Here is a 57,671-nt window from a genome sequence, read left to right as displayed (position 1 = left end):
CCCGGTGTCGACCAGGACCTTTTGCAACGCCTGCAACCCTTCGTCGCCTTGCTGCCGGCCGAGGCAACGCTGAACGTCAATACCGCCCCGGCAACCCTGCTGGCGATGCTGGAAGGCATGACGGCTGCCGATGCCCGCGCCTTTGTCGCCCAGCGTCCGCTGGAAGGTTATGCCGATGCTCAGGCCTTTACCCGCGCGCCGGGGCTGGATGGGTTGGGCATCGCCAGCCATGGCCTGGGTGTCGACAGCCGCTGGTTCCGGGTCACGGTCGAGGTCAGTGCGGGGGCGGCGCGGCTGCGCTTGGTCAGCGACCTGGAGCGGCCTCGTGACAGCCTCCGTCTGCGCGTCCTGCAACGCCGCTTCCTGGCTCCGACTCAAGGTGAATTCCCGTTATGAGCAACTGGCTTTATCTCACTCCCGAAGGCCTGGCGACGTGCGACGCGACCTGGCCGGTGGGTTGCTGGCAGGCGGGCGGGGAGTTGCGCAGCGTCTCCCTGGCCGAGGCGGCGACGCTCCTGAAGGGGCAAGCCGTAGGGGTGATCCTGCCCATGGAAATCTGCAGCGGGTTGCGCAGCGAGCCCTGGCCCGGTCGACGCAAGCCTACGGTCCAGGCGCTGGCCTATGCCGTCGAAGAGCGGCTGGCCGAGGAGCTGGATGTATTGCATATCGCGGTCGGCGTGGCGGCCAAGGATTCGCGCTATCCGCTGCTGGCGATTCACAAGGAGCGCTTCAAGGCGATCCTGGCGTTGTTGCAGGCCTCGGGGCTGCAGGTGGTCAGCGTCAAGGTGGATGCCGACTTGTTGCCGGATGATCAGGCGTATGGCGTCTGGTGGGCTGGACGATGGTTGTTGGGTGGCGCTATCGAGACCCGGCTGGCGCTGTCGCCCGAGGATCTGGAGATGTTGCGCCCGCGCTTGCCGGAGGCACTGTGCTGGATGGGTGCCGATCGACAGCCCGATATCGCGGCGTTGCTGATGGCGGGGCGCTCGCGGGCCCTGGACTTGCTGCAAGGCGAGTTTCGCCAGGTGCGGGCGCGTTGGCCTTGGGGGGCGCTGGTGGTGTCGGCGCTGGCGCTCTTCGCGGTGTCCTGGGGTTTTACCCTGGCGCGTGCTCACTACCTGGAAAGCGCTGCCGCGCAGTTGTACGAGCAAAGCGTGCAGCGCTTCCAGAGCCTGTATCCCGAGCAGACCCGCATCGTCGACCTGGCGGCCCAGCTCAAGGCCTTGCAGGGCCGGACCGACGAGCCGAGTCGGCAGATGGGCCGCCTGGTGCAGCTGGTCGAACAGGTGGTCGGTGGCAGCAGCGTTGAAGTCCAGCGTATCGAATACCGGGCCGGCACGGGCTGGACGCTGTTGCTGACGGCGGGCAGCTTCGGCGAACTTGAGCGTTTGCGCGAGCGCGGCCAGGGCAGCGGCTTGCCGATCAGGCTGGGCAGTGCCAGCAAGGATCGCGAGCGGGTTCAGGCGGTGCTGATGTTGGAGGAGAAGAACGGATGATCGGGTCACTGGCTTTACCGGCGGCGCTGACGCAGGGGTGGCAGAACCTGGGACCTCGGGATCGACGGATGCTGGTCGGCCTGGGGATTTTCCTGCTGGTGGTGACCTTGTTCAGCGGCCTGTGGCAACCGGCGCAACAGCGTCTGGAACGGGGCGAGCGCGTGTACCAGCAACGTCTGTTGCTGGCGGCTGAGGTTCAGCGCGCCCAGCCCGCGACTCAGCGCTCAACCCCCTCCCGACCGCTGTCGACCCGACTGAGTGAAACGGTGGCGGCGGCGGGGCTGGAATTGCAGCAACTGGACCAGGACGGCCAGTCGCTACGGGTTACCCTCAGCGGTAATGCACTGGCCTTGCTGCAGTGGCTGGACCAGACCGAACAGGCGGGGGCGGTATTGCAGTCGTTGAGCCTGGAGAAGCGCGACTCGTCGTTGCTGGCACAGGTTGCGTGGCGTGCTGATTAAGTGTATCGGCTCGCAAACGAAATGCTTCGGCTCGTGTTTATTCTGCCCGGCTCGCACTCTATTGCACGGGTTCACAATGCTAACAAAGGTTTTATCATGAGTCGTTATAGCTTTATTACAATGAGAAAAGACATTGAGTGTCTCGGAGTCAGAAGTCATCAAAATCCTTTTTTATGGGAAGAAGATAGCAATCTCCATAAACAACTGATGGGTCGTTACCCTTATGGGGCACCCAAGAAAAACCATATCAACTGCCTGACGGAGTATTGCTGGCAGGCGTATCAAAAATCTGTCACTTCCGTTGGGGCTATGCGCATCGGGCGTCAGGCTGATGTATGGAAAGAGGAAATATTTAAACAGTATTTAATGGATAAGGGGAGAACTTATGGGCGCGGCAAGCAAAGGGTAATATTCTTGTTATCGATAAATGGTCTGGGGCGCTAAATGATGCTTGGTTGTTAGGTGGGATACACCGGTATGCAGATTTTCATCTGATGTCTTACTTGGCCCCTATAAATCTATGGAATTATGAAGCGGGTTATCATGTTGTCACCGCAAGAGAGATTTTGGGTCTTTTGCATTTCGGCTATGAAATGAGAAGAAACACGACAGGGATAATGTTCAAATGCCGGTCTTATCAACATGCAGACAATGCAAGTCTGCTTTCTTATGAAAGGTTAATGAAAGAAGCGCACAAGCGTGGTCCATCCTCTATTACTAAATTGCTCGCAGAACCTACTATCGGGTTATACCAGCAGATTCATGCCAGAAGTGTTTAAGGGGTAAGCAATTTCTCCGCGTAGCGGGCGAGGACATGGCCGAAGGGGCTTTGCGGGACTGAACACCTAACCACTAGCCGGTTAATCGTGACTAGGCTTGCGCATTGCTCGGCAACACCGCCAACCGCGCCAGCTTCAACGCCACCAGCAAGGCCACCACCAGCAGCGTGCCGATAAACAGGCCGATACCGTTCCAGCCGCCGTAGTGCCAGAACACCCCGCCGAGGGTCCCGGCGACGCTGGAGCCGACGTAGTAGCTGAACAGATAGAGCGACGAGGCCTGGCCCTTGGCTTTCAACGCGCGCCGGCCGATCCAGCTGCTGGCCACCGAGTGGGCGGCGAAGAAGCCGAAGGTGAACAGCAGGATACCGAGTACCACCACCGGCAGCGGGGTCACCAGGGTCAGGGCGATGCCCACCAGCATCGTCAGGATCATGCCCCAGAGCACCTTACGCCGGCCCAGCTTGTCGGCCAGGGCGCCGATCTGCGCCGAGCTGTAGATGCCCGACAGGTAGACGATGGACAGCAGGCCGACGAATGCCTGGCTCATGCCGTAGGGCTCGGCCAGCAGGCGGTAGCCGATGTAGTTGAACAGGGTGACGAAGCTGCCCATCAGCAGGAAGCCTTCCAGGAACAGCCACGGCAGGCCGGCGTCGCGAAAGTGCACGGTGAAGCCGTCGATCAGGTTGCGGCCATTGAATTGGCTGGCGCGGAAGTTGCGCGACGGCGGCAGGATCTTCCAGAACACCGTCGCCGCAATCAGCGCCAGAACACCGATCACCAGCATCGCCGTGTGCCAGCTGACGAAGTCGATCAGTACGCCGGTGATCAGGCGTCCGCTCATCCCGCCGATGGCGTTGCCGCCGATGTACAGACCCATCGCCAGACCGATGTGCTTGGGGTGAATTTCCTCGCTCAGGTAGGTCATGCCGACTGCCGCCAGGCCACTGAGGGAGAGCCCCACCAGCGCCCGCATCATCAGCACGCCCTGCCAGTTGGGCATCAACGCGCCAAGGATGGTGAACAGCGCCGCGCCGAACAACGCCACCACCATCACCGGCTTGCGCCCGAGGCTGTCGGAGATCGGTCCGGTGATCAGCAGGCCGATGGCGAGCAGGGCGGTGGACACCGAGAGGATCAGGCTGCTTTGGGCGGCGTTGATCCCGTACTCCTTCGACAGCACCGGCATCATCGGCTGTACGCAGTACAACAGGGCAAAGGTCGCAAAGCCGCCCGAGAACAGCGCCAGCACCGTGCGCATGAACGCCGGGGTGCCTTTTTCGATGTAGGTTTCGTTGAGTGGGGCGACAGCCGCGTCCGGTGCAGCAGGGGGCATTTCGTGGGCGAGGGGAGCGACAGCAGTTTTCACGGGGACCTCGGGAAGAGCAGCCGGTCAGGCAATGGAAAAAGCATATAGCTGGCTAACTATTACTTCCAATATATTGTTCGACCTGTTTGATAGGTTTTACGACTTGATGAGGTGTTGATGGAATTGCGGCATTTGCGCTACTTCATCGCGGTGGCCGAAGAACTGCATTTTGGCCGCGCGGCAGAGCTGTTGGGGATTTCCCAGCCGCCGTTGAGCCAGCAGATCCAGGCGCTGGAGCAGGAGCTGGGGGCACGCTTGTTCGAGCGGACCAATCGTCGGGTCGAGTTGAGCGAGGCGGGTCGCCTGTTCCTGGAAGAGGCGCGGCTGGTGTTGGCGCAGGTGGACAAGGCGGCGGACGTGGCGCGGCGGGCGCAGTTGGGGGAGCTGGGGGAACTGAAGATCGGTTTTACCTCGTCGGCGCCCTTCAATTCGACCATTCCCCAGGCGATCTTTGCCTTTCGCCAGGCGTTCCCGGCGGTGCACCTGAATCTGCGGGAAATGAGCAGCAAGAGTGTCGCCGATGGCTTGATGGATGAGTCCATCGAAGTGGGGTTGATGCGGCCTTTGTCGTTGCCGGAGGCCTTGAGTGTCGTGGAGTTGATGCGTGAGCCGCTGGTGGCGGTGCTCAGTGCCAAGCACCCGTTGGCGGCTGGCAGTGAGGCCGGGATACATCTGTCCGAGTTGGCGCTGGAGCCCTTTGTGTTTTTCCCGCGCAGTTACGGCAGCGGTTTGTATGCGCAGTTGCTGAGCTTGGCGCGGCAGGCCGGGTTCAGTCCGCACTTCGCCCAGGAAGCGGGGGAGGCGATGACCATCATCGGCTTGGTGGCGGCGGGGCTGGGGGTGTCGGTGTTGCCGGCGTCTTATCAGCGGATTCGGATCGAGGGGGTGGTCTATCGACCGTTGCTTGATCCGGATGCGGTATCGGCGGTGTGGTTGGTGCAACGCAAGGACCAGAAATCACCGATGGCCAAGGCGTTTATCGAGTTGCTGACGCGTAGGGCGGTGCCGCAGGTCTGACTCTTGAATCGGGCTCCAGCAAAGAATCTTTGCTTACAGTTTTGCGCTATCGGCATGTTGTTCGTGGATTGCATAGTTCGGTCGTTTTTCCAACACCGCTACGCGGGCGATGATCGTACGAGGGAGCAAAACGCATGGCTGGGCAATTCTCTGAATGGGACTCTGCGGACTATCTCAAGACCCCGCAGGACAGGGCGGATTATTTGAATGCCTGTCTGGAGGAGGCGGGTGAGAATTCTGCGTTCATGGCCAATGCGCTGGTCGTTCTGGCACGGGCGTGTGGCATGCCGGAGGTCGTGCAGGACGCGGGGTTGTTGCTATCGGAAGAGGGCGAGCTTGAGTTCTGGACCTTCTTGAAGGTCATACGGGCTTTGGGGTTCAAGCTTCAGGTTTCCACTTTCAAGGCAGTTTGAAGTCGGACACGGACTTGTGGCGAGCGGGCTTGCCCGCGCTGGGGCGCGAAGCGGCCCTAAAACCAGCGGACTCGGTACATCAGGCAGTCCGAGATAACCGGTTTTGCGACTGCTACGCAGCCGAGCGCGGGCAAGCCCGCTCGCCACATGGAGTGCAACCGTCTAGTGCAGCGGCAGCTTATCCAACGATTGATCCAGCTCGGCTTTCGCCATCTCCACCAGATGCATGGCCGAGAACGCGAGCGCCCGTTTGGAACCGCTGAGACCATCGCCCGACTCGTAGGCAGTCGCCGCCGCGCAGGTCAGCAGCTCGGAGACGTGAACCAGAGATTCTTCCAGGCTTCGACTGGGTTTGGCGTTGGGCTGCCGAAGAGTGTTCGGTGATGAAGGTGTTGGGCCGAGCAGATAGTGATCAAGGGCGCGCTGGATGGCGGCCTGGTCCTTGAACCGGTCGGCAGAAGGGAAGGCGTTGGGATCCTGGACGGGTGGGGCGGGGGTGGTTTTGCTCATGGTCAAGCTCCTGAACGAAAAATGGAGCTACCTAACATCACTTGCAGATGATGGGTGGCAGCTGTACACGGGCCTGCAAGACCGGAACGTCAGGCACACCGGCTGACCCGAAGGTCACCCGCGCACAGCCACCATAAATCGCAGCTACTAAAAAAGCGCCGTGCGGGGGTGAGGCGCTTTCGCGCCTAACATTCATCGAGCTTGCAGACTCGGTCGCTGTGTTTGGCAGCGACAAATCTCAGGCTAGCGGCGTGATGAGCAACCCGCAAGGCGTTTGGATTTTCTAGGAAATGTCCCGCAAGGGAAAGAGAAAGGTCTGCCAATGGCCGATAAAAAAGCGGGAGAGTTTTGCACTGATCCCGAGTTCGTTCTTACGGTAAGGGAGGTGGTGGCGGCTGTACGCAGGTGTGCAAGACCGAGGATATAGGACTCGGCAGACCCGAAGGTCTCCCACGCACAGCAACCATAGCAATCCAGCGTCGAACACGAGTCTACTGAGCGACGCGAAAATTGTGGGAGCCGGCTTGCTGGCGATGGCACCCTCAAGAGCGCCACAGAATGCAACCGAACACGCAGACCCGTGGATCGCCAACGATAGCGATGGTGAATGTCACATCGCAATCGCCGGCAAGCCAGCTCCCACAGGGATCGCGTTCAGATCAACTGGCGGATTTCAGCTTGCTGAAGCTTCGCCAGATCACCCTTCAACACGGTTACTGGGAAATCGGTTGCGATTCTCCAACCCCAATGGCACGCGCCGTAGGTTGCTCATGATGGGCGCGTAGCTCGGCCAGGATGTCCTGGTCCAGAAAGGTTACCCAGCGGATGTAGTTCCTGTGGATCTTGCCGTCCCGGTAATCCATGCCCCTGCTGTCGCGGTAGGCGATGGTGTAGCCATTGGCGCTGTAGTTGATGTCGATCTCGACGTGGAGTTTCTCACGCACGGTGATCTCGGCCTGGACCTGGGTCGGATTCACGCGCTGCACGCTCCATTCGCGCTTGGCCAGGGCGGTGATAATCGCCTGTTTCACCTCCTCCTGGCTGGCCTGGACTTGCGGCGCGAGGGTGCGGGTCGGGGTGACGATGGGTTTGCTGGTACAGCCCGCCGCCATCAACAGGGTCAGGGCGACAAGTGCAGCACGAAGCAGGGAAGACATTCCGTTTTCTCCAGAGGGTTTCAAGAAGTCAGCGCCAGCGCCGGAACACCAGCGAGGTGTTCACGCCGCCAAAGGCAAAGTTGTTGTTCATCACATACTCGTGGCTCATCTGCCGGAACTCGCCGCGCAGGTAGTCCAGCTCGCCGCAGTGCGGGTCGATCTGGTCGAGGTTCAGGGTATGGACGTAGCTGTCACGGTTCATCATCTCGATGCTGAACCAGGATTCCAGCGCACCGCAGGCACCCAGGGTGTGACCGAAGAAGCTCTTCTGCGAACTGATGGGCATGCGGCTGCCGAACAGGCTGTTGGTGGCCAGGGTCTCGGCAATATCACCCTGTTCGGTGGCGGTGCCATGACCGTTCACGTAGCCGATGGCGTCTGGCGTCAGGCCGGCATCTTCCAGGGCCAGCTCCATGGCTCGACGCATGGTGCCCTGCTCCGGCCGGGTGACGTGCTGACCGTCGGCGTTGCTGCCGAAACCGACGATTTCCGCGTGGATATGCGCACCGCGGGCCAGGGCATGCTCCAGCTCTTCGAGCACCAGCATGCCTGCGCCTTCACCGATCACCAGGCCGTCACGGCCGCTGTCGTAGGGCCGCGGGCTGCTCTGCGGCGCATCGTTTTTCAGGCTGGTGGCGTAGAGCGCGTCGAACACCATGGCTTCGGTGGGACACAGCTCCTCGGCACCGCCGGCCAGCATCAGCGGCAGGCGCCCGAACTTGATCGCCTCGTAGGCATAGCCGATGCCCTGGCTGCCGCTGGTGCAGGCGCTGGAGGTGGGGATCAGGCGCCCGGTCAGGCCGAAGAAGATGCTGATATTCGCCGCCGTGGTGTGCGGCATCATGCGCACGTAGGAGTTGGCGTTGAGCCCCTCGGCCACGGAGTGGATCAGCATCATGCCGAAGGCCCTGATCTCGTCGGTGCTGCCGGTGGACGAGCCGCAGGCCACGCCCATGCGCCCGTCGCGGATGATGGGGTTGCCCAGCAGGCCGGCGTCGGCCAGGGCCATTTCCGCCGCGCCGACGGCGAAGCGCGAGACCCGCCCCATGCTGCGCAGTTGCTTGCGGGTCCAGTGCGACGGCACCGTATAATCATCGATAGGCCCGGCCAGGCGGGTGTTCAGCTCGCTGAAGCGCTCCCACTCGGGCATGTAGCGGATGCCGCTGCGGTTGGCCCGGAAGTTGGCCTCGATGCGGGTCCAGTCGCTGCCCAGGGCGGTGATGCCGGCCATGCCGGTGACGACGACACGCTTCATCAGCACAAGCCTCCATTGACCGCCAGCACCTGCCGGGTGATGTAGGCCGCTTCCGCGGACATCAGGAAGTTCACCGCGCCGGCGACTTCTTCCGGGGTGCCCATGCGTTGCGCCGGGATCATTTTCAGCAGTTCTTCCACCGGCACGTTCTCATCGAGCATGGCGGTGTCGATCAGGCCCGGGGCGACGCAGTTGACGGTGATCTTGCGTTTGCCCAGCTCGATGGCCAGGGCCTTGGCGGCGCCGATCAGGCCGGCCTTCGAGGCGCTGTAGTTGACCTGCCCGCGGTTGCCGATCAGCCCGGATACCGAGGTGATGCAGACGATGCGCCCGGGAGCGCGGCGGCGGATCATCGGCATCATCACCGGGTGCAGGACGTTGTAGAAGCCGTCGAGGTTGGTGCGCAGGACCTGGTCCCAGTCGTCTTCGGAGAGGGCCGGAAACGCGCCGTCACGGGTCAGGCCGGCATTCAGCACCACGCCGTAGTAGGCCCCATGGGCTTCGACGTCGGCCTCAAGGCTGGTGCGACAGGCTTCACGGTCGGACACATCGAATTGCAGCACCCGGGCCTGGCGGCCCAGTGCCTGGACTTCGGCCTGCACGGCCTCGGCTTCGGCGCGGCCGCTGCGGCAATGCAGCACCAGGTCAAAACCGGCCCGGGCCAGGCGCAGGGCGATTGCACGGCCGATACCTCGGCTGGAGCCGGTGACCAGGATGGATTCAGTCATGAGGACTCCTGTGATTCGGATAGATAAGCGGCGGCCTGGGGCGGACGGAACACGTTCAGGCGCGCGGTGGCATGGATGTCGGGACCGGTCAGGTGGCATTCGAACACGCCCATGCCGTTGTCGTCTTCCAGCGTGCGCAGGGCATGGATGGTCAGTTCGCTGCCGGCGGGAAAGTGTTCCACGTTGCAGTCGAACTTGCGCGTGCCGAGCAGGAAACCCAGCTCCACCGGCCGGCCTTCGTCACGGGCGTGGCAACCGGCATAGGCGGCAACGCTCTGGGCCATCAGTTCGATACCGACCCAGGCCGGCAGGCTGCCGTCCTCGCGGTTGAACAGGCCGTCCGGGCGCACGGTGAGGCGAGTGTGGATCTGTTCTTCATCGAAGGACAGGACCTGGTCGATCAGGATCATGTCCCCGGCATGGGGCAGCAGTTCGGCGAGCGGCCAATCGATCATGGGGCGTCTCCGATAATCAGGCTGACGTTGTTGCCGCCGAAGGCAAAGGAGTTGCTCATCAGGCGGCGCAGTGGTTGGGTGGCGAGGCGGTCGCCCGGCTTGACCCAGTTCAGGGGCGCCAGCGCGGGATCGGCCTGGCCGTCCCAGATGTGCGGCGGCAGGAGGCCGGACGGGTTGTCGGCACTCAGGCTCAACCAGCAGAACGCCGCTTCCAGGGCGCCGGCGGCACCCAGGGTGTGGCCGGTCATGGGCTTGGTCGAGGAGCACGGCAGGCCCGCCGGGAACAGGCTGGACACGGCCAGGCTCTCCATGGCGTCGTTGTGCTGGGTCGCGGTGCCGTGCAGGTTCAGGTAGCCGATGTGCTCCGGTTGCAGGCCAGCCTGCTTCAGGGCCTTGTCCATGGCTTGCACGGCGCCCCGGCCCGTCGGGTCTGGGGCGGAAATATGGTGGGCGTCGCTACTGGCGCCGGCGCCGAGCAGCGCAATGGCAGGGCCGTCGTCGGCCCGCCGGGTCATCAGGAACAGTACCGCCGCTTCGCCGATATTGATGCCGTTGCGGTTCACCGAAAACGGGTTGCAGCGCTGCGCCGACACCGCTTCCAGCGCGCTGAAGCCCCTGAGCGTCAGTGCGCAAAGGCTGTCGACGCCGCCGCACAGCACCGCGTCGCACAGGCCCTGGTCGAGCAGGCGCCGGGCACTCATCAGGGCCCGGGCACTGGAGGTGCAGGCGGTGGAGATCGCGTAGGCCGGGCCGCGCAGCTGCAACCAGTCGGCAAGGAAGTTCGCCGGGTCGCTCAGCTCCTGCTGCTGGTAGTCATAGCCCTCGGGGAAGTGCTGGTCGCGCAGGTAGCTGGCGATACCACGACTGGCTTCGTCGATGCCCGAGGTGCTGGTGCCCAGGACGATGCCGATGCGTTCGCGGCCATAGGTGTCGATGGCACGCTGGATCGGCTCGGCGATTTGCCGCGTGGCCTGCATCAGCAGTTGATTGTTGCGGCTGGCATGGGCGCCCAGTTCGGCGGGAATCGCCGGCAGTTTGCCGCGCACGGCGGCCACCGGCAGGCTGCGTTCCAGTACCCAGCCGCTTTCCGGGCGCATGCCCGAGCAGTCGCCGGCAAACAGCTTGCGCGCCACGTTCTGCTTGTCGCGGCCCAGGGCGCAGATCACGCCGAGGGCGTTCAGGTAGGCGGTCATGGGGCGGTCTCGCTCAACGGACTGATCCGGTACTGCAGGCTGTCCGGCAGGCTCAGGGTGAACTCCAGCGCCCGGCGATAGCTGACTTGCCAGCGGTCGCCGAGGACACGCTGCTGCGGCTGCTGGCGGGCGGTCGGGTAGCTGGCGGGCAACTCGCCCGGCGGCGTCAGGGCAAAGAGTAACGCAGCGAACAGCTCGCGTGCTTGCGGATTGGGCGGCAACAGGCCGTCGGCCTGCCAGTCGCCGTCCAGCAGGCGCTGGCGGGCCAGGGGAATGCCCAACGGGTCCATCAGCGACCAGCGCAGGCCGTTCGCCTCGCGCTGGATCACCAGCAGCCAGTCCTGGCGCTGCCCGGCCTGTTCGCGCTCGATGTGCAATTGCAGCGGCAGGGCCAGGGTCGGCGCCTGTACGGGCAGTGGTGCCCGGCTGGCGCAGGCGCTCAGCAGCAGGACGCAACCCAGTAACAGGGCACGGATCATTGGGCGGGCCCGCCGAGCGGTTTGCGGGCGACCAGGTTGACCAGGGTTTCCTCACGCTGGCCCACCGGCGGCGGGTTCTTCAGGCGCAGGCGTTCCAGCAGCCCGAAGTCCTTGGCCCGGCTCCACCACAGGTAAGGGTAGGAGACGTTCCGCGGGGTGAATTCGAAACCCTGGTCGCGGATCATCTCCAGGTACTGCGCCGCGCTTTTCTGCACATGCATCGGGTGGCGGAACAGCCAGCGAATCACCCAGGTGTCGATATAGGCTTCGGTGGACTCGGCGAACAGCAGGTAGCCGCCCGGCTTGAGCACCCGATAGAACTCGGCCAGGGCGCGGTCCTGCTGCACCAGGTGGTGGAAGGTCTGGTGGCAGAACAGGATATCGACGCTTTGCGAGGGCACCTCGAGGGTCGCGCAGTCACTGCCGATCAGTTCGACTTCCAGGCCGCGGCGTTGCGCCTCTTCGCCGCTGAGTTGCAGGCTGTGGGGATCGGCGTCGAGGCCGATCAATCGTGCCGGAGCGAAGACCTGTTGCAGATACTGGAAGGACTTGCCCTGGCCGCAGCCGACGTCGAGCAGCACCGGGTTGGCCGGCGGGGCTTCGCTGAACAGGCCGCGCAGATCGTTGATCGCCACCCGCAGCACGTGGTACTGCCAGGTGTGGCTGCGCAGGAACCAGAAACCGAAACGGGTTTCCTCGACGTAGGTGTCGCTCAGGTAGGTATTGCTCATCTCGGGGTGCTCGCGCAGATTTCAGACAGCATCCGCAGACGGCGCCGGGGTTCACTGACAAAGGGGTTACGCTCGTCCCAGGCATAGCCGGCGAGTATCGCACTGATCATGGCGCGGATTGCCGGCGAGCTGCCGGGATGGAAGATTACATCCTGGAAGGTCCCGGCGTACCAGCCTTCGACGTAGCAACGGAAGGTATCGACACCGCGCTTGAGCGGTTCGGCGAACTGGCGCTGCCAGTCGACGCTTTCGCCTTGCAGTTGGCGGTGCAACAGGCCGGCGGCCATGCTCGCCGAACGCATGGCGATGGTCACGCCGGAGGAGAACACCGGGTCGAGGAACTCCGCGGCGTTGCCCAGCAGGGCGAAGCTCGGTCCGTGCAGGGTCTTCACGTTGGCCGAGTAGCCGCCGATGCTCCGCGCCGGGGTGTCCCACACGGCGTTTTCCATCACGGCCTGCAGGCTCGGGGTCTCGGCGACGAAGCCCTTGAGGCAGGCATCCAGGTCCTCGGTGCGGCCGGCGAAGTGTTCGGCGGCGGCCACCACGCCGATGGAGCAACGCCCGTTGCTGAACGGGATGGTCCAGAACCAGATATCGCGCTTTTGCGGGTGGGTGGTGATCAGGATCTTTTCCCGATCGAAACCGGGATGTTCGATCCGGTCTTCGACGTGGGTGAACACTGCCTGGCGCAGCGGGAAATTCGACGGTGCTTCCAGGTCGAGCAGGCGCGGCAGTACCCGGCCGTATCCGCTGGCATCGAGGACGAAGCGTGCTTCGATCACATACTCGCTGCCGTCTTCGCGACGGGCCTGGAGCTGCGGTTGCGGGCGCTCGAAATCAACGCTGACGATCTCTTCGCCATAGCGGATTTCCACGCCCTGCAGGGCCGCCTGGTCCGCCAGCAGCTTGTCGAAATCGGCACGCTGGACCTGGAAAGTGGTCGGCTTGCCGTTGCTGAAGGTCTTGCCGAAATCGAAGGCGCTGTAGTGTTCGCCCCAGGCGAAGGCCGCCCCGTTCTTCAGCTGGAAACCGGCGGCGTTGACGGCCTCGAGCATGCCGGCCTCTTCGACGAAGTCCAGGCAGTGCGACAGCAGGCTTTCACCGATGGAAAAGCGCGGGAAGTGCTGGCGCTCGACGATCAGCACGTCGTGGCCATTGCGCTTGAGCAAGGCGGCGGCGATGGCGCCGGAAGGGCCCGCACCGATCACCACGACTTCGCGACGTTCCATTTCAATCATTGGCACACGGGCTCCTTGCGGGGTCGACGGTCTTCAATGGGATGGGCTGGGGATCACCCTGGCCGGCAGTCGTGACCGGGTGATCCTCCCGCGACGGCTGCCCCGGCGTCGTGGTGTTGTCGGCCCGGCGTGCGGCCCAGGGCGCGAGCAGGAAGCTGAAGGCCAGCCCCAGGCTGACCGCCAGGCCGAAGTTGCTCACCGCCGGCGTGCTGGAAATCGCCAGCAGGCCGAACGACAGCCAGGTGGTCAGGGCCGCCAGCAAGGTGCCCAGCAGGCTGACGGCGGCCCCGCCGACCTGCTCGCGCATCAGGATCGCATAGTCGACGCTGATGGCGGTCACCAGCAGCAGGCCGAACAGGCTGAACAACGTCAACGGTTGGCCGAGCCAGCCGAGGCTGGCCAGGCTGCACAGGGCCGCCAGCAGCGGCAGGGCGACGATCCGCAGGGCGCCGCCGAAGCCGAACGGCAGGATCAGCAACAACACGATCAGCACGCAGGAGGCCAGTTTCAGTTCGGCGGCGCTGACCTGGGTGGCGGCGAAGACCCGGTTCAGTTCGCCCAGTCGATCCACCAGGCGTACGCCCGGCAGACCCTCGGCTTGCGCCCGCAGCAAGTCGGGGTTGTTCAGCCCGCGCAGGCTGACCATGCCCGCCACGCCGTCGGCCTGCGGCCCCAGCCAGAGCAGGCGCCAGGGTTCGGACAGCGGGCCTTTGAGGGCGCTGTCGATATCCTGGATCGGCAAGGCTTGCAGCTGGGTCAGTTCGTTTTGCAAGGCATTGGCTGGGACGCCGAGGTCAAGCAAGGGTTGCCAGAACTCCGGCAGTTGCTTGAGCGAGTCCCGTAGCTGTTGCTGTTCCCGGGGCAGGCTGACCACCTGGTCCAGCGACTGATAGCCCTGGAGTTTGCCCTGGCTCACCAGTTGATCGAGCCGTTCGCCGAGGGCTGTCTGGCGCTCCAGCAACTGCTGTTGGTCGGCAGCCTGTACCAGGAAGAACTGGCTGGTGGGCTGGTAGCCGGTGATCCGCGCGACCGCCTGGGCCTCGGCCTGCAGTTGCGGCGGTGCGGCGACCCATTGGCGGATATCGTTCTTGCTGGTCAGTTGCCACAGGCCACCGGCACAGAACAGCGCCAGCAGCGCCAGCAGCAGGCGGTTGCCGACCTTGCGCAGCAGGGTTTCACGGACCCTCAGCAAGACTTCGCAGACCCGCAGCGGCCACTGCGCCGGACGCAGGTCGCTACCCTTGAGCAATGCCGGCAGCAGGCACACGGCGGTCAGGTAGGCACCGAGCAGGCCTGCGGCGGAGAACACGGCGATCTGGGTCAGGGCCGGAAACGGGGTCCAGGCCAGGGCCAGGTAGCCGATGCAACTGGTGGCCAGGCTCAGGCTCAGCCCGGGCAGGGTGATGCGCAGGGCCGGCCAGCTGTGCCAGGGTTTCAGGCTCCAGCTCTTGGACAGGTAGTGCAGCGGATAGTCCACGGCCACGCCGATCAGGCTGGCCCCCAGCACCAGGGTCATCACGTGCAGATGACCGAACAGCGCCACGCAGGCCACCGTGCCAAACAGCATGCCCACCAGCACCGGGACGAAGGCCAGCAACACCCGCCAACGGCGGAAGGCCAGCAACAGCAGCAGGAGGATGCCGAAGGTGGCGCCGCCGCCGACCCAGGTGATTTCCCGGGTTGCCTGTTGCTGGCCGCTGGCGGCATACAGCAGGCCGCTGGCGGCGAGCAGTTGCGCGTCGTCTTGCCCGGCCTCTTCGCGGCTGTGCTTGAGCAGTTCGGCGACCTGCACCGGCAGCTTCATGTCGAAGGCGTTGCCCCGGGTCCGGGCGCGCAACAGCACCCAGCTTTTACCGTCGGCCTCGGCGATCAATGCGCCGCTGCCGATGTCGAATTGCACCGCGCCGGGTTTCGGTCGGCTGTCCTGGATGCGCCCGGTCAGGCCGAGCCAGTCGTCCTGGCTCGGCACCAGGCTGATCCCGGCGAAGGGATCGAACAGGGCGTGGACCCGCTGCTGGATAAACGCCGCGGGGTGTTCGATCAACTGTTGCCGGTCGGCGCGGGCGAGCATCGCCAGCCGGCTGGCCAGCAGTTGTTCACGCAAGGCCGGCAGGTCGGTCTGCAAGCTCCACTGCACCGTTTCGAACAGTCCGCTGGCCTGCCAGCGCTCACCCAGGCGTTGGGCCAGGGCAATGGCTTTCTGCCGGTCGGCCTGGCCCACCAGCACCAGCATTTCCCGGTTCAACGGTTCCTGCATGCGCTGTTCGGCCTTGAGCTCCAGGGCGTTGGGCGTCGAGCCCGGCACCAGTTCCATGAGGTCCGCCGATAGCGGCGCGCCGTGGCGCCATTGCCAACCGGCGAGCGCCAGCACTGCCAGCAGCAGGATCAGGAACAGGCGCGGCAGCAGGCGTTCACTCGGCAAAGTCATGCTGCTCCGCGTCGCTCAGGGGCCGGTTAGCGTTGCTGTCCTGCATGCGCAGGACCGTACTGTCGCCCTGGGTTTCCAGCAGTTCGATGCGCTGCACCAATTCGCCACCGTCGATATTGATCCGGGTGAAGATCTGCTTGAGTAGCGCCGAGCGTGGTATCAGGGTCAGTTGCCATTGTTTGGCGTCGCCTTGCAGTTGCAGCTCGAAATCCCGCTGCAGGCCACTGCTGTCGCCTTGCAGCACGGCGATGAACAGGCGGTTCTGCTCGGCGCCGGCACTTTTGTTCGGGACCATTTGCCAGCCGCTCGGGTCGCGCCGGGCGATGCCCTTGGCGTTGATGCGGTAGTCCTGCTGCAACGGTGTCTTGAGCAGCCAGAGCAGGCCGTGGTCCTTGGCGAGGACGAAGGTGCCCTTGCTGGTCAGCGGCTGCGGCAGGGCGCGCAGGTGCTTTTCCTGGATGAAGCCGCCGTGGATCACCGAAGGCTTGGCCAGCTGCTCGCTCAGCTGTTGCAGGTCGAAGGTAGACGCGTGGGCGGGCAGGCCCAGGCAGAGCAGTAGAACGATCTGGATCAGGCGGCTCATGCCAGCACCTTCTCGACGGTGGCGACGAAGATCTTGGGCGAGGCCAGTTGCATTTCCCCGCTCTGGATATCCACCGCCACCTGCACGGTGCTGGCGCGGGTCAGGCGTTCGCCGCTGGCCAGGTCGGTGATCAGGTAGTTGACCTTCAGGCGGTTCTCCCACTCCACCAGGTTGGCCCGCACATTGATCTTCTGGCCGAACACCGCCCCGCGCACATAACGCAGTTGCAGGTCGATCACCGGCCACGCGTAACCGGATTCGCGCATCTGCGTGTAGTTGTGGCCGATATGGTCCAGCAGCGCGCAACGGGCGACTTCCAGGTACTTCACGTAATGGCCGTGCCAGACCACATGCATGGTGTCGACGTCGAAGAACGGCACCAGGATCTCGGTATCGACATGCAGCACGCCACGGCTACGCATGCAGCCTCCAGTGTTGCTCGGCGATACGTTGCAGGCACAGGCGCAGTTCGCCTTCGAGGGCGCGGTCTTCGATCACCGGGGCAAAGTCCATGGCCAGGGCTTCATGCATGGCCGCCAGGGCCGGTGGCAAGGGGCGCGCATCGCTGGCCTGGCCGCGCAGCCAGACACCCTGCTGGGCGGCCAGCAAGGTGGCGGCGGCGACCTGCTCGGTCAGCTCCAGCACCCGGATCGCATCGCGGGCGGCAATGGTGCCCATGCTCACCTTGTCCTGATTGTGGCATTCGGTGGAGCGCGAGAACACGCTGGCCGGCATGGTGTTTTTCAGGGCTTCGGCGGTCCAGGCGCTGGCGCCGATCTGCACGGCCTTGAAGCCATGATTGAGCATCGCGCGCTCGGCGCTGGCGCCGGAGAGGTTGCTCGGCAGGCCGTGGTTGTAGCGCACGTCCACCAGCAGGGCGAGCTGGCGATCAAGCAGGTCGGCGACGTTGGCCACCAGGGTCTTGAGGCTGTCCATGGCGAAGGCGATATGCCCGCCGTAGAAGTGCCCGCCGTGGAGCACGCGCTCGGCTTCGGCATCGATGATCGGGTTGTCGTTGGCGCTGTTGAGTTCGGTCTCGATGAACGAGCGCAACCAGCCCAGGCTATCGGCCAGCACGCCGAGGACATGCGGCGCACAGCGCAGCGAGTAGCGATCCTGCAAGCGGTGCAGCGGCGCGGTCGGCGCGTCGATGGCCAGGTCCTGGCGCAACCAGGCGGCGACTTGCATCTGCCCCGGGTGCGGCTTGGCGGCGAACAGGCGTTCGTCGAAATGCTCCGGGTTGCCTTGCAGCGCCACCACGTTGAGGGCGGTGATACGGGTCGCCAGTTGCAGCAGGTAGTCGGCGCGGGCAAAGGCCAGACAGGCCAGGCCGGTCATCACCGCGGTGCCGTTCATCAGCGCCAGGGCTTCCTTGGGCCGCAGCACCAGCGGCTCCCAGCCGAGCTCACGGTGCACGTCGCAGGACTGGCGGCGTTCGCCGCGAAACAGCACTTCGCGCTCGCCGGACAGGGTCGCGGCCACGTAGGACAGCGGCGTCAGGTCGCCGCTGGCGCCGACCGAGCCCTCTTCGGGGATCAGCGGCAGGATGTCCTCGTCGAGGAACGCCTGCAGGCGCTCCAGCAGTTCCACGCGCACGCCGGACACGCCCTGGCACAGCGACTGCAAGCGCGCCGCCAGCACGGCGCGGGTGGCCTGCGGGTCGAGCAACTGGCCCAGGCCGCAGCCGTGGAAGGTGTAGAGGTGACGGGGCAGGGCCTCGACATGGTGCAGCGGCACCGCCACCACGCAGGAGTCGCCGTAGCCGGTGGTGACGCCGTAGATCACGCCTTCCTTGTCCAGCAACGAGTCAAGGAACTGCGCGCCCTTGGCAATGCGCTGGCGGAACGCCGGGTCGCCTTGCAGTTGCGTGGGCACCTGACGGTTGGCCAGGGCCAGCACGTCTTCGATGCGCAGCGGGAGTTCGCCGAAGGTGACCGGCTCAAGCGGATGCGTTGTCATCGGATTTCCAGAAAGGGTAGAAATTGAACCATTGGAGCGGTGCCTGCAGGCAGTAGTGGCCCAGGCGCTCGGCGTAGCGGGCGGCCCAATGGGCGACGACCTGTTCGCGGTCGCTGCGTTTCCACTGTACCGCCTCGGTGAAGGGTTCGAGGGTGATGCGGTAGCGGCCCTGGAGTTTCACGCAGAACAACAGGTTGACCGGGCATTTCAGCAAGCCGGCCAGCAGCCATGGGCCTTGTGGGAACGCGGCGGGATGGCCGAGGAAATCCACCCGTACGTGGCGTCCGCCATGCAGCGGCACGCGGTCGCCGGCAATCGCCAGCCACTCGCCGCGATCCAGGCGCTGGCTCAGTTGCAGCATGGTCGCCGGGTCCAGCTCGCTGACCTGGATCAGCCGCAGGTTGGTCGCCCCGGCCTCGCCCAACAGGCGGTTGAAGCGTTCGGCGTGCTTGGTGTGCACCAGCACGTTCATGGTGACCTTCTCGCCCAGTTCGGCGAGGGCGCGGCAGACTTCCAGGTTGCCCAGGTGCGCGCCCACCAGCATCTGTCCGCGTGCGCCACGCAACTGATCGCGCAGCAGGGCCGGATCGATGATCTCGAGCTGTTCGAGGCGCAGCTTGCCGTTCCACACGTCGAGCTTGTCCAGCAGCGAGTCGGCAAAGGCCATGAACTGCCTGAAGACCTTCATCCAGGTCGGTCGCAGGCCGCTTTGACCACTCCAGTCGGCCAGCCGCTGCTGGTATTGCCAGGCACTGTGCCGGGCGCCGCGGCCGAACAGGAAAAAGTACAGGACGATGCCGTGCAGCAGCGGGCTGAGCAGTTTGCGGCCGAGGACCTTGACGCCGAAGGCGGTCAGTTTCATCAGCCAGAAGCTGCCGCGTTCCTGGTGGTCGGCCCAGTGTTTTGGCTGGTCGCTCATGTCCGCCACCGTCGCCAGAGGATGCTCGGCAGGCGCACCAGCATGCCGAAGAACATCCGCGCGTGCATGTTGGTAATCAGTGCGTTGTCGTGGAACAGGCGAAAGTGCGAGAGGCCGTCCTGGGGATAATGAACCTTGATCGGCAGCCAGCGCATGGGCTGGTTGCGCCAGGCCAGGCGCACGAGGATCTCCGAGTCGAAGTCCATGCGCTTGCCCAGCTTCGCCGAGTCGATCAGCGCCAGCACCGGGGGCAGCGGGTAGACCCGGAAGCCGCACATGGAATCGCGGATCTGCAACGACAGGCTGTTGATCCAGACCCAGATGTGGGTCAGGTAGCGGGCGTAGAACCGGCTCTTGGGCACGCTCTCGTCGTATTGCGGGTAGCCGCAGATCAGCGCCTCGGGGTGGCTGCGCGAGGCGTCGAGGAAACTGGCGACGTCGCTCAGGTCGTGCTGGCCGTCGGCGTCCACCTGCAGGGCGTGGCTGAAGCCCAGGCGCGCGGCTTCCCGCAACCCGACCATGACCGCACCGCCCTTGCCCTGGTTGGTCGGTAGTTTCACCAGGAAGGTCCGTTCATGCTCGGCGAGTTGTTCCAGCACCGCCGCGCAGGCCGGGCTGCTGCCATCGTCCACCAGCACACAGGGCAGGCCGGCGCGCAGCAGGGCTTCGACCACCGCCGGTACGGCGGTTTCATGGTTGTACACCGGGATCAGAGCGCAAGGCTTATGCATGGGCCGCCTCCAGCACGATGCGTCCGCTGGAGCAGGCGGACGTCGCATTGCGAAAGGCGAAGTGGAGTTTGCTGCGTTCTCGGTCGAAGCGCAGGCTCAGTTCGAGCCGGTCGCCCGGGCGTACCAGTTGCTGGAACTTCAGCACCTCCATACCGGCGAATTTCGCCGGCAGATCGAGCAATTGCCGGCCCAGGTCCAGCGCCCAATCCACCTGCACCACCCCGGGCAATACCGGTGTCACCGGGAAATGCCCGCTGAAATAGGCCAGGTCCGGCGGCACTGCCAGTTGCAACAGCCATTCATCGTCGTCTGCCTGCCGGGCCAGCACCTCGGGTCCTTTGGGGCGCGGGGCGCGGAGCAAGGCTTCGACTTCCGCCTGGGGCAGTTTCCCCTGGGCATTGAGCGGCAACTGGCGCAGCAGGCGCCAGCGGCGTGGCAGGGCCAGGACTTCGCAGTGTCGCAGCAGGTGCTGGCGCAGGCCGTCGGTCAACGCGCGTCGGCCCTGGTTGCGCAAGGCATGCAGGCCATCCTCGCTGAGCACCAGCAAGGCCCCCAGGTAAGCGCGGTTTTCCTGGACCACGGCCAGGCGCGCCTCGGCGACCCAGGCATGTTCCACCAGGGCCTTTTCCAGCATCGGCAGCGAAATGCGTTTTTCTTCCAGCTTGACGATGCGGTCCAGCCGCCCCAGCAGTTCGAAACGGCCGTCGGCTTCGAAGCGCGCCGCGTCGGCGGTGTGCTCGACATGGCCCGCGGGCAGGTAGGGCGAGGCCACGCGCAGGGCGCCGTCGCTGTCCTGGCTCAACTGCACATCGGCGAACGGCTGCCACAGCGAATCGCCCTGGCGCCAGGCAATGCCGCCGGTTTCCGAGCTGCCGAAGATTTCCGTCGGCCATTGCCGCAAGCGTTGCTGCAGGCTGGACGCGGCCTCGGGCGGGAGTGCGCCGCCGGAGGAAAACACCCGGCGCACCTGGCTCAAGGCCGGCCAGTCGAGGTTGTCACCCATGCGCTTGAGCAGGGCCGGGCTGGCGACCCAGGCGAACTGCGGATGTTCACGACTGGCGCATTGCAGGTCTTCGGGGAAGGCCAGTTGCTTGCGCACAAAGGTGCGGCCGGCACACAGCGGCCAGAGCACGCGGAACAGCAAACCGTAGATATGCTGGGTGGCGACGCTGCCGATGAGGCAGGCCTGGTCGAGGTCGGCGCCCCAGAGCTGCTCCAGGGCCAGGACTTCATTGGCCAGCTGGCGCAGGCTTTTGTCGATGCGCTTGGGTTCGCCACTGGAGCCGGAAGTGCACAGGCTCAGGCGGCAGGTGTCCAGGTCGAGTTCGGCGCGGTCCAGAGGCTCGGTGTAGAGCGCTTCGAGACCGGCGCTGTCGGTCAGCCACAGGTCGACGTCCGCCGCCCAGCGTTGGCGGGTCTGCTCTTGCAGGTCCGCGGGCAACAGCACCCGAACGCCGGCCCGCCAGGCACCGAGCAGGGCAATCGCCAGTTCCCCGGCATCTTCCAGGTACACGGCGATATGTTTCACGCCGCGCGCCCGCAAGCCGGCCGCCAGGCTCAAGGCCTGTTGCGACAGCTCGCTGTGATCCAGCGGCGGATCGAAGGTGACCGCACGTGGGCCGTGCGACTTGAGCAACAATTGCTCAAGGTTTATCCAGTTCATGCGTGGCCCCTTACCCGTTGTCGTACCAGCCACTCAATGGCAAACAGCAAGCCCATCAGTCCGTAGGAGATCAGGCCGGTGTACAACATCCACCAACTCAGCGGCGCCCAGACGGTCAGGGCGGCGGCGATCAGGCCGTTACAGAGAAAGAACAGGCTCCAGACCCGGGTCACCTGTCTCGTATAGTTGATCGCCGCGTCCGGCAATTGCGGTTCCCTGAGGCGGGCCAACCGCTCGACCACCGGCGGGCCGAATTTCAGGCTCAGGCCGAACAGGCCGAGCATGAAGGCGCTGATCAGCACCGGGTACCAGCGCAGCAGCAACGGGCTGTTCAGCAACGCCAGCAAGCCGCAGAACGCGATGGCGCACAGCGCCATCCACAGGCTGCCGGGCCGCCGTTCGCCGGTCAGGATCCGGGCCAGCCACAGGCCGCCGAGCAACAGCCCGAACTGCCAGGGGGCGAAGTGCTCCATGCCGAAATACACCGCAAAGGGGTACAGCAGGCCCGCCAGCAGCAGGCCCAGGCCGATCAGGCGTTTCATGCGGCCGGTTGCACCAGGCGAAAGACCGCCTCGACCACATCGTTGACGGTACGCACCGACTTGAATTCCTCGGCGGCGATTTTCTTGCCGGTCTGACGCTTGATGTGGTCGATCAGGTCCACGGCATCGATGCTGTCGATTTCCAGGTCCTGGTACAGGTTGCTGTCCAGGTTGACGCGCGCGGGTTCCAGTTCGAAGAGTTCGACCAGGGCATCGCGCAGGGTGCTGAAGATGTCGTCACGGGTTTGCATGGTACGGTCTCACTGTGCCTGTTTTGCCGTGACGAAAGCCGCAAGGCTGGCCACGTTGGAGAAATGGTCGCGGGTGTCCTTGGCGTCCGCGTCGATCTTGATACCGTAGCGTTTCTGGATCGCCAGGCCGAGTTCGAGGGCGTCCACCGAGTCCAGGCCCAGGCCTTCGCCGAAGAACAGGGGTTGCTCGTTGCCGATGTCTTGCGCGCTGATGTCTTCCAGGCCCAGGGCCTCGATGATCAGTTCCTTGATCTCAAGCAGCAGGGCGGGGGTTGGATCGCTCATCTGAGGCGAGCTCCTTAATGAAGTAATGGTGCAGATAATCGTTCAGTTTGCGCGAGGCCCGGGGCGTGGGGCCCAGCGCGGCAAAGCTTTGTGGGTCTATATCGGCGCCGACACGGAAACTGAAGTGCACGCGGCGTCGGGGTATGCGATACCAGGGTTCGGCCTTGGTCAGGGTGGTAGGACTGACCTTGATCACCACCGGTGTGATGATTCTCGCACCGCGCAGGGCAATCGCGGCGGCGCCGCGATGAAAGGCCGGTGCCGCGCCCGGCGTGGTCCGGGTGCCTTCGGGGAAGACGATCAGGGTCTGGCCGTCTTGCAGGGCGCCGGCGGCGGCGTCGAGCATGTCGATGCTGCCGTTGTTGCTGATGTATTCGGCGGCGCGCACGGGCCCGCGGGTGAAGGGGTTTTGCCAGAGGCTCTGCTTGACCACGCAGTTGGTATGGCGCACCAGGCCGATCAGGAACACCACGTCGATCAACGACGGGTGGTTGGCGATGATCATCTGGCCAGGACGCCCGAGTTTCTCCGCACCGATGACTTCATAGGTCAGTACGCCGGTGCGGGCCATGAAGCGGATGAACAGCCAGGATAGCCGGCTGATCGTTTGTCGTGCGCGCAGGCGCTGACGTTCGGCATCGCCCGGCAGGCAACTGAGCAAGGGCAGGATCACCAGGCGCAGGCACAGGCCGCTCAACCCGAAGAGGGCGAAGCTCAGGGCGGTGGCCAGCAAGCGCCAGTAATAGGCGTCGCGGCGCTTGGTCATGGTCGGCGTTGCCAGTTCCATACCCGGTTTTTCCATACGTGTCGGCACGTGGGGTGTTGGCCCAACAGGGTACGCAATAGATCGAGGGCATGGGGCCACTGGGGCGGGTTGGGCTCGTCCTGGCCGCTTTCGAGGGACAGTTGCCACTCGTCGCCTGGCGTCAGCAGCAGGCCGAGGGCGTAGGGGAACGGCACGTCGTCGATCCAGCGGTGGTAGGCCTCGGGCGGTTGCTCTTCGGCGATCACCAGCAAGACCGCGGGCGCCCCTTCATCGAGCAGCGCGGCGGCCTCGAGGATGCCATGCTCCAGGCCGTCGCCGTTGGCGGCCAAGGCGGTCATTTCGCAGGTCGAGCCGCGCAGGATCGACCACAGGCCAATCACTGCGTTGTGCACCGAGAGGCTGAACTGGGTGGGCGACAACGGCTGGTCGGCGGCCAGGTCGCAGAGGATTTCGAAGGTGCGTGGGGTTTCGCCGTGCCGGGAGATGAACACCAGCGGCAGTTGTGCGTGACCCTCGGCCAGTGGCCAGCCGACGCTGAACGCCATGCGCGCCAGGCGGCTGAGACGGCGGCGCTGCATGGCCGGCAGGAAGGACACGTCCGGTGCCGCATCGCTGGGCGCGGGGATGCCGGGCTGGCGGCTCCAGGCCTGCCAGTCGTCCACACTTTCCAGGCCCGGAGCCCAGGCGCGCCATTGGGCGATGTTGAAGTTGATCACTGAATGTCTTCCCGCCCCTGCGGGCTTCCTTGAACGCCATGGTTGATCCCTGAACCCCTACCAACCCTGGTGTGGCGCTACGGCCGAGTGGCGCGCATTATCCCGGTGCGCAAGGCCTGTAGCAAATTTTTGGTTACATTTTGCTCGATTAAATTGACGAAATGCGAGCGGATTGATGTCAGCTGGCTATTATTCGTATTTTTTTTGATACGTCTGTCAGCGATTTCGTAATTTGCTGGGAAAGTTCCCGGTCTGAGTGAGGTTATTGCGATGGGCGGCGTAGTACTCGTCCCGGCAAGCTGGCGCGGCAGCGGTCAAGCCCTCTACACTCGGTCATTCATTGATACACGGAGGTCTTGTCATGCGGCGTGTGGTGTTCAATCAGAAAGGCGGGGTCGGCAAGTCGAGCATTGCCTGCAACTTGGCGGCGGTCAGCGCCAGCGAGGGCTATCGGACCCTGCTGGTGGATCTCGATGCCCAGGCCAACTCCACGCAATACCTCACCGGGCTGACCGGCGAGGAAATTCCCATGGGTATCGCCGACTTCTTCAAGCAGATCCTGTCGTCCGGGCCGTTCTCGAAGAAAAACCAGGTGGATATCTACGAGACGCCCTTCGACAACCTGCACGTGATCACCGCCACGGCCGAACTGGCGGACCTGCAGCCCAAGCTTGAGGCCAAGCACAAGATCAACAAGCTGCGCAAATTGCTGGACGATTTGTCGGAGGATTACGACCGGATTTACCTGGATACGCCGCCGGCGCTGAACTTCTATGCGGTTTCTGCGTTGATTGCGGCCAATCGTGTGTTGATTCCCTTCGATTGCGACAGTTTCTCCCGGCAGGCGTTGTATGGCCTGCTGGCCGAGATCGAAGAGTTGAAGGAAGACCACAACGAAGACCTGCAAGTGGAAGGGATCGTGGTCAACCAGTTCCAGGCGCGGGCGAGTCTGCCGCAGCAGATGCTCGACGGCCTGATTGCCGAGGGCTTGCCGGTGTTGCCGGTGTACCTCACCAGTTCGGTGAAGATGCGCGAGTCCCATGAGGCGAACCAGCCGCTGATCCACTTCGATCCGCGGCACAAGCTGACCCAGCAGTTCGTCGAGCTGCACGCGCTGCTGGAGCACAACGCCTGACCCGCCTTTGCGCGGGCCTCAGAGACCTTGGCTGCGCAGCCAGGCCAGCAACTGCGGTAGCGGGAAGGCGCCGCTCTGGCGCGCCACTTCCTGGCCGTTTCTGAACAGGATCAGGCTGGGGATCGAACGAATCCCCAGCTGTGCCGACAACTGCGGATTGGCCTCGCTGTCGAGCTTGGCCAGGCGGCATTTGCCGGCCAACTGCGCCGCCGCCTGTTCGAACACCGGCGCGAAGGATTTGCACGGTCCGCACCAGTCCGCCCACACATCCACCAGCAACGGCAGGTCGCCCTTGATCTGGCTGGCGTAGTCGCCCTGTTTCAATTCGAACGGTTTATCCAGCAGGACCGCGGCCTTGCAGCGCCCGCATTTCGGCTGGTCGCCCAGGCGTTCGGCGGGGATGCGGTTGAGGCCGTTGCAATGGGGGCAGGGGATCAGTAGTGGTTCGGACATCAGCGGGCTCCAGGGAAGTGGCCAATACCCCCTTATCTGGAGCCGGGTGCGGGTTTTATCAAGCCTTGTTGCATACCCTCACATTTTCAACTGTCGGCGTTCGACCCGGAAATCTAGTCTGGGAGAACGCACCGTCAGTCGGATTGGCGCTATAGCAAATTGCGATACATCTGAACCGGCTCACGAAGAACAACTGATCTCCAGATGCTTGCCCCACTCCGGTGGTCGTTCGGCGTAGCGCTCCATATCTGGTTGCTCTTCGAACGGCTTGCTCAATACGGCATGGAGTCGCCGCACTTCCTCGTAGTCGCCATTTTCCGCCGCATCGATGGCCTGCTGCGCCAGGTAGTTGCGCAGGATGTACAGCGGGTTGACCGCGTGCATCCGCGCCTTGCGCCGGGCCTGGTCCTGATCCGGTTCGCGGGCGACCCTGGCCTGATAGCGCTCGGCCCAGGCGTCGAACCCCTTGATATCGATGAAGTCATCGCGCAGGCGCGCCGTGGCCTGGGCGGCTGATTCATCCCCCAGGCGTCGAAAGAACAAGGTGTAGTCGACGCCACCGACCTGCATCAGTTGCAGCAGGCTTTCCACCAGTTTCTGGTCGTCGTCTTCGGCGCAGGTCAGGCCGAGACGGCGGCGCATCAGGTCCAGGTAGTGGGCCTGGAACAGCGGCAGGAACAGGCCCAGCGCTTCACGCAGGGCCTCGACGCTGATGAATGGCGTCAGGGCCTGGGCCAGCGCGCTGAGGTTCCACTGGCCGATGGGCACCTGGTTGCTGAACGAGTAGCGGCCCTGGTCGTCGGAATGGTTGCAGATGAAGTTCGCGTCGAAATCATCGAGAAAGGCGAACGGGCCGAAGTCGAAGGTGATGCCCAGGATCGACATGTTGTCGGTGTTCATCACGCCGTGGCAGAAGCCGTAGGCCTGCCACTTGGCGATCAGTTCGGCATTGCGCTCGACGATCTCGCGGAACATCGCCAGGTAAGGCTCCGGCTGTTCCAGGCACTCGGGGAAATGCATCGCCAGCACGTGCTCGCCGAGCTGCTTCTGCTGCTCCGGTTGCCGGGTGTAGTAGAAATACTCGAAATGACCGAAACGCACATGGCTGGGCGCCATGCGCAGGAGCATGGCGCCGCGCTCCTGTTTTTCGCGCCAGACCGGCGTGTCGGAGCCGATCACGCACAGCGCGCGACTGCTGGGAATGCCCAGCGCATGCAGGGCTTCGGAGGCGAGGAACTCGCGGATCGACGAGCGTAGCACCGCCCGTCCGTCGCCCATGCGCGAATAAGGCGTTTGCCCGGCGCCCTTGAGGTGCAGGTCCCAATGCTCGCCCGCGTCGTTATACACCTCGCCTAGCAACAGCCCGCGACCGTCGCCCAGGCGCGGGTTGTAGAAACCGAACTGATGCCCCGAATAGACCATCGCCCGGGGTTCGGCCTCGGCCCAGAGCTTGTGGCCGCCGAACAGCTCGGCGAACACCGGCTCCTCGGCAATGGCCGGGTCCAGGTCGAGCAGGGCCATGGCCGCCGGACTCACCGCCACCAGCCGCGGATTATCGAGGGGTTCGGGCAGGATATGGGTGGAAAACCCGTCGCCCAGGCGGGCGAAGCGGTTATCGAAGGTCAGTTCGTCGAGGGCTTTCAACGGCCGGCTCCAGGGGAATGTCCAAGTATTCTGCTGGGATTAGCCGGCGGGCGCCAGCGGCCTCATGCAAACAACATGAGCGCCGCGTTTGTCAGGTCTCAGTCGAGCTTGTCCGGCGGCGGCAGTCGCTCCGGCCTGGCCGCTGCCGCCGGCCCTGGCGCGGGCATTTCGCCTTCTGCCGGCACCAGCTTGTATTCCTGGCCGTTCAGGTTCTTGAGGTAGACCTCCATCTGCCGGAACGAGATGTGGATGTGCTCTTTCTTGAATTCGCGGTTGATGAAGCGGTTGACCTCGTCGATCACCGGGTTGCGGTCGCCCAGGTCGCGCACGTGCATGCGCAGTTCGTGGTCCAGGCTGCTTTCGCCGAAGTTCAGGAAGAACACGTGGGGCTCGGGGTCCTTGAGCACCCGCGGGTTGTCCTGGGCGGCCTTGAGCAGCAGCTCCTTGACCCGGTCCAGGTCCGAGCCGTAGTCCACGCCGAGCTTGAGGGTCACGCGGGTGACGGTGTCGGTCAGCGACCAGTTGATCAACTGTCCGGTGATGAAGGTCTTGTTCGGGACGATGATGTCCTTGCGATCGAAGTCGGTGATGGTGGTGGCGCGGATGCGGATCTTGCTGACCGTGCCCGACAGGGTGCCGATGGTGATGGTGTCGCCGATCCGCACCGGACGCTCGAACAGGATCATGATGCCGGAGATGAAGTTGGCGAAGATTTCCTGCATACCGAAACCGAGGCCCACCGACAGCGCCGCCACCAGCCATTGCAACTTGTCCCAGCTCACGCCCAGGGTCGAGAGGGTGGAGACGAAACCGATGCCGGAGATGATGTAGGACAGCAAGGTGGTGGTGGCGTAGGCGCTGCCCTGGGCCAGCTCGAGCTTGGACAGCACCAGTACTTCCAGCAGGCCCGGCAGGTTGCGCGCCAGGGCGAAGGTGATACCGATGATCGCCAGGGCACCGATGACGTTGCCGATGCTGATCGGCACCATGCTCATGGTCGCGCCGGTGCCGCTGGTGTATTCGTAGAGGGTGATGTTGTCCAGGTAGGAGAACACGCTGATCAGGTCCGACCAGACCCAGTACAGCGCCGCGACGAAGCCGCCGAGCAGGGCCAGGCGGATCAGGCGCATGGATTGTTCGTTGACCTGTTCGATGTCCAGGGTCGGCTCTTCGATCACCGGCTCGCCGTCGCCGGCCTCCTTGGCCGCCTGGCGTTTGCTCAGGGCGCGCTGGTAGGCCAGGCGCCGGGCCGCCACCGCCAGGCCGCGCGCGAAGGTCGCCTCGATCACCAGCCACAGCATCAGCAGGTACAAGGTCTCGATCAGCCGGTCGCTGAGTTTCAGCGCGGTGTAGTAGTAGCCGAAGCACACGGCTATAAACAGCGCGATGGGCATGGCGGTGAAGAGCACGCCGATCAGTTTGCGGAACAGCGAGGCGCTGCCGTGGTTCGGGGTGCCCAGCAGCAGGCGACTGAGCAGCCAGGCCATCAGGCTGTAGCAGGCGAGGACCACGGCGATACCCAGCACGTCGTCGGCCAGCGAGGCCGGTTGCAGCTCGGCCACGGAGACGATGGCCACCAGCGCCAGGACCACGATGCCGAGTCGGCGAATCCAGCCCCGGAGAAATTCGACCTGGGGTTTTTCCCAGCGGAAATGCAGTTCGGCCACACCGCCCGGCGCGAGAATCCGGTAGGCGGTGTAGAACACCAGCCAGGCCAGGGATATCTGCAGCAGCGCGGCGCCGAGGCTGGCGTTCTGGCCGCGGGCGTCGATCTGCAGGGCATAGCCGCACAGGGCCAGTGCCAGGGCGATCGGCATCGCCAGCGCGATGTTGACCAGGAGCGCCAGCGGTGTGTGCCACTGGCTGTCGCGTTTGAAGTGGCCGATGTCCTTGTGCACCTTGCTCAGGCGCGCATACAGCGACTTGCGCCGCCACAGCAGGGCGCCGATCAACAGCAGCAAGGGCAGGAACAGCAGCGGGCGTTGTACCAGGCCGTCGGTCAGCTCACTGAAGCTGGAGGCCCAGGGCAGGGTGGTCACCTGTTTTTGCAGGCGTGCCGGGACGCTGGAGATCCATTCCGGGTCCAGCGGCTTGTTGCTCGGGATCCAGAACATCTGCTCGTCCAGCGTCGCGCGCAGGCTCTGGGCGGTGCTGAGCAGTTGCTTCTGGTTCAGTTGCAGGGTGATGGATTCGTTGAGCAGGGCACTCAGTTCGCGGTTCAGGCGCTCCAGCAGGTCGCTGCGGGTCACGACCAGGTCCAGCAGGGTCTTGCGCAGTTGCGCATTGACCTGATCCGGCGGCTGGTTCGCCAGCAGGCTGTCCACGTAGGTGGCCGGGCTGCTGATCAGCTCCCGCTGCTGGTTGACCTCGAACTGGTAGAGGCGGATATCGGCGATCTCGTCGGCCAGGTCCTTGTCCACCTGCAGGCGCGGCAGCGCCTGTTTCTGCTTGTAGAGGATCTTCGACAGCAGCAGGCTGCCCTTGAGCACGCTGATCTGTTCGTCCAGGGCCTGGTCGCTCTGGGTCACGCTGTCGAGCTGCTGTTTGGTCTGCAGGTTCTGCTGGGTCAGCTCGTTGAGGCGGTCGGTGCTCTTGAGCAGGTAGTCGGAGAGCTTGAGGTTGGTGGCGCTTTCGGTGGCCAGCACGCTGCTGTCACCGGCCTTCTGTGCTTCGATGGATTGCTGGGTGACGGTCTGCTGGGACTGGGCCAGGCGCTTCTGGTTGATCAGCGACTGCATGTCCTGGATTTCCTGCTCCAGGCGCGCGGTCTTTTCCATCAGCAGGTCGTGCTGGCTGTTGCCCAGGTCCTGCAACTGGCTGTTGCCGGCCAGTTCCTGGCGGCGCAGCAGGATCAGCGCGTTGATCGAGGCCTGCTCGGCATTCAACTGGTTGCGCTGGTCGGCGTTGAGGGTCTTGCCGTTGTCCTTGCCCAGCTTGAGGATGCCGTTGATCTGCTGGATGCGGGTCTGGCTGTTGCTGATTTCCGACTGCGCGCGCTCGGGGCGGGTCTGGGCGGTGATGATCAGGGTGTTGGCATCGGCCAGGGCTTTTTGCAGGTCTCCCTGTTGGGCGGTGCGCTCGGTGAGCGATTGTTCGAGCTGCGGGACCGACTGGTTGGCATAGCGCTGGGCCACCGGTACCACCTTGGTGACCTTCAGGCGCGCCAGCTCGCGCTGGTTTTCGACGGTCTGGCGCGGCGCGTCGGCGACTTGCTGCTTGGTCGCGGTCAGGCGCTTTTCGTAGTCGTCCTGGCTCGACAGCCAGGTCAGCGTCTGCTGCAACACGAGTTGCAGGGCTTTCTGATCGGCGTCGGGCAGCTTGCGCTCGGCGATCTTGTCCAGGCTTTGCTGGACCGATTCACGGGTAGGCGGTTCGGCCGCTTGCAGGGCGCCGACGGAAAGGCTCAGGCCCAACAAGGCCGTGACAAGAAAAGTGCGCAAGAAAGACATAGGTACCGGTCAAGCAGCGTAAAGAAAGTGGGCAGTTTAGAGGAAGAGACCCGGACCCGGGCGACTTCCTTCGGGGAATCTGACGCCGACTTTGGCGATCTTGTTCCCGTCCATGACGGCGACGGTCCAAAGTGTGTTGTTCCATTCCACCTGGTCGCCGACGATCGGCGCGCCCCCGACCTTGTGGGCGATGAAGCTGCCCAGGGGGGTATTCGGGTCCACGCCTTCGAGTTTCAGGCCATAGAGTGCCGAGACCGCGCCCAGCTGGGCGTCGCCTTCGAGCACGAAGTCGCCGAAGAAGCGCAGATCCAGCCCGCGCTGCGGCGCCTGGCTGAAGAGCTTGCCGAGGGCCGGCAGGTTGTGTTCGTGACCGATCACACAGAGCAGGTCATCGACTTCCAGAGTGGTACTACCCGACGGATGGAGCAGTTGCTGGCCGCGGAACAGCGCGGCGATGCGGGTGCCTTCGGGCATTTTCAGCTCGCGCAGGGCGGCGCCGATGCACCATTTTTCAGCCCCCAGGCGATAGATGAACAGCTCCCATTCGCTGGTGACATGCACTTCCAGGGCGGAGCGGGAGATGGGCGCGGGTTCCGGCGGGACCGTGACTTTCAGCAGCTTGGCCACCCACGGCAGGCTGGTCCCCTGCACCAGCAGCGAGACCAGCACGATAAAGAACGCCAGGTTGAAGTACAGCTGCGCATGGGGCAGGCCGGCCATCAGCGGGAACACCGCGAGAATGATCGGGACCGCGCCGCGCAGGCCAACCCAGGAAATGAAGGCCTTCTCCCGGCCATGGAAGGCCCTGAACGGCAGCAGGCCGAGCAGCACCGACAGCGGGCGGGCGAACAGGATCATCCACAGGGCCAGGCCCAGGGCCGGCAGGGCGATGGGCAGCAGGTCATGGGGCGTGACCAGCAGGCCCAGCACCAGGAACATGCCGATCTGCGCCAGCCAGGCCATGCCGTCGAGCATGTGCAGGATGCCGTGGCGGCTGCGCACCGGGCGGTTGCCGATCACCAGGCCGCACAGGTACACGGCGAGGAAGCCGCTGCTGTGCAGGGCGTTGGCCAGGGCGAAGACCACCAGGCCGCCGCTGATCACCAGGATCGGATACAGGCCGTTGGCCAGATTGATGCGGTTGACCAGTTGCAGCATCAGCCCGCCGCCGGCCAGGCCGATGATGGCGCCGATGCCGAATTCGCGAATCAGGTGGCCGAGCAGGCTCCAGTGCAGGCCGGTCTCGCCGCTAGCGAGCATGTCGATCAGGGTCACGGTGAGGAATACCGCCATCGGATCGTTACTGCCGGACTCGATTTCCAGGCTGGCGGTTACCCGTTCGTTCAGGCCCTTGCCGCCCAGCAATGAGAACACCGCCGCGGCGTCTGTCGAGCCGACGATGGCGCCGATCAGCAGGCCCTGGATGAGGTTCAGGTTGAACAGCCAGGCGGCGGCCATGCCGGTCAGGCCGGTGGTGATCAGCACCCCGACGGTGGCCAGCGACAGCGCCGGCCAGAGCGCCACGCGGAAACTCGCGACCCGCGTGCGCAGGCCGCCGTCGAGCAGGATCACGGCGAGGGCGAGGTTGCCCACCAGGTAGGCGGCGGGGTAGTTGTCGAAGATGATGCCGCCGCCGTCGACGCCGGCGGTCATGCCTACGGCCAGGATGATCACCAGGATCGGGATGCCGAGGCGCGAAGACAGCGAGCTCACCAGAATGCTTGCGCCTACCAGCAACGCGCCGATCAAGAACAGGCTGTTGATGGTCGTCGCATTCAAAGGCAGTACTCCAGGAAAGCAGGAAAGGCTGGGCGCGGACTGATCCATGCAGTCTGCGTGCCAGCGATTCTAACCTGTTGAAATGTGCCGCTGTCAAAAGCTTTGGGATTGAGTCGATCGATGAGCGTTATCGGGTTGTGGCGAGCGGGCTTGCCCGCTCGCCACAGGTCGTGCAGTCAGGGGTCAGAACCACTCGTCCTGCATGGCCAGGCAGGTGTCGTCACGGCTTTCCAGAATCGCCAGTTCATGATGGCAACCCGGTACTTCCCAGGTGAGGAAGTAGCGCGCGGCCTGCAGCTTGCCCTTGTAGAAGGGCAGGTCCGCCGGATTGTCCCTGGCCAGCCCTTCTTCGGCCCGGACCGCCTGTTCCAGCCAGCGCCAGCCGATGACCGTATGCCCGAAGGCCTTGAGGTACAGCGCCGAGTTGGCGAGGCTGCTGTTGACCTTGCCCTGGGCCAGGTCGGTCAGCAGGCCCAGGGTCACGCTCTGCAGGCGCGCCACCAGCGCCTCCAGCGGCTGGCGCAAGGCATCCAGCGAGGTGTGCGCGGCGGCCCGTTGCGCCGTGTCGGCGATCAATCGAATCAACTGCTTCAGCCCGGCCCCGCCGTTCTGCGCCAGTTTGCGCCCCAGCAGGTCGAGGGACTGGATGCCGTAGGTGCCTTCGTGAATCGGGTTCAGCCGGTTGTCGCGGTAGTACTGCTCCACCGGGTATTCGCGGGTGTAGCCGTGGCCGCCGAGGATCTGGATCGCCAGCTCGTTGGCCTTCAGGCAGAACTCCGACGGCCAGGATTTGACGATGGGGGTCAGCAGGTCGAGCAGCTCGTGGGCCTGCCGGCGTTCCTCCTCGGACGCCAATGTGCTGGTGTCATCGAACAGGCGCGCGGCGTACAGGCCGAGGTCGAAGGCGCCTTCGACGTAGGCTTTCTGGGTCAGCAGCATGCGCTTGACGTCGGCGTGCTGGACAATCGAAACCGGCGCGGTGGTCGGGTCCTTGCTGTCGGGCAGGCGGCCCTGCGGGCGTTCCCGGGCATACTCCAGGGAATACAGGTAGCCGGCATAGCCGAGCATGACCGCGCCCATGCCGACGCCGATCCGTGCTTCGTTCATCATCTGGAACATGTAGCTCAGGCCATGGTGCGGCTTGCCCACCAGATAGCCGACACAGTTGCCGTTATCGCCGAAGTTCAGCGCGGTGGAGGTGGTGCCGCGCCAGCCCATCTTGTGGAACAGCCCGGCCAGCAGCACATCGTTGCGCGGGCCGAGGCTGCCGTCGTCGTTGACCAGGAACTTGGGCACGATAAACAGCGAAATGCCCTTCACCCCGGGCGGGGCGTCCGGCAGCTTGGCCAGGACCATGTGCACGATGTTTTCCGACAGCGGATGGTCGCCGCCGGAGATGAAGATCTTGTTGCCCTTGAGTCGGTAGCTGCCGTCGGCGGCGGGTTCCGCGCGGGTACGGATATCGGACAGCGAAGAGCCGGCGTGGGGCTCGGTCAGGGCCATGGTGCCGAAGAAGCGCCCGTCGATCATCGGTTGCAGGAAACGGCGCTTTTGCTCGTCGCTGCCGAAACTCTCGATCAGGTTCGCCGCGCCCATGGTCAGGAACGGGTAGGACGTGGAGGCGGCGTTGGCCGACTGGAAGTGGGCGAAGCAGGCCTGGGACAGCAGGGTCGGCAACTGCATGCCGCCCGCCTCGAAGCTGCGCGCGGCATTGAGAAAGCCGGCCTCCAGGAAGGCGTCGACGGCCGGCTTGACTTCCGGGATCAGGATGGCCTCGCCGTTTTCGTAGCGCGGTTCGTTTTCATCGTTCTTGCGGTTGTGCGGGGCGAAGAACTTTTCGGCGAGGGTGCGGGCGGTACCGATAGCTGCATCGAAGGTTTCCCGGGAATGCTCGGCGAATCGCTCGCGCTGGGTCAGGCCCTCGGCATCGAGGACTTCGTACAGCTCGAAAGCCAGATTGCGGGAACTGAGCAGCATCTCGGACATGGCGGCCTACCTGTTGGGGAGTGGGCCGAGTCTAGGCGGCTGAATAAGTGGTGCCTAGCAAGATTGATGTGGGTGATGGAGGGGCAGAACGCAAGGAAGGTGTGCCCGGGGTTGGCCGGGCACCTGGTGGGTGCCCGGCCGGTATGGCCTTAACCGATCGTCATCAGGCTGGCGTTACCGCCCGCCGCCGCGGTGTTGACGCTCAACGCCCGCTCGATCACCAGGCGTTCCAGCGCAATGCCGGTTTCACCCTGGGACAGGCCATGCACGCCGACAATGGCGCCGTTACGCTGGGCGACCTGCTGGCAAACGCCACGCAACTGGTCGGAATGACCGTGGTGCAGCACCGCATCGAACGCCACCTCGTCCTTGCTCCAGTCGGCCACGCGGCGGATGCGCGCCTGCACCTCTTTCGGCAAGCGTGCGTAGAGCGCCTTGGCCGCTTCGCCTTCCGGCCAGACCGCCGAGCCGCCCACGGCCAATACCGCTGCCAGTTGCGTCAACAGGTCGCCTTCGATCTCCGCCAGGCACAGCACATGCTCGCGCGGCAGGATGGCGTAGCTGTTGCGCTCGCCCGTCGGACCGTTGAGTACGCGGGTAATACCGCTTTGCGACTGCGCGGCGAAGGTCACGCACAGCGCACCGAGGTCTGCCAGCTTCTGGCTGTCGGCCCAGGCCTGCAGGGCGTTGAGCGGCTTGAGCAGCGTTTCGCGCAGGCGGGCATCCGGTGCGACCAGGAGGTCGCCGCGGGCGAAGGCCTGTTCGATGGCATCCGTCGGTCGAGTCGACAGCAGGCGATACAGGTACAGCGGCCCGCCGGCTTTCGGCCCGGTGCCGGACAGCCCTTCGCCACCGAACGGTTGCACGCCGACCACGGCGCCGACGATGTTGCGGTTCACATAGACGTTACCGGCGTGGACATTGTCGATCACCTTGGCAATGGTCTCGTCGATGCGGGTGTGCACGCCGAGGGTCAGGCCGTAGCCGGACGCATTGATCTGCGCGATCAGCTGGTCGATGTCCTTGCGCTTGTAGCGCACCACGTGCAGCACCGGGCCGAAGATCTCCCGCTGCAGTTCGTCGAGGCTTTCCAGTTCGATCAGGGTCGGCATGACGAAGGTGCCGCGCTTGCATTCCTCGCCATCGGCGATGGCCATCTGATAGACCGTGCGGCCTTTGTCGCGCATCGCCTGGATATGTTTCTCGATGCCGGCCTTGGCCTCGGCATCGATCACCGGGCCGATATCCACCGACAGGCGTTCCGGGTTGCCCAGGCGGCTTTCGGCCATGGCGCCCTTGAGCATTTCGATCACGCGGTCGGCGGAGTCCTCCTGCAGGCACAGGACGCGCAGGGCCGAGCAGCGTTGGCCGGCGCTGTCGAAGGCCGAGGACACGACATCGATCACCACCTGTTCGGTCAGCGCCGAGGAGTCGACGATCATCGCGTTCTGCCCGCCGGTTTCGGCGATCAGCGGAATCGGTCGGCCCTGGGTGTCCAGGCGACCGGCGACATTGCGTTGCAGCAGGCGCGCCACTTCGGTGGAGCCGGTGAACATCACACCCTTGACCCGTTCGTCACCCACCAGGCGCGCGCCGACGGTTTCACCACGGCCTGGCAGCAGTTGCACCACGCCTTCGGGGATTCCGGCCTCGAGCAGCAGGCGCACGGCCTGGGCGGCGATCAGCGGGGTCTGTTCGGCGGGCTTGGCGAGTACCGGATTGCCGGCGGCCAGTGCTGCGGCCACCTGGCCGCTGAAGATCGCCAGCGGGAAGTTCCACGGGCTGATGCACACCACCGGGCCCAGCGGGCGGTGGGCGTCGTTGCTGAAATCGTTGCGCGCCTGCACCGCGTAGTAACGCAGGAAGTCCACGGCTTCACGCACTTCGGCGATGGCGTTGGCGAAGGTCTTGCCGGCCTCGCGGACCAGCAGGCCCATCAGCGGCTGGATCTCGCCTTCCATCAGGTCGGCGGCGCGCTCCAGGATCGCCGCACGTTCGCTCGGCGGAGTGGCCTGCCAGATCGGCGCGGCGTTCAGTGCGCACTGCACTGCGTTGTCGGCGTCCTCGGTCGTGGCTTCCTGGACATAGCCCACCAGGTCGCGATGGTCCGAGGGGTTGAGCACCGGCGCCGGCGTTTCGTTGCTGGCAACGCAGCCCAGCAGCGGCACGGCTTTCCAGTCGTTGTGGGCGCTGGCCAGCAGCGCGCAGGAGAGCGACGCCAGGCGATGTTCGTTGGCCATGTCGATGCCGGCGGAGTTGGCCCGGTCGCGACCATAAAGGTCGCGCGGCAGGGGAATGCGCGGGTGCGGCAGGCCGAAGCCGCCTTCCAGGGTCGCCATCTGCTCGATGCTGGCCACCGGATCGGCCACCAGTTCCTGAATCGAGATCGACTGGTCGGCAATGCGGTTGACGAACGAGGTGTTGGCGCCGTTTTCCAGCAGGCGGCGGACCAGGTACGCCAGCAGGGTTTCGTGGGTGCCGACCGGGGCGTACACGCGGCACGGACGGTTCAGCTTGCCTTCGGAAACCTTGCCGACCACCTGTTCGTAGAGGGGTTCACCCATGCCGTGGAGGCACTGGAATTCGTACTGGCCCGGGTAATAGTTCTGCCCGGCGATATGGTAGATGGCCGACAGGGTGTGGGCGTTGTGGGTGGCGAACTGCGGGTAGATGACTTCCGGCACCGACAGCAGTTTGCGCGCGCAGGCGATATAGGACACGTCGGTGTACACCTTGCGGGTATAGACCGGATAACCCTCCAGGCCTTCGACCTGGGCGCGCTTGATTTCGCTGTCCCAGTACGCGCCCTTGACCAGGCGGATCATCAGGCGATGACGGCTGCGGCGAGCCAGGTCGATCACGTAGTCGATCACATACGGGCAGCGTTTCTGGTAGGCCTGGATCACGAAGCCGATGCCGTTCCAGCCGCTCAGCTGCGGTTCGAAGCACAGGCGTTCCAGCAGGTCCAGGGACAGTTCGAGGCGGTCGGCCTCTTCGGCGTCGATGTTCAGGCCGATGTCATATTGCTTGGCCAGCAGGGTCAGCGCCAGCAGGCGCGGGTACAGCTCGTCCATCACGCGCTCGTACTGGGCGCGGCTGTAGCGCGGGTGCAGCGCCGACAGCTTGATGGAAATGCCCGGGCCTTCGTAGATGCCACGACCGTGGGAAGCCTTGCCGATCGAATGGATGGCCTGCTCGTAGGAGCTCAGGTATTTCTGCGCGTCGTGCTCGGTCAGTGCCGCTTCGCCGAGCATGTCGTAGGAGTAGCGGAAGCCCTTGGCTTCGAACTTGCTGGCGTTGGCCAGGGCTTCGGCGATGGTTTCGCCGGTGACGAACTGCTCGCCCATCAGGCGCATGGCCATGTCCACGCCCTTGCGGATCATCGGCTCGCCGCTCTTGCCGATGATGCGGCTCAGGGAGGAGGTCAGGCCGGCCTCGTTGTGGGTGGCGACCAGCTTGCCGGTCAGCAGCAGGCCCCAGGTGGCGGCGTTGACGAACAGCGACGGGCTGTTGCCCAGGTGCGGTTGCCAGTTGCCGGTGCTGATCTTGTCGCGGATCAGGGCGTCACGGGTGCCTTTGTCGGGGATGCGCAACAGGGCTTCGGCCAGGCACATCAATGCCACGCCTTCCTGGGACGACAGGGAGAACTCCTGAAGCAGTCCCTGGACGATGCCGGCACGGCCGCCGGCGCTCTTCTGGTTGCGCAGCTTCTCGGCGATCGACGCGGCCAGCTTGTGGCTGGCTTCGGCCATCGGCGCCGGCAGGCGGGCCTGCTCCAGCAGCATCGGCACCACTTCCGGTTCCGGGCGGCGGTAGGCGGCGGTGATGGCGGCCCGCAGGACCGATTGCGGCAGGATGCTTTCGGCGAATTCCAGGAAGCACTGATGGGCGTGGTCGCTCGGGACGTCGCCGCCGTCTTCGGCGTCGCTACGGGGCGCGCCGTTGATTTCACCCAGGGTTGCACCGCTCTCGAGCTTTTCCAGGTAGTTGAAAATGGCTTGCTTGATCAGCCAGTGGGGCGTGCGGTCAATCGAGTGGGCCGCGGCCTTCAGGCGCTCGCGGGTCGGGTCGTCGAGTTTGACCCCAAGGGTGGTCGTAGCCATTTTCTTATCCTCATGGTTACCACGATCGCGTGGCATCAGCTGGCGGAAAGAGTAGCGCTGGCTCGATTGAGGTGCAACCGGGTGCAACCCTTTTTTTTCAGGAAAAAACGGCGGCAGATCAGGAATTATTTTCCCGTTTGGGTTTATGGCCTTTGGCCCGAGGTTTTCCGGGTGCCAAGGGTATCTCCCGCACTGAAAAGGGGCGGTAAAGCGTCGGAAAATACGCAAAATTCAATAGGTGCAACTTATTCCGGTGAAATGGGTTGCACCTTATTCGGCTTGTTGAATAGCATCCCACGCCGGAGTGCAACCTCCTACATGTCGTAGGTAGCGGCTGACGTTTTTCCTGAGGAAATATCGGTCATAAATGCCCGTCACGCTTTAAGCGTCTGACAGACATCATTCTTTGCGGCGGTCGGACTGCCGCTCAATAAAAACAATGCCAGGGATTTTTCAATGAGTGTAAGTAACCCAACCCTGATCACGTTCGTGATCTATATCGCCGCCATGGTGCTGATCGGCCTGATGGCTTATCGCTCGACCAACAACCTTTCCGACTACATTCTCGGCGGCCGCAGCCTCGGCAGCGTGGTCACCGCCCTGTCGGCCGGTGCTTCCGACATGAGCGGCTGGTTGCTGATGGGCTTGCCCGGGGCGATCTACCTGTCCGGCCTGTCGGAAAGCTGGATTGCCATCGGCCTGATCGTCGGCGCCTACCTGAACTGGCTGTTCGTCGCCGGGCGCCTGCGGGTGCAGACCGAGCACAATGGCGATGCGCTGACCCTGCCGGACTATTTCTCCAGCCGCTTCGAGGACCACGGCGGCCTGCTGCGGATCATTGCGGCGCTGGTGATCCTGGTGTTCTTCACCATCTACTGCGCGTCGGGGATCGTCGCCGGGGCGCGTCTGTTTGAAAGCACCTTTGGCATGTCCTACGAAACGGCGCTGTGGGCCGGTGCGGCGGCGACCATCGCCTACACCTTCATCGGCGGTTTCCTGGCGGTCAGTTGGACCGACACCGTGCAGGCCACCCTGATGATCTTTGCGCTGATTCTCACGCCGATCATCGTGCTGCTGGCTACCGGTGGCGTCGACACCACTTTCCTGGCCATCGAAGCCAAGGATCCGGCCCACTTCGACATGCTCAAGGGCACCACCTTCGTCGGTATCCTTTCGCTGATGGGCTGGGGCCTGGGCTACTTCGGCCAGCCGCATATACTGGCGCGCTTCATGGCGGCGGATTCGGTCAAGTCGATCGCCAAGGCCCGGCGCATTTCCATGACCTGGATGATCCTGTGCCTGGGCGGCACCGTGGCGGTGGGCTTTTTCGGCATTGCCTACTTCTCGGCGCATCCCGATGTGGCCGGTCCCGTGGGCGAGAACCACGAGCGGGTGTTCATCGAGCTGGCGAAGATCCTCTTCAACCCGTGGATCGCCGGCGTGCTGCTGTCGGCGATCCTGGCGGCGGTGATGAGCACCCTGAGCTGCCAGTTGCTGGTGTGCTCCAGCGCCCTGACCGAAGACTTCTACAAGACCTTCCTGCGTAAATCGGCTTCCCAGCTGGAGCTGGTCTGGGTCGGTCGCGCCATGGTCCTGCTGGTGGCGCTGGTGGCCATTGCCCTGGCGGCCAATCCGGAAAACCGTGTCCTGGGCCTGGTGAGCTATGCCTGGGCCGGCTTCGGTGCGGCGTTTGGCCCGGTGGTGCTGATCTCGGTCATCTGGAAGGACATGACCCGCAATGGCGCCTTGGCCGGGATCCTGGTCGGTGCGATCACCGTGATCGTCTGGAAGCACTTCAATCTGCTGGGGTTGTACGAAATCATCCCGGGCTTCCTGTTTGCCAGTATCGCAATCTATGTCGTCAGCCGGATGGGCGCGCCTTCGGCGCTGATGCTGCAGCGTTTCGCCGCGGCGGAGCAGCAGTTCCGCCAGGAACACTGATCGGGAGGGGCTGAGGCCCTGACCCCCAGGTGATCAGAAAACGGCCCGTCTCCCTGGAGGCGGGCCGTTCCGGTTCAGGCGCGTAGCGCTTGTTGCAGGTCCTCGAGGATGTCCTCGATCGCCTCGATGCCGACGGACAGGCGAATCATTTCTGGTTTCACGCCGGCCTTGGCCTGTTCGGCTGCGTTCATTTGCCGGTGGGTGGTGGAGGCCGGGTGGCAGGCCAGGGACTTGGCGTCGCCGATATTCACCAGGCGCTTGAAGATCTGCAGCGCATCGTAGAAACGCACCCCGGCTTCATAGCCACCCTTGAGACCGAACGAGAGGATCGCCGAAGGCTTGCCCTTCATGTACTTGAGCGCCAGCTCATGGTGCGGGTGGTCCGGCAGGCCGGCGTAACTGACCCAGGCGACTTGCTCGTGAGCCTTGAGGAACTGCGCCACCTTGATCGCGTTGTCGGTATGCCGTTCCATGCGCAAGGCAAGAGTTTCCAGGCCTTGCAGCAGCAGGAAGGCGTTCATCGGCGCCAGTGCCGCGCCGGTATTGCGCAGCGGCACTGTCCGGGCGCGGGCGATAAAGGCCGCCGGGCCGAATTTTTCCGTATAGACCACACCGTGATAGGCGGCTTCCGGGGTGTTCAGGCCGGGAAACTTTTCCGGGTAGTCGGCCCAGGGGAAGGTCCCGGCATCGACAATTACCCCGCCCAGGGCGTTGCCGTGGCCACCGACGTACTTGGTCACCGAGTGCACGACGATGTCGGCGCCGAACTGGATCGGCTTGCACAGGATCGGCGTCGCCACGGTGTTGTCGACCATCAGCGGTACGCCGCGGGCGTGGGCCACCTCGGCAAAGCGCTGGAGATCGACGATATTGCCCGCCGGATTGCCGATGCTTTCGCAATAGACCAGCTTGGTGTTTTCGTCGATCAGCTCGGCGATGGCTTCGGCGGAGTCGTCGCGGGCGAAGCGCACCTCGACCCCGAAACTCGGCAGCAGGTGGGCGAAGAGGGTGTAGGTGCCGCCATAGAGCTGCGGCGTGGAGACGATATTGTCGCCGGCGCGGGTCAGGGCCTGGATCGCGTAGTGGATGGCCGCGCTGCCGGCGGACACCGCCAATCCGGCGATCCCGCCTTCCAGGGCCGCGAGGCGCTGTTCCAGCACGTCGTTGGTGGGGTTCATGATGCGGGTGTAGATATTGCCCGGTACGTCCAGGTTGAACAGGTCGGCGCCGTGCTGGGCGTTATCGAATTCGAAGGCGACGTTCTGGTAGATGGGCACGGCCACGGCCTTGGTGGTCGGGTCCGACTTGAAACCGTGATGGAGCGCAATCGTTGCGTCTTTCATAAAGTCTCGACTCAGTGAAATTCCATTAATGAGCACTGCCAGGCAGGTGCGGTCGCTTAATGGTCTCGTGTGTCTGAGTCGCCAATGACCTTGGGTTTCGTGCCCGTGGTCGGACCGCAAACCGGCGAGCCAGTGTCCGATACTGGCGCGCAATCGGCAAGTGACCTGGTTTAAGCCGGCTCGTTGTCCGCCTGATTGACGAAGATCAGTACGCCGAGGATCGCCATGTAGAACTTGAAGGCCGGCTCCTGGCCGTTCCAGGTCTGCGATTGCCACATCAGGAACCATTCGCCACCGACCACCATGAAGCCGAAGAACCAGACCAGGAAACCCACGGTTGCGCCGCTGACGACCCACCGCTTCGCCCGTTCGAAGGTGACGGCCTCGGCCTTGCGTGCTCGCCACAGTGACAGCGCACCATAGGCCAGCAGCGCGGCGGTCAGGCCTTCGCCGAAGATGATCAGCCAATAGGCGGCGTGCCAGAGGGCGGGGCTGGTGATCGCGCGGTACATCGCAGCGTTGTTCGGGAAGGTGGTGTCCATGCTCAGCACATGGCGGACAAAGGCAAAGTTGGAGCCGTAATCGGTGATGTTGTTGAAGGTGACCATGAAGGCGAAGGTCGCGAGGGCCAGGGTGAGGACAATCTTGGCGTGGCGGGTGGTCATTGCTCGGATCCTTCTTTCCGATAAGTGGGAAAACGACCTTATCACTGCACTGCCCTGGGAATATGTCAGACGCTTCCGACGCCTGCGGTGCGCTGCGACCTGACGTACGCCCGGGCACAAGGTAAACTTCGCCTCCTTCGCAGGAGTCGCCATGAACTACCGTCACGCCTTTCACGCCGGCAATCACGCCGACGTCTTGAAACACCTGGTCCTGACCCGCCTGATCGCCCTGATGGCGCGCAAGGAGCAGCCGTTCGCCTACCTCGACAGCCACGCCGGCATCGGCCTGTATGACCTCAAGGGCGACCAGGCCAGTCGCACCGGCGAATACCTGGAAGGCATTGCCCGGCTGTGGGGCGAGCAGGATCTGCCCGCCGTGGCCGCCGATTACATGCGGGTGCTGCACGAGATGAACCCGGATGGCGAATTGCGCTACTACCCGGGCTCGCCGGAACTGGCGCGGCGTTTGAGCCGTGCACAGGACCGTGTGTTGCTCAATGAAAAGCACCCGGAAGACGGCAAGTTGCTCAAGGACAACATGAAGGGCGACCGGCGCGTGGCGGTGCACCTGGGCGAGGGTTGGCACGTGGCGCGGGCGTTGCTGCCGGTGGTGGAGAAGCGGGCGGTGATGCTGATCGACCCGCCGTTCGAGCAGTTGGATGAAATGCAGCGTTGCGCCGCCTCGCTCAAGGAAGCCATCGGCCGCATGCGCCAGACGGTGGCGGCGGTCTGGTATCCGATCAAGGATCAGCGTGCCTTGAAGCGTTTCTATCAGGACCTGGCCGGCACCGGTGCGCCGAAGTTGCTGCGGGTGGAGTTGCTGGTGCATCCGCTGGACACGCCGGCGAGCCTGAACGGTTCGGGGTTGGCGATCGCCAATCCGCCGTGGGGGCTGGAGAAGGAGTTGCGCGAGCTGTTGCCGTGGCTGGCGCAGAAGCTGGGTCAGACCCAGGGTGACTGGCGGCTGGACTGGCTGATCGCCGAGTAGGTCGTGTCGGGACGCCAGGCTTTCCCGATGTTACGGACGCACCGGGATCTGTGGGAGCGGAGCTTGCCCGCGAAGCTTTTAGCGATCTCGCGGGCCTCTTCGCGGGCAAGCACCGCTCCCACAGTGGGGGTGGGGCGGTGAATCAGATCGGGCAGGTCACGCCCGTGCCGCGAATTCCGCAATAGCCTTCGGGATTCTTCGCCAGGTACTGCTGGTGGTAGGCCTCGGCGTAGAAGAAGGTCGGCGCTTCGTCGATTTCCGTGGTGATGGCGCCGTGGCCGGCCTTGCTCAGCTCGGCCTGGAACACCTGCTTGCTCTTCAATGCGGCTTCCAGCTGTTCCGGCTTGGTGGCGTAGATCACCGAGCGGTACTGGGTGCCGATGTCGTTGCCCTGGCGCATGCCCTGGGTCGGGTCGTGCAGTTCCCAGAACAGTGCCAGCAGCTCTTCGTAGCTGACGATCTCCGGCTCGTACACCACCAGCACCACTTCGCTGTGGCCGGTCAGGCCCGAGCAGACTTCCTCGTAGGTCGGGTTCGGCGTGAAGCCGCCGGCGTAACCCACCGACGTGCTGTACACGCCTGCGCGTTGCCAGAAGCGCCGTTCCGCACCCCAGAAACAGCCCAGGCCGAAGATGGCGAATTCCACGTTGCCGGGGAAGGGGCCCAGCAGCGGGTTGCCGTTGACGAAGTGTTTGTCCGGGACCGCCATCGGGGTTTCGCGGCCAGGTAGAGCTTGTTCTTTGGTTGGGAGCACGTTTTTGTTCACCAGTATTTCCGAGCGCAAGACCATGTCGCAGTCCTCTCAGTCAGGTTGGGATGAGCGATACAGAAAGATAGACCAACAGTGTGCCCGAGTGTTACAGAGCTGTCAGGCCAAAGGGCCGCGCGGGTAACGTTTGAGCTGCTCGATCAGTTCGAGGCCGGGGATGGGGCGGTCGAACAGGTAGCCCTGGCCGACGTCGCAGCGGTGGCGACGCAGGAAGGTCAGCTGTTCACAGGTCTCGATCCCTTCGGCCACCACCTTGATCTTCAGGTTGTGGGCCATGGCGATCACCGCGGAGGTGATTTCCATGTCGTCCTGGTTGTCCGGGATTTCGTGGATGAAGCTGCGATCGATCTTGATGATGTCGATCGGGAATTTCTTCAGGTAGCTCAGGGACGAGTAGCCGGTGCCGAAGTCGTCCATGGCCAGGGTCAGGCCGAGCTTTTTCAACTGGTCGAGTTGCTGGTGGGTGTCTTCGGTGGCCTCCAGCAGCAGGCCTTCGGTCAGTTCCAGCTCCAGCAGGCTCGGCGGTAGCTGCTCTTCCTTGAGGATGCTGGCGATGGAGGCCACCAGGTCCGGGTCGGAGAACTGCTTGGGCGAGAGGTTGATGGCCACCTGCAGGTTGCCCAGCCCACGCGCGGTCAGTTGCTTGCTCATGCGGCAGGCCTGGCGGGCGACCCACTTGCCGATCGGGATGATCAGGCCGGTTTCTTCCGCGACGCTGATGAACTGGTCCGGGCGGATCATGCCGCGTTCCGGGTGATTCCAGCGCAACAGCGCTTCCATGCCCAGCAGACGGCCGCTGCGCAGGCAGAGCTTGGGTTGATAGAACACGTCCAGTTCGTTCTGGGTCAGGGCGCGGCGCAGGTTGTTCTCGACGAACAGCTTGTAGCTGGCCTCGGCGTTCAGCGCCTCGGTGAAGACCTGGACCTGGTGCTTGCCGTTGGCCTTGGCCTTGTGCAGGGCCAGGCCGGCGTTGCGCATCAGGGTCTGCGGGTCGCGGCCGTGCAGCGGCGCGCTGGCCAGGCCCACGGAGCCGGTGACGCTGATCAGCTGGTTGTCGACGAACATCGGTTTGTCGAGGGTGATCAGCAGCTGGCTGGCGACCTGTTGCCCGGTTTCCAGGTCGGTGTCGTCCAGCAGTACCGCGAATTCGTTGCTGGCAAAGCGTGCCAGGCTGCCGCTGGGGCTCAGGCTGTTGCGCAGGCGCCGGGCCAGGCTGATCAGCAGTTTGTCGCCGGTCTGGTGGCCGAGGCTGTCGTTGATCCGCTTGAAGTTGTCGATGTCCACCAGCAGCAGGCTGATGGGCGAATCGCTGTCGCGGGCGAAGCGTTCGTCGAGGTTGCGGATGAAGGCCGGACGGTTGCCCAGGTTGGTCAGGTTGTCGGTGTAGGCCAGGCGCTCGATGCGCTGTTGCGCCAGCTTGGTCTGGGTGATGTCTTCGTAGATGCCGATGTAGTGGGTCAGTTCGCGGTTGTCGCCATAGACCTTGGAAATCGACAGCTGGCCCCAGTAGGGCTCCAGGTTCTTGCGCCGGCTCTTGAACTCGCCCTGCCAGCTGTTGCTCTTGGCCAGGCTCGAGGTGGCATCGAACAGCAGTTCGCTGAGATTCTCCAGGGCCGGCAGTTCGGAGAGCTTCTGGCCGTGGACTTCCTCGGTGCTGTACTGGGTGATGGCGGTAAAGCTGGGGTTGACGTATTCCACCACGCCTTCGCTGCTGACCAGCAGGAAGGCGTTGGCGCTCTGTTCCACGGCGCGTTGGAACAGGTGCAGGGCGCTGGTGGCGGCCCGTCGGTTGTGGTTGTTGATGACCTGGGCGAACTGGTCCGCCAGTTCGCCGGCAAAGGCGATTTCGTCGGACTGCCAGGCGCGGGTCTTGCCGCTCTGTTCCAGGCACAGCACGCCGACCACCTGGCCGTCGATGCGGATGCTGGCGTCGAGCATGGCGTTGGTGTCCCGGGGGCGCAGGCTTTCGGCCATCTCCCGGGTGCGCGGGTCGTGCATCGTGTTGTGGGCGTCAATGGCGCGGCTGGTGTGCAGGGCTTCCAGATAGTTGGGAAAACCGCTGACGTCGATGACATCCGGCAGCACGTATTGCTGGCGATCACGGTGATAGGCGCAGATCGGTACCAGGCGATCGCCTTCGAGGTTCCAGATGCTCGCACAGTCGATTTCGTAGATGTCGCAGGCGCAACGGGTGATCAGTTCGGCGGCTTCGAGCAGGGACTTGCCGGCGCTGTAGCGCTGGCGCGCCAGGCGCAGGATCAGGTCCTGCTGGGCGCGCACCCGGTCCAGGTGCAGCAACTGTTCCTGCTGGGCGCGCTGGTTCAGTTCCAGGGCGATCTGCAGGCGGCTGTTCTGGGTTTCCAGGTCGGCGGTCGGCAGGGTCGGCTCCTGGCCGACCAGGCCCTCGACCACCAGCAGGTAGCCGCGTAGCAGGTGGCGGTTGTGTTGTTTGTAGGCTTCACCGACTTCCAGCAGGCTCAGGGGGCCCTGGGTGGTGTGCAGGGTGTAGCGGATCAGGTAATGCGGGTTGTCGACCAATTGCTGCTGGATGGTGTCGTGCAGCCGGTAACGGGCTTCGGGCTCCATCAGGCTGGCATAGGGCGAACCGACCAGGGCACAGAGTTCGATGGCCGGGAGGCCGAACTGGCGCTCGCAATTGGGGTCGAGAAACAGCAGTGCCCAGCTTGCTTCATTCAGCCGTTCGAAACGCAGCATGCCGAGCCGCGAGGGCACCGGTAACTGCGTGACTACCTCGGCCGCCAATCTATTGGCGACATCGGGTTGGCTTTTCATTGATAGCTCGCTTCAAGAGTACGGGTCACGCTGGGTAAAGACCGTTTTTCTGGCGTGTTGGGCAAGGTTGCATTAAGCGGGTCAGGCTGACAAGCAGAACAGTGGCTCTGTGCCTTCAATGTATCGGCCGAGAGGAGAATTTCTTCAGTGAGTGGGCCTGGCCACCGGTCTATTTCGCGGTGTTCCCGGTGTTTGCAGGGCGTTTGCGGGGTTGCCCGGGGCGTGGGCAAAAAAAAGCCCCGCCAAGCGGCGGGGTTGAGGTACGAGCGTGGCGCTCGGAAATCGATGCACGGATCCGGTCTCCTCGAAGGAAGAGACCGGATTCGCGGTTACAGCAGGATGGTGCGGATATCCGCCAGCAGGTCGCTCAGGCGCTTGGTGAAGCGCGCGGCGGCGGCGCCGTTGATCACGCGGTGATCGTAGGACAGCGACAGCGGCAACATCAGCTTGGGCTGGAAGGCCTTGCCGTCCCAGACCGGCTGGATGGTGGCCTTGGAGACACCGAGGATCGCCACTTCCGGCGCGTTGACGATCGGCGTGAAGCCGGTGCCACCAATGTGCCCGAGGCTGGAGATGGTGAAGCAGGCGCCCTGCATCTCGTCGGCGGAGAGCTTCTTGGTCCGGGCCTTTTCAGCCAGGGAAGCCGCTTCGGCAGCGAGTTGCAGCAGGTTCTTCCGGTCGACGTCCTTGATGACCGGTACCAGCAGGCCATCCGGGGTGTCGACGGCGAAGCCGATGTTGACGTACTTCTTGCGAATGATCGCCTTGCCGCTCGGGGCCAGCGAACTGTTGAAGTCCGGCAGTTCCTTGAGCAGGTGGGCGCAGGTCTTGAGCAGCAGCGGCAGGATGGTCAGCTTGACGCCGGCCTTCTCGGCCGCGGCTTTCTGGGCCACGCGGAACGCTTCCAGCTCGGTGATATCCGCCGAGTCGAATTGGGTCACGTGCGGCACGTTCAGCCAGCTGCGGTGCAGGTTGGCGGCACCGGCTTGCATCAGGCGGGTCATCGGCACTTCTTCGATTTCACCGAAGCGGCTGAAATCCACCACCGGGATCGGCGGGATGCCGGCACCGCCGGTTGCGCCGGCGGCAGCAGCGGCCGGTGCTTCCTTGGCCTTCTGCATCATGGCCTTGACGTAGACCTGCACGTCTTCCTTGAGGATGCGACCGTGCGGACCGCTTGCGCTCACGGCGCTCAACTCGACGCCGAATTCACGGGCCAGTTGGCGTACCGCCGGACCTGCGTGAACCTTGGCGCCCGAATTGACCGGTGCGACCGCTGGAGCAGCAGCGGGTGCAGGCGCCGCGGCAGGTGCCGCCGCAGCCTTGGCCGGAGCAGCCGGTGCCGCCGCCTGGGCAGGCGCGGCTGGGGCGGCAGTGCCCTTGACCTTCAGTTTGAGGATCAGGTCACCGGTACCGACTTCGTCGTCCAGCTTGATGGAAACGCTTTCCACCACGCCGGCGGCCGGCGATGGGATTTCCATGCTGGCCTTGTCGGATTCGAGGGTGATCAGCGACTGATCGACCTCGACGGTGTCACCGGCCTTGACCGAGACTTCGATGATCTTGGCCTTGCCCGACGAACCGATGTCCGGCACGTGGATGTCCTGGACGCTGTCGGCGACCGCGGCAGCCGGTGCAGCGGCTGGCGCCGGAGCGGCAGCAGGCGCGGCGGCTTGGGCCGGTGCTGGAGCGGCGGCTGGCGCTGCGCCGGCCACTTTCAGGACCAGGATCAGGTCGCCGGTACCGACTTCGTCGTTGAGCTTGACGTTGATGCTTTCCACGACGCCGGCGGCCGGCGACGGGATTTCCATGCTGGCCTTGTCGGACTCGAGGGTGATCAGGGATTGATCCGCTTCGATGCTGTCGCCGACCTTGACCGAGATCTCGATGATCTGGGCCTTGCCCGACGAACCGATGTCCGGCACGTGCACTTGTTGCGCCGAGGCGGCGGCAGGCGCAGCGCTCGGCGCGGCAGCCGGTGCGGCGGCAACCGGAGCAGCAGCCTGGGCGGCAGGCGCCGGCGCAGCCGCAGGAGCCGCGGCAGCGGCACCCTCGACTTCCAGTTCCAGCAGTTCGTCGCCTTCTTTCAGGCGGTCGCCCAGCTTCACTTTCAGGCTCTTGATGATGCCGGCTTTCGGCGCGGGCACTTCCATGCTCGCCTTGTCCGATTCCAGCGTCAGGATGCTCTGGTCGGCTTCGATGCGATCGCCGACCTTCACAAACAGTTCGATTACTTCACCTTCACCGCTGCCGATGTCAGGTACGCGAATGAGTTCGCTCACAGGGTGTCTCCTCAGCAGTCCAGTGGGTTGCGTTTTTCCGGGTTGATGCCGAACTTGGCGATGGCTTCGGCCACCACTTTAGGTTCGATGTCACCACGGTCAGCCAAGGCTTCCAGGGCTGCCAACACCACGAAATGACGGTCGACTTCGAAGAAGTGACGCAGCTTCTTGCGGCTGTCACTGCGGCCGAAACCGTCGGTGCCCAGGACTTTGAATTCCTTGGACGGGACCCACTGGCGGATCTGTTCGGCAAACAACTTCATGTAGTCGGTAGAGGCGATCACCGGGCCTTGGCGGCCGGCGAGGCATTCTTCGACGTAGCTGCGCTTCGGCTTCTGGCCAGGATGCAGGCGGTTGCTGCGTTCCACGGCCAGGCCGTCGCGACGCAGTTCGTTGAAGCTGGTAACGCTCCACACGTCGGCGCCGACGTTGAACTGCTCGCGCAGGATCTTCGCCGCTTCACGCACTTCGCGCAGGATGGTGCCGGAGCCCATCAGTTGTACGTGGTGAGCCGCTTCCCGGGTGTCTTCCTCGAGCAGGTACATGCCCTTGATGATGCCTTCCTCGGCACCGGCCGGCATGGCAGGCTGCTGGTAGGACTCGTTCATCACGGTGATGTAGTAGAAGACGTCCTGTTGCTCTTCGGTCATCTTCTTCATGCCGTCCTGGATGATCACCGCCAGCTCGTAGCCGTAGGTCGGATCATAGGTGCGGCAGTTCGGGATGGTGGCGGCCAGGATGTGGCTGTGACCGTCTTCGTGCTGCAGGCCTTCGCCGTTCAGGGTGGTGCGGCCGGCGGTACCGCCGATCAGGAAACCACGGGTACGGCTGTCGCCGGCGGCCCAGGCCAGGTCACCGATGCGCTGGAAGCCGAACATCGAGTAGAAGATGTAGAACGGCAGCATCGGCTGGTTGTGGCTGGAGTACGAAGTACCGGCCGCGATGAAGGAGCTCATGGCGCCCGCTTCGTTGATGCCTTCCTCGAGGATCTGGCCCTTCTTGTCTTCCTTGTAGAACATCACCTGGTCTTTATCGACTGGCTCGTAGAGCTGGCCGACGGAGGAGTAGATGCCCAATTGACGGAACATGCCTTCCATACCGAAGGTACGGGCTTCGTCCGGGATGATCGGGACGATGCGCGGGCCGATTTCCTTGTCCTTGACCAGTTGCGCGAGGATCCGCACGAAAGCCATGGTGGTGGAGATTTCACGGTCGCCCGAGCCGTCCAGGATCGCCTTGAGGGTATCCAGTGGCGGGGTCGGGATGTTGAAGCTCTGGGAACGGCGCTGTGGCACGAAACCGCCCAGTGCGGTGCGACGCTCGCTGAGGTAGCGGGCTTCGGCGCTGTTGGGTTCCGGCTTGAAGAACGGCAGGTTTTCCAGTTGGTCATCCTTGACCGGGATGTCGAAGCGATCGCGGAACAGCTTCAGGCTTTCAACATCCACCTTCTTGGTGTTGTGCGCGGTGTTCTTCGCTTCGCCGGCACCGGTGCCATAACCCTTGATGGTCTTGGCCAGGATGACGGTCGGTTGTTCCTTGTGGTTGACCGCTTCGTGGTACGCCGCGTAGACCTTGTACGGGTCGTGGCCGCCACGGTTGAGTTTCCAGATCTCGTCGTCGGACAGATCGGCAACCATCGCCTTGAGTTCCGGCGAGTTGAAGAAGTGTTCACGTACGAACGCGCCGTCTTTGGCCTTGTAGTTCTGGTACTCGCCGTCGATGACTTCGTCCATCCGGCGTTGCAGGATGCCGTCGACGTCCTTGGCCAGCAGTGGGTCCCAGAAACGGCCCCAGATGACTTTGGTGACGTTCCACTGGGCGCCACGGAACACGCCTTCGAGTTCCTGGATGATCTTGCCGTTGCCACGCACTGGCCCGTCGAGACGTTGCAGGTTGCAGTTGATGACGAAGATCAGGTTGTCCAGCTTCTCGCGGCCGGCCAGGGAGATTGCGCCCAGGGATTCCGGTTCGTCGCACTCGCCGTCGCCCAGGAAGCACCAGACTTTCTGCTTGCCTGGCTGGATGAAGCCGCGGGCTTCCAGGTACTTCATGAAGCGTGCCTGGTAGATCGCCTGGATCGGACCCAGACCCATGGAGACGGTCGGGAACTGCCAGAAGTCAGGCATCAGCCAAGGGTGCGGGTAGGACGACAGGCCCTGGCCGTCGACTTCCTGGCGGAAGTTGTTCATTTGCTCTTCGGTGATGCGACCTTCCATGAACGCGCGGGCGTAGACGCCTGGCGAGGTGTGGCCCTGGAAGTAGATCAGGTCGCCGCCGTGTTCGTCGGTCGGAGCCTGGAAGAAGTAGTTGAAACCGATGTCATACAGGGTGGCGCTGGAGGCGAAGCTGGAGATGTGACCGCCCAGGTCAGAATCTTTCAAGTTCGTGCGCATTACCATGGCCATGGCGTTCCAGCGCACCAGCGAGCGAATGCGGCGTTCCATGAACAGGTCGCCAGGCATGCGTGCTTCGTGGGTGACGGGAATCGTGTTGCGGTACGGCGTGGTGATGGCGTAGGGCAGTTGCGAGCCGCTGCGGGTCGCGAGTTCGCCCATACGGGTCATCAGGTAATGAGCACGGTCTTCGCCTTCTTTGTCGAGAACCGATTCCAGGGCGTCCAGCCATTCCTGGGTTTCGACGGGATCGAGGTCTTGCATGGCTTGCTCCAGGGCGGAAAGGCTTCCAGAATCGGTTGCCTGAGTTTGCGACTGGCCTTGTGGGCAGACGACATAAATTCTTGGATGTCCGGAGGTTGTTCCGGAGTTCTGTAGTTTTACTACAAATCGTCGGCCATTTCAGCCTTTCGAATGTATAGACGAGTAGTAAAACTACAGGGCGACGAGTAAAAACTTCCTGCTATGTTGTGAGCGTAATCGATATTGTTGGTTGGAAATGAGTCAAGGCGGCCGCTTTTTTGAGGCTGGCTGCCAAAAAATTACCATTATCAGCTATTTCTAACTTTTGTTCGACAGTCCTTTTCAGAGCGTGTTTCTCGCGATCACAGACTGCCGCTGATTGTTCGATCACCAAGGATAGACCATGAGCCTTCCAACGTTGGCCGACTTGCCGGCCATTCTTCTGCCTGTCGCCGCTCGTGCCGAGCAGTCGTTTCGTGCGGCCGTCGCGGCCCTGGACGATGATCACGGGCTGGCCCAATGGACCGAGCAACGCTGGGCGCAGTTCGCCCGGGTCGGCGCGGCCAGCGACTTCTTTATTGAACAGTCGGTTCGTGACCCTTTGATGTTGCTGGAGCTGGCGCAGTTCGGCGACCTGGATCGCGGTTTTGCGCCGGGGGAGATGTGCGGGCAGATCGCCGCGGCGTTGCAGCAGGTCGACAACGAGGATGAGCTGGGCCGGGTCCTGCGGCGCCAGCGCACGCGCCAGCAGGTGCGGATCATCTGGCGCGACCTGACCCGCCAGGCGGACCTGGTGCAGACCTGTCGCGACCTGTCGGACCTGGCCGACGCCAGCATCGACCAGGCTTATCAATGGTTGTACCCGCGCCATTGCCAGCAGTTCGGCACACCCACCGGGCGGCGTAGCGGCCAGGCGCAGCAGATGGTCATCCTCGGCATGGGCAAGCTCGGTGCCGTGGAGTTGAACCTGTCCTCCGACATCGACCTGATCTTCGCCTACCCGGAAGGCGGCGAGACGGTCGGGGTCAAGCGCCCGCTGGACAACCAGGAGTTTTTCATCCGCCTGGGCCAGCGGCTGATCAAGGCCCTGGACCCGATCACCGTCGACGGCTTCGTGTTCCGCGTCGACATGCGCTTGCGCCCCTATGGCTCGGCCGGTGCGCTGGTGCTGAGCTTCAACGCGCTGGAACAGTATTACCAGGATCAGGGGCGCGACTGGGAACGCTACGCGATGATCAAGGCCCGGGTGGTGGCCGGCGACCAGGTGGCGGGCGCGCACCTGCTGGAGATGTTGCGGCCCTTCGTCTATCGGCGTTACCTGGATTTCTCGGCCATCGAAGCGCTGCGCACCATGAAGCAGTTGATCCAGCAGGAAGTCCGGCGCAAGGGCATGGCCGAGAATATCAAGCTGGGTTCCGGCGGCATTCGCGAAGTCGAGTTCATTGCCCAGGCCTTCCAGCTGATTCACGGCGGGCGTGACCTGAGTCTGCAGCAGCGTCCCCTGTTGAAAGTGCTGGGGACCCTGGAGGGACAGGGTTACCTGCCGCCGGCGGTGATCGGCGAGTTGCGTAGCGGCTATGAATTCCTGCGCTACACCGAGCATGCGATCCAGGCGATTGCCGACCGCCAGACCCAGATGCTGCCCGACGGCGAAAAGGACCGGGCGCGCATCGCCTTCATGATGGGCTTCGACAGTTGGGCGGCGTTTCATGAGCGGTTGATGCACTGGCGTGGACGGGTCGACTGGCATTTCCGCCAGGTCATTGCCGACCCGGATGAAGAGGACGGTGCGCAGAGCGAAGTGGTGGTCGGCGGCGAATGGTTGCCGCTGTGGGAAGAGTCCCAGGACGAGGAAGCGGCCTGCCGGCAGTTGCAGGAGGGCGGTTTCAAGGATGCCGCCAAGGCGCTGAAGCAACTGACGGTGCTGCGTACCAGCCCGCAGTTGCGTGCCATGCAGCGCCTCGGTCGGGAGCGCCTCGATGCCTTTATCCCGCGCCTGCTGGCCCAGGCGGTGGAACATGCCGATCCGGACCTGGTGCTGGAGCGCGTGCTGCCGCTGGTGGAAGCCGTGGCCCGGCGTTCGGCCTACCTGGTGCTGCTCACGGAAAACCCGGGGGCCTTGCGCCGCTTGCTGACCTTGTGTGCCGCCAGCCCCTGGATTGCCGAGCAGATCACCCGTTTCCCGATGCTGCTCGACGAGTTGCTCAACGAAGGCCGGCTGTTCAAGCCGCCCCTGGCGCCGGAGTTGGCTGCGGAGTTGCGCGAGCGGCTGACGCGGATCCCGGAAGACGACCTCGAACAGCAGATGGAAGCCTTGCGTCACTTCAAGCTGGCGCATCGGCTGCGGGTCGCGGCCTCGGAGATCTCCGGCAGCCTGCCGTTGATGAAGGTCAGCGACTACCTCACCTGGCTCGCCGAGGCGATCCTCGAACAGGTGCTGGCCCTGGCCTGGCGCCAGACCGTTGCCCGGCATGGTTCGCCACGGCGGGTCGACGGCAGCTTGTGCGACCCGGGCTTCATTATTGTCGGCTACGGCAAGGTCGGCGGGATCGAGCTGGGCCATGGTTCGGACCTGGACCTGGTGTTCATCCATGACGGCGACCCGAATGCCGAGACCGACGGCGCCAAGCCCATCGATACCGCGCAGTTCTTCACCCGCCTGGGGCAGCGGATCATTCACCTGCTGACCACCCAGACCAACTCCGGCCAACTCTATGAAGTGGACATGCGCCTGCGCCCGTCCGGTGCCTCGGGCCTGCTGGTCAGCTCCCTGGGCGCCTTCGAGCGTTACCAGCAGAACGAAGCCTGGACCTGGGAGCATCAGGCGCTGATCCGCGCCCGGGTGCTGGTGGGGTGCACGGACGTGGGCGCGGCGTTCGAGAAAGTGCGGGCGGCGGTGCTGGGGCGTGAACGGGATTTGCCGACCTTGCGCCAGGAAGTCAGCGAGATGCGCGCCAAGATGCGTGACAACCTGGGGAGCAAGGCCACCGCGGCGGGGACGGCGGCCAATGCCTTCGAGGCCACGGCGCCGTTCGATATCAAGCAGGATGCCGGTGGTATCGTCGATATTGAATTTATGGTGCAATACGCGACATTGGCCTGGTCGAAAGCGCACCCGGCGTTACTCCGCTATACCGATAATATTCGCATTCTCGAAGGGCTGGAGGAAGCCGGCCTGATTCCCGCCACGGATGCCAACCTGCTGCGCGAGGCCTACAAGGCCTATCGCTCCGCGGCCCACCGCCAGGCATTGCAGAAAGAGGCGGGGGTGATCGCCGGCGATCAGTTCGCGGTCGAGCGCCGCGATGTCATGCGGATCTGGACCGAACTGGGGCTAAGCTGATTGATATTTTGGAGGCGGGGAGGCTAATGCCTCCCCGCATCGTTTGTGGAAGCCTATGAATATTCTGATCGTTGGGCCCAGCTGGGTCGGTGACATGGTGATGGCTCAGACACTGTTCCAGTGCCTGAAGCAGCGTCATCCGCAGTGCGAGATCGATGTGCTGGCCCCGGAATGGAGCCGCCCGATCCTCGAGCGCATGCCTGAAGTCCGGGCCGCCTTGAGCTTTCCGCTCGGCCACGGCGCTCTGGAACTGGCCACGCGGCGGCGCATCGGCAAATCCCTGGCCGGTCGATACGACCAGGCGATCCTGCTGCCCAACTCGCTGAAGTCGGCCCTGGTGCCGTTTTTTGCCGGCGTGCCGAAGCGCACCGGCTGGCGCGGCGAGTTGCGCTTCGGCCTGCTCAACGATGTGCGCAAGCTGGACAAGGAACGTTATCCGCTGATGATCGAGCGCTTCATGGCCCTGGCCTACGCGCCGGGTGAGAACCTGCCGACGCCGTATCCGCGCCCCAGCCTGCGGATCGACCCCGCCAGCCGCGACGCGGCGCTGGCCAAGTTCGAACTGAGCCTGGATCGCCCGGTGCTGGCGCTGTGCCCGGGAGCCGAGTTCGGCGAGTCCAAGCGTTGGCCGTCGGAGCACTACGCGAAGGTCGCCGAGGCGCGGATTCGCGAGGGGTGGCAGGTCTGGCTGTTCGGTTCGAAGAACGATCATGCGGTCGGCGAGGACATTCGCCAGCGATTGATCCCGGGCCTGCGGGAGGAGGCGGTGAACCTCAGTGGCGACACCTCCCTGGCCGAGGCCATCGACCTGATGTCCTGCGCCGATGCGGTGGTGTCCAACGACTCGGGACTGATGCACGTCGCCGCGGCGTTGAACCGTCCGCTGGTGGCGGTCTACGGCTCGACTTCGCCGGCTTTCACCCCGCCGCTGGCGGACCAGGTGGAAATCGTCCGCCTGGGCCTGGAGTGCAGTCCCTGCTTCGATCGTACCTGCCGCTTCGGCCACTACAACTGCCTGCGCCAACTCGAGCCGACCCCGGTGAACGAAGCCTTGCAGCGTTTGCTCGGTACTGCTGTCGAGGTCCACTAATTGCGCGTACTGCTGGTCAAGACCTCTTCCCTGGGCGATGTGATTCACGCCTTGCCGGCGCTCACCGATGCGGCGCGGGCGATTCCCGGCATCCGTTTCGACTGGGTGGTCGAGGAGGGGTTCGCCGAGGTCCCGGGCTGGCACCCGGCGGTGGACAAGGTGATTCCGGTGGCGATCCGCCGCTGGCGCAAGAATATCTGGCAGACGATCAAGAGTGGCGAGTGGCGGCGTTTCAAGCAGAGCCTGCGCGCCAACCAGTACGATCTGGTGATCGATGCCCAGGGCCTGGTGAAGAGCGCTTTGCTGACCCGTTATGTCAAGGCACCGGTGGCCGGGCTGGACAAACAGTCGGCCGGCGAACCCCTGGCCAGCCGCTTTTATTCGCGGCGCCTGGCGGTGGCGCGCGGTCAGCATGCCGTCGAGCGCGTGCGCCAATTGTTTGCCGTTGCGCTGGGGTATGACCTGCCCAAGGGGTTGGGCGACTATGGCCTGAATGTCGACAAGCTGATCGAGTTGCCGCGCAAGGCCCCCTTCGTGGTGTTTCTGCACGGTACCACCTGGGACACCAAGCATTGGCCGGAAGCCTACTGGCGCGAGCTGGCCGTGCGCCTGGGGCCGTTGGGCGTGTCGGTGAAGCTGCCCTGGGGCAATGCCGAGGAAAAAGCCCGGGCCGAGCGTATCGCCCGCAATCTGAAACATGTCGCGGTCCTGCCCAGGCTGAACCTGGCCGGGATCGCGAAAGTACTGGCCAACGCCAGTGCCTGCGTGGCGGTCGATACCGGTCTTGGCCACCTGGCTGCCGCGCTGGATGTGCCGACGCTGTCGTTGTTCGGGCCGACCAATTCAGCCCTCACCGGCGCCTATGGCCGGTCGCAGATCCATCTGGCGAGCAACTTTCCCTGTGCACCTTGTCTTCAGAAAAAATGCACCTATGTACCGACAGCGCAGGACCAGCAGCGCTTCGATCTGAAGCGCGAGTGGCCGTTGTGCTTCACGCGGTTGAGTCCCGAGCGTGTGGCGAGCCGACTGAGCGCACTGTTAATGACCGAGGAATAGCACTGATGCATCTGGCTTTTGTACTGTACAAATACTTTTCCTTTGGCGGCTTGCAGCGCGACTTCATGCGCATCGCCTTGGAATGCCAGCAG

46 protein-coding genes and 1 pseudogene (2 of these 47 running past the window's edge) are annotated in these 57,671 nt (G+C 64.1%); 13 read left to right on the top strand and 34 right to left on the bottom strand.

What is annotated here, in order from left to right; genetic code table 11:
* The 4 genes from NUH87_RS15135 to NUH87_RS15120 all read left to right on the top strand — a co-directional run.
* Positions 1-396, top strand: partial view of a type II secretion system protein GspK gene (locus NUH87_RS15135; protein ID WP_338526682.1) — the end only. The gene continues 465 nt to the left of window position 1, outside the view; the window shows 396 of its 861 coding nt (coding positions 466-861); its start codon lies beyond the left edge, outside the window; it ends in the stop codon at positions 394-396.
* Positions 393-1,496 (top strand): type II secretion system protein GspL, encoded by a 1,104-nt coding sequence (gspL, locus tag NUH87_RS15130; protein ID WP_338526680.1) that lies wholly within the window; start codon positions 393-395, stop codon positions 1,494-1,496. The genes NUH87_RS15135 and gspL overlap by 4 nt, the downstream gene beginning before the upstream one ends.
* Positions 1,493-1,957, top strand: coding sequence for a type II secretion system protein GspM (gene gspM, locus NUH87_RS15125; RefSeq protein ID WP_338526679.1), 465 nt, complete (start codon positions 1,493-1,495; stop codon positions 1,955-1,957). The genes gspL and gspM overlap by 4 nt, the downstream gene beginning before the upstream one ends.
* A 96-nt stretch (positions 1,958-2,053) precedes the next feature.
* Positions 2,054-2,401 (top strand): hypothetical protein, encoded by a 348-nt coding sequence (locus NUH87_RS15120; RefSeq protein WP_338526678.1) that lies wholly within the window; start codon positions 2,054-2,056, stop codon positions 2,399-2,401.
* A gap of 426 nt (positions 2,402-2,827) precedes the next feature.
* Here the strand turns inward: NUH87_RS15120 and NUH87_RS15115 are convergent, their stop codons facing one another.
* Positions 2,828-4,072: an MFS transporter gene (locus NUH87_RS15115; protein ID WP_422393943.1), complete on the bottom strand. Its 1,245-nt coding sequence runs from the start codon at positions 4,070-4,072 to the stop codon at positions 2,828-2,830.
* 150 nt (positions 4,073-4,222) lie between these two features.
* Here NUH87_RS15115 and NUH87_RS15110 point away from each other — a divergent pair, with 150 nt between their 5' ends.
* Positions 4,223-5,122: a LysR family transcriptional regulator gene (locus NUH87_RS15110; RefSeq protein ID WP_338526675.1), complete on the top strand. Its 900-nt coding sequence runs from the start codon at positions 4,223-4,225 to the stop codon at positions 5,120-5,122.
* A gap of 134 nt (positions 5,123-5,256) precedes the next feature.
* On the top strand, positions 5,257-5,535 hold the full coding sequence (locus NUH87_RS15105; RefSeq protein WP_338526674.1) for an addiction module antidote protein: 279 nt from the start codon (positions 5,257-5,259) through the stop codon (positions 5,533-5,535).
* A gap of 162 nt (positions 5,536-5,697) precedes the next feature.
* Here the strand turns inward: NUH87_RS15105 and NUH87_RS15100 are convergent, their stop codons facing one another.
* The 21 genes and pseudogenes from NUH87_RS15100 to NUH87_RS15000 form a co-directional block, all read right to left on the bottom strand.
* Entirely contained in the window at positions 5,698-6,045 is a 348-nt protein-coding gene (locus NUH87_RS15100; RefSeq protein WP_338526673.1) for a DUF6124 family protein, read from the bottom strand.
* A 713-nt stretch (positions 6,046-6,758) separates the two neighbouring features.
* Positions 6,759-7,202, bottom strand: a complete 444-nt coding sequence (locus NUH87_RS15095; protein ID WP_338526672.1) for a hypothetical protein — start codon at positions 7,200-7,202, stop codon at positions 6,759-6,761.
* A gap of 28 nt (positions 7,203-7,230) precedes the next feature.
* A complete protein-coding gene (locus NUH87_RS15090) occupies positions 7,231-8,457 on the bottom strand; it encodes a beta-ketoacyl-ACP synthase (protein ID WP_338526671.1) in 1,227 nt (408 codons plus the stop codon).
* Positions 8,457-9,185, bottom strand: a complete 729-nt coding sequence (gene fabG / locus NUH87_RS15085; protein WP_338526670.1) for a 3-oxoacyl-ACP reductase FabG — start codon at positions 9,183-9,185, stop codon at positions 8,457-8,459. Before fabG ends, NUH87_RS15090 begins: the two co-directional genes overlap by 1 nt.
* The gene (locus tag NUH87_RS15080) at positions 9,182-9,640 is read right to left on the bottom strand and encodes a hotdog family protein (RefSeq protein WP_338526669.1); all 459 of its coding nucleotides are present in this window, start codon (positions 9,638-9,640) and stop codon (positions 9,182-9,184) included. The genes fabG and NUH87_RS15080 overlap by 4 nt, the downstream gene beginning before the upstream one ends.
* Positions 9,637-10,833 carry a beta-ketoacyl-[acyl-carrier-protein] synthase family protein gene (locus NUH87_RS15075; protein WP_338526668.1) on the bottom strand — a complete coding sequence of 399 codons (1,197 nt, stop codon included), beginning with the start codon at positions 10,831-10,833 and terminating at the stop codon, positions 9,637-9,639. The genes NUH87_RS15080 and NUH87_RS15075 overlap by 4 nt, the downstream gene beginning before the upstream one ends.
* Entirely contained in the window at positions 10,830-11,312 is a 483-nt protein-coding gene (locus tag NUH87_RS15070) for a hypothetical protein (protein ID WP_338526666.1), read from the bottom strand. The genes NUH87_RS15075 and NUH87_RS15070 overlap by 4 nt, the downstream gene beginning before the upstream one ends.
* Positions 11,309-12,043: a class I SAM-dependent methyltransferase gene (locus NUH87_RS15065; protein WP_338526664.1), complete on the bottom strand. Its 735-nt coding sequence runs from the start codon at positions 12,041-12,043 to the stop codon at positions 11,309-11,311. Before NUH87_RS15065 ends, NUH87_RS15070 begins: the two co-directional genes overlap by 4 nt.
* Positions 12,040-13,281 (bottom strand): NAD(P)/FAD-dependent oxidoreductase, encoded by a 1,242-nt coding sequence (locus NUH87_RS15060; protein ID WP_338526824.1) that lies wholly within the window; start codon positions 13,279-13,281, stop codon positions 12,040-12,042. Before NUH87_RS15060 ends, NUH87_RS15065 begins: the two co-directional genes overlap by 4 nt.
* Positions 13,282-13,405: 124 nt before the next feature.
* A pseudogene (locus NUH87_RS15055) lies at positions 13,406-15,709 on the bottom strand (MMPL family transporter); the annotation flags it as partial.
* Positions 15,693-16,292, bottom strand: coding sequence for an outer membrane lipoprotein carrier protein LolA (locus tag NUH87_RS15050; RefSeq protein ID WP_338526663.1), 600 nt, complete (start codon positions 16,290-16,292; stop codon positions 15,693-15,695). The gene NUH87_RS15050 and the pseudogene NUH87_RS15055, both read right to left, overlap by 17 nt.
* Positions 16,289-16,714, bottom strand: coding sequence for an acyl-CoA thioesterase (locus tag NUH87_RS15045; RefSeq protein ID WP_338526661.1), 426 nt, complete (start codon positions 16,712-16,714; stop codon positions 16,289-16,291). The genes NUH87_RS15050 and NUH87_RS15045 overlap by 4 nt, the downstream gene beginning before the upstream one ends.
* Positions 16,707-18,251, bottom strand: a complete 1,545-nt coding sequence (locus NUH87_RS15040; RefSeq protein ID WP_338526660.1) for an aromatic amino acid ammonia-lyase — start codon at positions 18,249-18,251, stop codon at positions 16,707-16,709. The genes NUH87_RS15045 and NUH87_RS15040 overlap by 8 nt, the downstream gene beginning before the upstream one ends.
* Positions 18,232-19,170 (bottom strand): glycosyl transferase, encoded by a 939-nt coding sequence (locus tag NUH87_RS15035; RefSeq protein ID WP_338526659.1) that lies wholly within the window; start codon positions 19,168-19,170, stop codon positions 18,232-18,234. The genes NUH87_RS15040 and NUH87_RS15035 overlap by 20 nt, the downstream gene beginning before the upstream one ends.
* The gene (locus tag NUH87_RS15030) at positions 19,167-19,901 is read right to left on the bottom strand and encodes a glycosyltransferase family 2 protein (RefSeq protein WP_338526657.1); all 735 of its coding nucleotides are present in this window, start codon (positions 19,899-19,901) and stop codon (positions 19,167-19,169) included. The genes NUH87_RS15035 and NUH87_RS15030 overlap by 4 nt, the downstream gene beginning before the upstream one ends.
* Positions 19,894-21,564 (bottom strand): AMP-binding protein, encoded by a 1,671-nt coding sequence (locus NUH87_RS15025; RefSeq protein WP_338526656.1) that lies wholly within the window; start codon positions 21,562-21,564, stop codon positions 19,894-19,896. Before NUH87_RS15025 ends, NUH87_RS15030 begins: the two co-directional genes overlap by 8 nt.
* Positions 21,561-22,106 carry a hypothetical protein gene (locus NUH87_RS15020; RefSeq protein WP_338526654.1) on the bottom strand — a complete coding sequence of 182 codons (546 nt, stop codon included), beginning with the start codon at positions 22,104-22,106 and terminating at the stop codon, positions 21,561-21,563. Before NUH87_RS15020 ends, NUH87_RS15025 begins: the two co-directional genes overlap by 4 nt.
* Positions 22,103-22,357, bottom strand: a complete 255-nt coding sequence (locus tag NUH87_RS15015) for an acyl carrier protein (protein ID WP_338526653.1) — start codon at positions 22,355-22,357, stop codon at positions 22,103-22,105. The genes NUH87_RS15020 and NUH87_RS15015 overlap by 4 nt, the downstream gene beginning before the upstream one ends.
* A gap of 9 nt (positions 22,358-22,366) precedes the next feature.
* Positions 22,367-22,642, bottom strand: a complete 276-nt coding sequence (locus NUH87_RS15010; protein ID WP_338526651.1) for a phosphopantetheine-binding protein — start codon at positions 22,640-22,642, stop codon at positions 22,367-22,369.
* Positions 22,611-23,429: a lysophospholipid acyltransferase family protein gene (locus tag NUH87_RS15005; protein WP_338526650.1), complete on the bottom strand. Its 819-nt coding sequence runs from the start codon at positions 23,427-23,429 to the stop codon at positions 22,611-22,613. Before NUH87_RS15005 ends, NUH87_RS15010 begins: the two co-directional genes overlap by 32 nt.
* On the bottom strand, positions 23,405-24,124 hold the full coding sequence (locus tag NUH87_RS15000; protein WP_338526648.1) for a beta-ketoacyl synthase chain length factor: 720 nt from the start codon (positions 24,122-24,124) through the stop codon (positions 23,405-23,407). Before NUH87_RS15000 ends, NUH87_RS15005 begins: the two co-directional genes overlap by 25 nt.
* 361 nt (positions 24,125-24,485) lie before the next feature.
* Here NUH87_RS15000 and NUH87_RS14995 point away from each other — a divergent pair, with 361 nt between their 5' ends.
* On the top strand, positions 24,486-25,259 hold the full coding sequence (locus tag NUH87_RS14995) for a ParA family protein (protein WP_338526646.1): 774 nt from the start codon (positions 24,486-24,488) through the stop codon (positions 25,257-25,259).
* 18 nt (positions 25,260-25,277) lie between these two features.
* Here NUH87_RS14995 and trxC read toward each other — a convergent pair whose 3' ends face one another.
* The 6 genes from trxC to putA all read right to left on the bottom strand — a co-directional run bounded on the left by trxC (position 25,278) and on the right by putA (position 38,673).
* Complete coding sequence (trxC, locus tag NUH87_RS14990; RefSeq protein ID WP_040063753.1) at positions 25,278-25,712, bottom strand: thioredoxin TrxC; 435 nt, start codon at positions 25,710-25,712, stop codon at positions 25,278-25,280.
* Between the two features lie 180 nt (positions 25,713-25,892).
* A complete protein-coding gene (gene selO / locus NUH87_RS14985) occupies positions 25,893-27,356 on the bottom strand; it encodes a protein adenylyltransferase SelO (RefSeq protein WP_338526644.1) in 1,464 nt (487 codons plus the stop codon).
* A 98-nt stretch (positions 27,357-27,454) separates the two neighbouring features.
* Positions 27,455-30,805 (bottom strand): mechanosensitive channel MscK, encoded by a 3,351-nt coding sequence (gene mscK, locus NUH87_RS14980; RefSeq protein ID WP_338526642.1) that lies wholly within the window; start codon positions 30,803-30,805, stop codon positions 27,455-27,457.
* Positions 30,806-30,841: 36 nt separating this feature from the next.
* Entirely contained in the window at positions 30,842-32,584 is a 1,743-nt protein-coding gene (locus NUH87_RS14975; RefSeq protein ID WP_338526641.1) for a potassium/proton antiporter, read from the bottom strand.
* A 183-nt stretch (positions 32,585-32,767) separates the two neighbouring features.
* The gene (locus NUH87_RS14970) at positions 32,768-34,570 is read right to left on the bottom strand and encodes an acyl-CoA dehydrogenase (RefSeq protein WP_338526640.1); all 1,803 of its coding nucleotides are present in this window, start codon (positions 34,568-34,570) and stop codon (positions 32,768-32,770) included.
* Between the two features lie 149 nt (positions 34,571-34,719).
* Positions 34,720-38,673 (bottom strand): trifunctional transcriptional regulator/proline dehydrogenase/L-glutamate gamma-semialdehyde dehydrogenase, encoded by a 3,954-nt coding sequence (gene putA, locus NUH87_RS14965; RefSeq protein ID WP_338526639.1) that lies wholly within the window; start codon positions 38,671-38,673, stop codon positions 34,720-34,722.
* A gap of 456 nt (positions 38,674-39,129) precedes the next feature.
* Between putA and putP the strand changes: the two genes are divergently transcribed.
* Complete coding sequence (gene putP, locus NUH87_RS14960) at positions 39,130-40,614, top strand: sodium/proline symporter PutP (RefSeq protein WP_338526638.1); 1,485 nt, start codon at positions 39,130-39,132, stop codon at positions 40,612-40,614.
* A 74-nt stretch (positions 40,615-40,688) separates the two neighbouring features.
* Here the strand turns inward: putP and NUH87_RS14955 are convergent, their stop codons facing one another.
* Positions 40,689-41,957: an O-acetylhomoserine aminocarboxypropyltransferase/cysteine synthase family protein gene (locus tag NUH87_RS14955; RefSeq protein ID WP_338526637.1), complete on the bottom strand. Its 1,269-nt coding sequence runs from the start codon at positions 41,955-41,957 to the stop codon at positions 40,689-40,691.
* A 170-nt stretch (positions 41,958-42,127) separates the two neighbouring features.
* Positions 42,128-42,622, bottom strand: a complete 495-nt coding sequence (locus NUH87_RS14950; RefSeq protein ID WP_338526636.1) for a DUF2165 domain-containing protein — start codon at positions 42,620-42,622, stop codon at positions 42,128-42,130.
* A 151-nt stretch (positions 42,623-42,773) separates the two neighbouring features.
* Between NUH87_RS14950 and NUH87_RS14945 the strand changes: the two genes are divergently transcribed.
* Positions 42,774-43,610 (top strand): 23S rRNA (adenine(2030)-N(6))-methyltransferase RlmJ, encoded by an 837-nt coding sequence (locus tag NUH87_RS14945; RefSeq protein WP_338526635.1) that lies wholly within the window; start codon positions 42,774-42,776, stop codon positions 43,608-43,610.
* Between the two features lie 142 nt (positions 43,611-43,752).
* Here the strand turns inward: NUH87_RS14945 and msrA are convergent, their stop codons facing one another.
* From msrA to aceE, 4 genes are all read right to left on the bottom strand, one after another.
* Positions 43,753-44,400, bottom strand: a complete 648-nt coding sequence (msrA, locus tag NUH87_RS14940; protein ID WP_338526633.1) for a peptide-methionine (S)-S-oxide reductase MsrA — start codon at positions 44,398-44,400, stop codon at positions 43,753-43,755.
* 78 nt (positions 44,401-44,478) lie between these two features.
* A complete protein-coding gene (locus NUH87_RS14935) occupies positions 44,479-47,172 on the bottom strand; it encodes a putative bifunctional diguanylate cyclase/phosphodiesterase (RefSeq protein WP_338526632.1) in 2,694 nt (897 codons plus the stop codon).
* Between the two features lie 329 nt (positions 47,173-47,501).
* Positions 47,502-49,454: a dihydrolipoyllysine-residue acetyltransferase gene (gene aceF / locus NUH87_RS14930; RefSeq protein ID WP_338526630.1), complete on the bottom strand. Its 1,953-nt coding sequence runs from the start codon at positions 49,452-49,454 to the stop codon at positions 47,502-47,504.
* Between the two features lie 11 nt (positions 49,455-49,465).
* Complete coding sequence (gene aceE / locus NUH87_RS14925; RefSeq protein ID WP_338526629.1) at positions 49,466-52,111, bottom strand: pyruvate dehydrogenase (acetyl-transferring), homodimeric type; 2,646 nt, start codon at positions 52,109-52,111, stop codon at positions 49,466-49,468.
* 382 nt (positions 52,112-52,493) lie between these two features.
* Between aceE and glnE the strand changes: the two genes are divergently transcribed.
* The 4 genes in view from glnE to NUH87_RS14905 are tightly spaced (at most 55 nt apart) and all read left to right on the top strand, a layout consistent with a single transcriptional unit that may run on beyond the window.
* A complete protein-coding gene (gene glnE, locus NUH87_RS14920; protein ID WP_338526628.1) occupies positions 52,494-55,433 on the top strand; it encodes a bifunctional [glutamate--ammonia ligase]-adenylyl-L-tyrosine phosphorylase/[glutamate--ammonia-ligase] adenylyltransferase in 2,940 nt (979 codons plus the stop codon).
* A gap of 55 nt (positions 55,434-55,488) precedes the next feature.
* Positions 55,489-56,523: a lipopolysaccharide heptosyltransferase II gene (waaF, locus tag NUH87_RS14915; protein WP_338526627.1), complete on the top strand. Its 1,035-nt coding sequence runs from the start codon at positions 55,489-55,491 to the stop codon at positions 56,521-56,523.
* Positions 56,524-57,579: a lipopolysaccharide heptosyltransferase I gene (gene waaC, locus NUH87_RS14910; RefSeq protein WP_338526625.1), complete on the top strand. Its 1,056-nt coding sequence runs from the start codon at positions 56,524-56,526 to the stop codon at positions 57,577-57,579.
* A gap of 5 nt (positions 57,580-57,584) precedes the next feature.
* Positions 57,585-57,671, top strand: the 5' end (the start) of a protein-coding gene (locus NUH87_RS14905) for a glycosyltransferase family 4 protein (protein WP_338526623.1). It continues 1,029 nt past the right edge of the window; the window shows 87 of its 1,116 coding nt (coding positions 1-87); the start codon lies at positions 57,585-57,587; the stop codon falls past the right edge of the window.

It is taken from the genome of Pseudomonas batumici (assembly GCF_036585405.1).
Classification (GTDB): Bacteria; Pseudomonadota; Gammaproteobacteria; order Pseudomonadales; family Pseudomonadaceae; genus Aquipseudomonas; species Aquipseudomonas batumici.
Note: the sequence above shows the minus strand (reverse complement) of the source record. Positions and strands in the feature narration are given on the sequence as shown.

Excerpts from the sequence above, each read along its gene's own strand:
- gspL (WP_338526680.1), top strand. The coding sequence starts at position 393 with ATGAGCAACTGGCTTTATCTCACTCCCGAAGGCCTGGCGACGTGCGAC.
- gspM (WP_338526679.1), top strand. The coding sequence starts at position 1,493 with ATGATCGGGTCACTGGCTTTACCGGCGGCGCTGACGCAGGGGTGGCAG.
- NUH87_RS15120 (WP_338526678.1), top strand. The coding sequence starts at position 2,054 with ATGAGTCGTTATAGCTTTATTACAATGAGAAAAGACATTGAGTGTCTC.
- NUH87_RS15115 (WP_422393943.1), bottom strand. The coding sequence starts at position 4,072 with ATGCCCCCTGCTGCACCGGACGCGGCTGTCGCCCCACTCAACGAAACC.
- NUH87_RS15110 (WP_338526675.1), top strand. The coding sequence starts at position 4,223 with ATGGAATTGCGGCATTTGCGCTACTTCATCGCGGTGGCCGAAGAACTG.
- NUH87_RS15105 (WP_338526674.1), top strand. The coding sequence starts at position 5,257 with ATGGCTGGGCAATTCTCTGAATGGGACTCTGCGGACTATCTCAAGACC.
- NUH87_RS15100 (WP_338526673.1), bottom strand. The coding sequence starts at position 6,045 with ATGAGCAAAACCACCCCCGCCCCACCCGTCCAGGATCCCAACGCCTTC.
- NUH87_RS15095 (WP_338526672.1), bottom strand. The coding sequence starts at position 7,202 with ATGTCTTCCCTGCTTCGTGCTGCACTTGTCGCCCTGACCCTGTTGATG.
- NUH87_RS15090 (WP_338526671.1), bottom strand. The coding sequence starts at position 8,457 with ATGAAGCGTGTCGTCGTCACCGGCATGGCCGGCATCACCGCCCTGGGC.
- fabG (WP_338526670.1), bottom strand. The coding sequence starts at position 9,185 with ATGACTGAATCCATCCTGGTCACCGGCTCCAGCCGAGGTATCGGCCGT.
- NUH87_RS15080 (WP_338526669.1), bottom strand. The coding sequence starts at position 9,640 with ATGATCGATTGGCCGCTCGCCGAACTGCTGCCCCATGCCGGGGACATG.
- NUH87_RS15075 (WP_338526668.1), bottom strand. The coding sequence starts at position 10,833 with ATGACCGCCTACCTGAACGCCCTCGGCGTGATCTGCGCCCTGGGCCGC.
- NUH87_RS15070 (WP_338526666.1), bottom strand. The coding sequence starts at position 11,312 with ATGATCCGTGCCCTGTTACTGGGTTGCGTCCTGCTGCTGAGCGCCTGC.
- NUH87_RS15065 (WP_338526664.1), bottom strand. The coding sequence starts at position 12,043 with ATGAGCAATACCTACCTGAGCGACACCTACGTCGAGGAAACCCGTTTC.
- NUH87_RS15060 (WP_338526824.1), bottom strand. The coding sequence starts at position 13,281 with ATGATTGAAATGGAACGTCGCGAAGTCGTGGTGATCGGTGCGGGCCCT.
- NUH87_RS15050 (WP_338526663.1), bottom strand. The coding sequence starts at position 16,292 with ATGAGCCGCCTGATCCAGATCGTTCTACTGCTCTGCCTGGGCCTGCCC.
- NUH87_RS15045 (WP_338526661.1), bottom strand. The coding sequence starts at position 16,714 with ATGCGTAGCCGTGGCGTGCTGCATGTCGATACCGAGATCCTGGTGCCG.
- NUH87_RS15040 (WP_338526660.1), bottom strand. The coding sequence starts at position 18,251 with ATGACAACGCATCCGCTTGAGCCGGTCACCTTCGGCGAACTCCCGCTG.
- NUH87_RS15035 (WP_338526659.1), bottom strand. The coding sequence starts at position 19,170 with ATGAGCGACCAGCCAAAACACTGGGCCGACCACCAGGAACGCGGCAGC.
- NUH87_RS15030 (WP_338526657.1), bottom strand. The coding sequence starts at position 19,901 with ATGCATAAGCCTTGCGCTCTGATCCCGGTGTACAACCATGAAACCGCC.
- NUH87_RS15025 (WP_338526656.1), bottom strand. The coding sequence starts at position 21,564 with ATGAACTGGATAAACCTTGAGCAATTGTTGCTCAAGTCGCACGGCCCA.
- NUH87_RS15020 (WP_338526654.1), bottom strand. The coding sequence starts at position 22,106 with ATGAAACGCCTGATCGGCCTGGGCCTGCTGCTGGCGGGCCTGCTGTAC.
- NUH87_RS15015 (WP_338526653.1), bottom strand. The coding sequence starts at position 22,357 with ATGCAAACCCGTGACGACATCTTCAGCACCCTGCGCGATGCCCTGGTC.
- NUH87_RS15010 (WP_338526651.1), bottom strand. The coding sequence starts at position 22,642 with ATGAGCGATCCAACCCCCGCCCTGCTGCTTGAGATCAAGGAACTGATC.
- NUH87_RS15005 (WP_338526650.1), bottom strand. The coding sequence starts at position 23,429 with ATGGAACTGGCAACGCCGACCATGACCAAGCGCCGCGACGCCTATTAC.
- NUH87_RS14995 (WP_338526646.1), top strand. The coding sequence starts at position 24,486 with ATGCGGCGTGTGGTGTTCAATCAGAAAGGCGGGGTCGGCAAGTCGAGC.
- trxC (WP_040063753.1), bottom strand. The coding sequence starts at position 25,712 with ATGTCCGAACCACTACTGATCCCCTGCCCCCATTGCAACGGCCTCAAC.
- mscK (WP_338526642.1), bottom strand. The coding sequence starts at position 30,805 with ATGTCTTTCTTGCGCACTTTTCTTGTCACGGCCTTGTTGGGCCTGAGC.
- NUH87_RS14970 (WP_338526640.1), bottom strand. The coding sequence starts at position 34,570 with ATGTCCGAGATGCTGCTCAGTTCCCGCAATCTGGCTTTCGAGCTGTAC.
- putA (WP_338526639.1), bottom strand. The coding sequence starts at position 38,673 with ATGGCTACGACCACCCTTGGGGTCAAACTCGACGACCCGACCCGCGAG.
- putP (WP_338526638.1), top strand. The coding sequence starts at position 39,130 with ATGAGTGTAAGTAACCCAACCCTGATCACGTTCGTGATCTATATCGCC.
- NUH87_RS14955 (WP_338526637.1), bottom strand. The coding sequence starts at position 41,957 with ATGAAAGACGCAACGATTGCGCTCCATCACGGTTTCAAGTCGGACCCG.
- NUH87_RS14950 (WP_338526636.1), bottom strand. The coding sequence starts at position 42,622 with ATGACCACCCGCCACGCCAAGATTGTCCTCACCCTGGCCCTCGCGACC.
- NUH87_RS14945 (WP_338526635.1), top strand. The coding sequence starts at position 42,774 with ATGAACTACCGTCACGCCTTTCACGCCGGCAATCACGCCGACGTCTTG.
- msrA (WP_338526633.1), bottom strand. The coding sequence starts at position 44,400 with ATGGTCTTGCGCTCGGAAATACTGGTGAACAAAAACGTGCTCCCAACC.
- NUH87_RS14935 (WP_338526632.1), bottom strand. The coding sequence starts at position 47,172 with ATGAAAAGCCAACCCGATGTCGCCAATAGATTGGCGGCCGAGGTAGTC.
- aceE (WP_338526629.1), bottom strand. The coding sequence starts at position 52,111 with ATGCAAGACCTCGATCCCGTCGAAACCCAGGAATGGCTGGACGCCCTG.
- glnE (WP_338526628.1), top strand. The coding sequence starts at position 52,494 with ATGAGCCTTCCAACGTTGGCCGACTTGCCGGCCATTCTTCTGCCTGTC.
- waaF (WP_338526627.1), top strand. The coding sequence starts at position 55,489 with ATGAATATTCTGATCGTTGGGCCCAGCTGGGTCGGTGACATGGTGATG.